53 protein-coding genes (2 of these 53 cut by a window edge) are annotated in these 57,671 nt (G+C 74.0%); 39 read left to right on the plus strand and 14 right to left on the minus strand.

All coding sequences use genetic code 11. From position 1 onward, the window contains the following. The 3 genes in view from JL106_RS10490 to JL106_RS10500 are tightly spaced (at most 40 nt apart) and all read right to left on the minus strand, a layout consistent with a single transcriptional unit that may run on beyond the window. Positions 1-2,120, minus strand: the 5' portion of a protein-coding gene (locus JL106_RS10490; RefSeq protein WP_205260652.1) for a glycosyltransferase. 400 nt of this gene lie to the left of the window's left edge; the window shows 2,120 of its 2,520 coding nt (coding positions 1-2,120); it begins with the start codon at positions 2,118-2,120; its stop codon lies beyond the left edge, outside the window. Between the two features lie 40 nt (positions 2,121-2,160). Next, positions 2,161-3,642, minus strand: coding sequence for an ABC transporter ATP-binding protein (locus tag JL106_RS10495; protein ID WP_328842025.1), 1,482 nt, complete (start codon positions 3,640-3,642; stop codon positions 2,161-2,163). After that, positions 3,639-4,571, minus strand: a complete 933-nt coding sequence (locus tag JL106_RS10500; RefSeq protein ID WP_205260653.1) for an ABC transporter permease — start codon at positions 4,569-4,571, stop codon at positions 3,639-3,641. The genes JL106_RS10495 and JL106_RS10500 overlap by 4 nt, the downstream gene beginning before the upstream one ends. A 185-nt stretch (positions 4,572-4,756) precedes the next feature. Here JL106_RS10500 and JL106_RS10505 point away from each other — a divergent pair, with 185 nt between their 5' ends. The 8 genes from JL106_RS10505 (at position 4,757) to JL106_RS22025 (ending at position 16,023) form a co-directional block, all read left to right on the plus strand. Then, a complete protein-coding gene (locus tag JL106_RS10505) occupies positions 4,757-5,179 on the plus strand; it encodes a hypothetical protein (RefSeq protein WP_205260654.1) in 423 nt (140 codons plus the stop codon). Further along, positions 5,176-6,846, plus strand: coding sequence for a glycosyltransferase family 2 protein (locus JL106_RS10510; protein WP_205260655.1), 1,671 nt, complete (start codon positions 5,176-5,178; stop codon positions 6,844-6,846). The genes JL106_RS10505 and JL106_RS10510 overlap by 4 nt, the downstream gene beginning before the upstream one ends. Before the next feature lie 122 nt (positions 6,847-6,968). After that, the gene (locus tag JL106_RS10515; protein WP_205260656.1) at positions 6,969-8,057 is read left to right on the plus strand and encodes a glycosyltransferase family 2 protein; all 1,089 of its coding nucleotides are present in this window, start codon (positions 6,969-6,971) and stop codon (positions 8,055-8,057) included. A 116-nt stretch (positions 8,058-8,173) separates the two neighbouring features. After that, on the plus strand, positions 8,174-10,117 hold the full coding sequence (locus tag JL106_RS10520) for a rhamnan synthesis F family protein (RefSeq protein WP_328842029.1): 1,944 nt from the start codon (positions 8,174-8,176) through the stop codon (positions 10,115-10,117). Between the two features lie 46 nt (positions 10,118-10,163). After that, complete coding sequence (locus tag JL106_RS10525; protein WP_205260657.1) at positions 10,164-11,537, plus strand: acyltransferase family protein; 1,374 nt, start codon at positions 10,164-10,166, stop codon at positions 11,535-11,537. Then, a complete protein-coding gene (locus JL106_RS10530; protein WP_205260658.1) occupies positions 11,534-13,099 on the plus strand; it encodes an alginate O-acetyltransferase AlgX-related protein in 1,566 nt (521 codons plus the stop codon). The genes JL106_RS10525 and JL106_RS10530 overlap by 4 nt, the downstream gene beginning before the upstream one ends. Before the next feature lie 49 nt (positions 13,100-13,148). Then, positions 13,149-14,201: an NAD-dependent epimerase/dehydratase family protein gene (locus JL106_RS10535; protein ID WP_205260659.1), complete on the plus strand. Its 1,053-nt coding sequence runs from the start codon at positions 13,149-13,151 to the stop codon at positions 14,199-14,201. 88 nt (positions 14,202-14,289) lie between these two features. Next, a complete protein-coding gene (locus tag JL106_RS22025; protein ID WP_205260660.1) occupies positions 14,290-16,023 on the plus strand; it encodes a DUF2142 domain-containing protein in 1,734 nt (577 codons plus the stop codon). A gap of 1,369 nt (positions 16,024-17,392) precedes the next feature. Here JL106_RS22025 and JL106_RS10545 read toward each other — a convergent pair. The 3 genes from JL106_RS10545 to JL106_RS10555 form a co-directional block, all read right to left on the minus strand. Continuing rightward, positions 17,393-18,277: a glycosyltransferase family 2 protein gene (locus JL106_RS10545; RefSeq protein ID WP_205260661.1), complete on the minus strand. Its 885-nt coding sequence runs from the start codon at positions 18,275-18,277 to the stop codon at positions 17,393-17,395. Between the two features lie 134 nt (positions 18,278-18,411). Next, positions 18,412-19,467 (minus strand): glycosyltransferase family 2 protein, encoded by a 1,056-nt coding sequence (locus tag JL106_RS10550; RefSeq protein WP_205260662.1) that lies wholly within the window; start codon positions 19,465-19,467, stop codon positions 18,412-18,414. Then, positions 19,464-20,762 (minus strand): alpha/beta hydrolase, encoded by a 1,299-nt coding sequence (locus JL106_RS10555; protein WP_205260663.1) that lies wholly within the window; start codon positions 20,760-20,762, stop codon positions 19,464-19,466. The genes JL106_RS10550 and JL106_RS10555 overlap by 4 nt, the downstream gene beginning before the upstream one ends. Before the next feature lie 296 nt (positions 20,763-21,058). Between JL106_RS10555 and JL106_RS10560 the strand changes: the two genes are divergently transcribed. From JL106_RS10560 to manB, 6 genes are all read left to right on the plus strand, one after another. Continuing rightward, the gene (locus JL106_RS10560; RefSeq protein WP_205260664.1) at positions 21,059-21,886 is read left to right on the plus strand and encodes an oxidoreductase; all 828 of its coding nucleotides are present in this window, start codon (positions 21,059-21,061) and stop codon (positions 21,884-21,886) included. Between the two features lie 94 nt (positions 21,887-21,980). Further along, entirely contained in the window at positions 21,981-23,156 is a 1,176-nt protein-coding gene (locus JL106_RS10565; RefSeq protein WP_205260665.1) for a glycosyltransferase family 4 protein, read from the plus strand. Between the two features lie 226 nt (positions 23,157-23,382). Beyond that, entirely contained in the window at positions 23,383-24,486 is a 1,104-nt protein-coding gene (locus tag JL106_RS10570; RefSeq protein ID WP_328842033.1) for a glycosyltransferase family 4 protein, read from the plus strand. Continuing rightward, positions 24,483-25,526: a glycosyltransferase family 2 protein gene (locus tag JL106_RS10575; protein WP_205260666.1), complete on the plus strand. Its 1,044-nt coding sequence runs from the start codon at positions 24,483-24,485 to the stop codon at positions 25,524-25,526. Before JL106_RS10570 ends, JL106_RS10575 begins: the two co-directional genes overlap by 4 nt. Before the next feature lie 165 nt (positions 25,527-25,691). Then, on the plus strand, positions 25,692-26,585 hold the full coding sequence (rfbA, locus tag JL106_RS10580; protein WP_205260667.1) for a glucose-1-phosphate thymidylyltransferase RfbA: 894 nt from the start codon (positions 25,692-25,694) through the stop codon (positions 26,583-26,585). Positions 26,586-26,698: 113 nt separating this feature from the next. After that, positions 26,699-27,847 carry a mannose-1-phosphate guanylyltransferase gene (manB, locus tag JL106_RS10585; protein WP_205260668.1) on the plus strand — a complete coding sequence of 383 codons (1,149 nt, stop codon included), beginning with the start codon at positions 26,699-26,701 and terminating at the stop codon, positions 27,845-27,847. A gap of 25 nt (positions 27,848-27,872) precedes the next feature. Here manB and JL106_RS10590 read toward each other — a convergent pair whose 3' ends face one another. The 4 genes from JL106_RS10590 to JL106_RS10605 form a co-directional block, all read right to left on the minus strand. Beyond that, complete coding sequence (locus JL106_RS10590; protein ID WP_328842036.1) at positions 27,873-28,493, minus strand: NUDIX hydrolase; 621 nt, start codon at positions 28,491-28,493, stop codon at positions 27,873-27,875. Next, entirely contained in the window at positions 28,490-29,980 is a 1,491-nt protein-coding gene (locus JL106_RS10595; protein WP_205260669.1) for a coenzyme F420-0:L-glutamate ligase, read from the minus strand. The genes JL106_RS10590 and JL106_RS10595 overlap by 4 nt, the downstream gene beginning before the upstream one ends. Then, a complete protein-coding gene (locus tag JL106_RS10600; protein WP_205260670.1) occupies positions 29,967-31,025 on the minus strand; it encodes a 2-phospho-L-lactate transferase CofD family protein in 1,059 nt (352 codons plus the stop codon). The genes JL106_RS10595 and JL106_RS10600 overlap by 14 nt, the downstream gene beginning before the upstream one ends. Positions 31,026-31,093: 68 nt before the next feature. Further along, on the minus strand, positions 31,094-31,849 hold the full coding sequence (locus JL106_RS10605) for a site-2 protease family protein (protein WP_205260671.1): 756 nt from the start codon (positions 31,847-31,849) through the stop codon (positions 31,094-31,096). Positions 31,850-32,301: 452 nt separating this feature from the next. Between JL106_RS10605 and JL106_RS10610 the strand changes: the two genes are divergently transcribed. Continuing rightward, positions 32,302-32,568 carry a WhiB family transcriptional regulator gene (locus tag JL106_RS10610; protein ID WP_205260741.1) on the plus strand — a complete coding sequence of 89 codons (267 nt, stop codon included), beginning with the start codon at positions 32,302-32,304 and terminating at the stop codon, positions 32,566-32,568. A gap of 116 nt (positions 32,569-32,684) precedes the next feature. On the opposite strand, the gene JL106_RS10615 is transcribed toward JL106_RS10610, so the two are convergent. Beyond that, complete coding sequence (locus JL106_RS10615; RefSeq protein ID WP_205260672.1) at positions 32,685-33,176, minus strand: metallopeptidase family protein; 492 nt, start codon at positions 33,174-33,176, stop codon at positions 32,685-32,687. A gap of 162 nt (positions 33,177-33,338) precedes the next feature. Here JL106_RS10615 and JL106_RS10620 point away from each other — a divergent pair, with 162 nt between their 5' ends. From JL106_RS10620 to JL106_RS10665, 10 genes are all read left to right on the plus strand, one after another. Beyond that, the gene (locus JL106_RS10620; RefSeq protein WP_236007445.1) at positions 33,339-33,731 is read left to right on the plus strand and encodes a DUF3499 domain-containing protein; all 393 of its coding nucleotides are present in this window, start codon (positions 33,339-33,341) and stop codon (positions 33,729-33,731) included. Positions 33,732-34,047: 316 nt separating this feature from the next. After that, positions 34,048-34,344 carry a Trm112 family protein gene (locus JL106_RS10625; protein WP_205260674.1) on the plus strand — a complete coding sequence of 99 codons (297 nt, stop codon included), beginning with the start codon at positions 34,048-34,050 and terminating at the stop codon, positions 34,342-34,344. After that, positions 34,341-35,636, plus strand: a complete 1,296-nt coding sequence (locus JL106_RS22030) for an SIS domain-containing protein (RefSeq protein ID WP_205260675.1) — start codon at positions 34,341-34,343, stop codon at positions 35,634-35,636. Before JL106_RS10625 ends, JL106_RS22030 begins: the two co-directional genes overlap by 4 nt. Next, complete coding sequence (gene manA, locus JL106_RS10635) at positions 35,633-36,979, plus strand: mannose-6-phosphate isomerase, class I (protein WP_407940136.1); 1,347 nt, start codon at positions 35,633-35,635, stop codon at positions 36,977-36,979. The genes JL106_RS22030 and manA overlap by 4 nt, the downstream gene beginning before the upstream one ends. Positions 36,980-37,192: 213 nt before the next feature. Next, positions 37,193-37,507 carry an integration host factor, actinobacterial type gene (mihF, locus tag JL106_RS10640; RefSeq protein ID WP_205260676.1) on the plus strand — a complete coding sequence of 105 codons (315 nt, stop codon included), beginning with the start codon at positions 37,193-37,195 and terminating at the stop codon, positions 37,505-37,507. Between the two features lie 37 nt (positions 37,508-37,544). Continuing rightward, positions 37,545-38,168, plus strand: coding sequence for a guanylate kinase (gmk, locus tag JL106_RS10645; protein WP_328842045.1), 624 nt, complete (start codon positions 37,545-37,547; stop codon positions 38,166-38,168). 157 nt (positions 38,169-38,325) lie between these two features. Further along, positions 38,326-38,649 carry a DNA-directed RNA polymerase subunit omega gene (gene rpoZ, locus JL106_RS10650; RefSeq protein WP_236007370.1) on the plus strand — a complete coding sequence of 108 codons (324 nt, stop codon included), beginning with the start codon at positions 38,326-38,328 and terminating at the stop codon, positions 38,647-38,649. After that, positions 38,646-40,022, plus strand: coding sequence for a bifunctional phosphopantothenoylcysteine decarboxylase/phosphopantothenate--cysteine ligase CoaBC (coaBC, locus tag JL106_RS10655; protein ID WP_205260677.1), 1,377 nt, complete (start codon positions 38,646-38,648; stop codon positions 40,020-40,022). The genes rpoZ and coaBC overlap by 4 nt, the downstream gene beginning before the upstream one ends. A gap of 95 nt (positions 40,023-40,117) precedes the next feature. Further along, entirely contained in the window at positions 40,118-41,332 is a 1,215-nt protein-coding gene (gene metK / locus JL106_RS10660; RefSeq protein WP_205260678.1) for a methionine adenosyltransferase, read from the plus strand. 107 nt (positions 41,333-41,439) lie between these two features. Continuing rightward, positions 41,440-43,626 carry a primosomal protein N' family DNA-binding protein gene (locus JL106_RS10665; RefSeq protein WP_328842049.1) on the plus strand — a complete coding sequence of 729 codons (2,187 nt, stop codon included), beginning with the start codon at positions 41,440-41,442 and terminating at the stop codon, positions 43,624-43,626. A gap of 18 nt (positions 43,627-43,644) precedes the next feature. Here JL106_RS10665 and JL106_RS10670 read toward each other — a convergent pair whose 3' ends face one another. Continuing rightward, positions 43,645-44,289 (minus strand): GNAT family N-acetyltransferase, encoded by a 645-nt coding sequence (locus JL106_RS10670; RefSeq protein ID WP_328842051.1) that lies wholly within the window; start codon positions 44,287-44,289, stop codon positions 43,645-43,647. Between the two features lie 188 nt (positions 44,290-44,477). On the opposite strand from JL106_RS10670, the gene JL106_RS10675 reads away from it, so the two are divergent. The 7 genes from JL106_RS10675 (at position 44,478) to JL106_RS10705 (ending at position 51,280) form a co-directional block, all read left to right on the plus strand. Beyond that, positions 44,478-45,479: a methionyl-tRNA formyltransferase gene (locus tag JL106_RS10675; protein WP_205260746.1), complete on the plus strand. Its 1,002-nt coding sequence runs from the start codon at positions 44,478-44,480 to the stop codon at positions 45,477-45,479. After that, complete coding sequence (locus JL106_RS10680; RefSeq protein WP_205260680.1) at positions 45,476-47,116, plus strand: RsmB/NOP family class I SAM-dependent RNA methyltransferase; 1,641 nt, start codon at positions 45,476-45,478, stop codon at positions 47,114-47,116. The genes JL106_RS10675 and JL106_RS10680 overlap by 4 nt, the downstream gene beginning before the upstream one ends. Before the next feature lie 115 nt (positions 47,117-47,231). Then, on the plus strand, positions 47,232-47,921 hold the full coding sequence (gene rpe, locus JL106_RS10685; protein ID WP_236007454.1) for a ribulose-phosphate 3-epimerase: 690 nt from the start codon (positions 47,232-47,234) through the stop codon (positions 47,919-47,921). A 91-nt stretch (positions 47,922-48,012) separates the two neighbouring features. After that, positions 48,013-48,672 (plus strand): riboflavin synthase, encoded by a 660-nt coding sequence (locus JL106_RS10690; protein WP_205260682.1) that lies wholly within the window; start codon positions 48,013-48,015, stop codon positions 48,670-48,672. Continuing rightward, on the plus strand, positions 48,672-50,015 hold the full coding sequence (locus JL106_RS10695) for a bifunctional 3,4-dihydroxy-2-butanone-4-phosphate synthase/GTP cyclohydrolase II (RefSeq protein ID WP_205260683.1): 1,344 nt from the start codon (positions 48,672-48,674) through the stop codon (positions 50,013-50,015). The genes JL106_RS10690 and JL106_RS10695 overlap by 1 nt, the downstream gene beginning before the upstream one ends. Before the next feature lie 105 nt (positions 50,016-50,120). Next, complete coding sequence (ribH, locus tag JL106_RS10700) at positions 50,121-50,636, plus strand: 6,7-dimethyl-8-ribityllumazine synthase (protein WP_205260684.1); 516 nt, start codon at positions 50,121-50,123, stop codon at positions 50,634-50,636. Then, the gene (locus JL106_RS10705; RefSeq protein WP_205260685.1) at positions 50,633-51,280 is read left to right on the plus strand and encodes a PH domain-containing protein; all 648 of its coding nucleotides are present in this window, start codon (positions 50,633-50,635) and stop codon (positions 51,278-51,280) included. The genes ribH and JL106_RS10705 overlap by 4 nt, the downstream gene beginning before the upstream one ends. 87 nt (positions 51,281-51,367) lie before the next feature. On the opposite strand, the gene JL106_RS21615 is transcribed toward JL106_RS10705, so the two are convergent. After that, the gene (locus JL106_RS21615) at positions 51,368-51,721 is read right to left on the minus strand and encodes a DUF1844 domain-containing protein (RefSeq protein WP_407940142.1); all 354 of its coding nucleotides are present in this window, start codon (positions 51,719-51,721) and stop codon (positions 51,368-51,370) included. A gap of 353 nt (positions 51,722-52,074) precedes the next feature. Between JL106_RS21615 and infC the strand changes: the two genes are divergently transcribed. The 5 genes from infC (at position 52,075) to JL106_RS10735 (ending at position 55,125) form a co-directional block, all read left to right on the plus strand. Further along, positions 52,075-52,665 (plus strand): translation initiation factor IF-3, encoded by a 591-nt coding sequence (gene infC, locus JL106_RS10715; RefSeq protein ID WP_407940143.1) that lies wholly within the window; start codon positions 52,075-52,077, stop codon positions 52,663-52,665. A 239-nt stretch (positions 52,666-52,904) separates the two neighbouring features. Continuing rightward, positions 52,905-53,099 carry a 50S ribosomal protein L35 gene (rpmI, locus tag JL106_RS10720; RefSeq protein ID WP_205260686.1) on the plus strand — a complete coding sequence of 65 codons (195 nt, stop codon included), beginning with the start codon at positions 52,905-52,907 and terminating at the stop codon, positions 53,097-53,099. 144 nt (positions 53,100-53,243) lie between these two features. After that, positions 53,244-53,633 carry a 50S ribosomal protein L20 gene (gene rplT, locus JL106_RS10725; protein ID WP_205260687.1) on the plus strand — a complete coding sequence of 130 codons (390 nt, stop codon included), beginning with the start codon at positions 53,244-53,246 and terminating at the stop codon, positions 53,631-53,633. A gap of 46 nt (positions 53,634-53,679) precedes the next feature. After that, positions 53,680-54,663, plus strand: a complete 984-nt coding sequence (locus JL106_RS10730; RefSeq protein ID WP_205260688.1) for a TrmH family RNA methyltransferase — start codon at positions 53,680-53,682, stop codon at positions 54,661-54,663. 42 nt (positions 54,664-54,705) lie between these two features. After that, complete coding sequence (locus JL106_RS10735) at positions 54,706-55,125, plus strand: HIT family protein (protein ID WP_205260689.1); 420 nt, start codon at positions 54,706-54,708, stop codon at positions 55,123-55,125. Positions 55,126-55,337: 212 nt separating this feature from the next. Here the strand turns inward: JL106_RS10735 and JL106_RS10740 are convergent, their stop codons facing one another. Continuing rightward, positions 55,338-55,898: a type II toxin-antitoxin system PemK/MazF family toxin gene (locus JL106_RS10740; RefSeq protein WP_328842060.1), complete on the minus strand. Its 561-nt coding sequence runs from the start codon at positions 55,896-55,898 to the stop codon at positions 55,338-55,340. A 95-nt stretch (positions 55,899-55,993) separates the two neighbouring features. Here JL106_RS10740 and pheS point away from each other — a divergent pair, with 95 nt between their 5' ends. Both pheS and JL106_RS10750 read left to right on the plus strand, forming a co-directional pair. Next, a complete protein-coding gene (gene pheS, locus JL106_RS10745) occupies positions 55,994-57,172 on the plus strand; it encodes a phenylalanine--tRNA ligase subunit alpha (RefSeq protein ID WP_205260690.1) in 1,179 nt (392 codons plus the stop codon). A gap of 3 nt (positions 57,173-57,175) precedes the next feature. Next, positions 57,176-57,671 carry the 5' end (the start) of a phenylalanine--tRNA ligase subunit beta gene (locus tag JL106_RS10750; protein WP_205260691.1) on the plus strand. Its footprint extends 2,123 nt past the window's final position, so the window shows 496 of its 2,619 coding nt (coding positions 1-496); it begins with the start codon at positions 57,176-57,178; its stop codon lies off the right edge, out of view.

Consider the following 57,671-nt stretch of genomic DNA (forward strand, 5'->3'; position numbering starts at 1 on the left):
GACGGGCTGGCCACCGTCGGCGTCGCGGTCAGCGCCGCCTCCAGCCACTTGATCGCGCTCTTGGCCTCGTTGAAGATCCGATCCGGCGCCAGCGGGGCGAGGTTGACGTCCAGGTCCCGCAGCACGGCCGGCAGCTGGTGCCAGGTCCGGAACGGCAGCCGGCGGACCCGGCCGCCGAACTCGTCCAGCGCCGCGGACGGTTCCAGCAGGCCGCCCAGCCACAGCTCGACCGACGGACGGCGGCGCAGCACCTCGACGACGGCCGGCTCGATCCAGGCCCAGTCCTCGTTGTGGGTGTTGGTGCCGGACAGGTAGCCGATCCGGATCGGGCCCCTTGCCCGCGCTCGGCGCAGGGCCACGTCGGAGGCGCGCGCGACGTGCCGGCCGACCCCGTTGGCCCAGCGGAAGGCGGGCAGGCCGATCAGCTCGGTCGCCCGGCGGCACAGCAGCTCGGTCGACCCGATGAACGCATCGGTCGCCTCCAGCGTGGTGCGGTAACGGCGCACCCCCTGCCAGTACAGATCGAGGTCCAGACCGGGGACGGCGGTGAGGATCGGGTCGAGCTCGTCCCGGAGCCCGGGATCGAAGATCAGGTCGTCGATGTCGCCCAGCACCGGCACCGGATCGGGGCGGTCCCGCACCATCCCGATGACGTCGAGCACCTGGTCGGTGGCCGGCACGCGGTAGAACACGACGGCGTCGGCCCGGCGCGCGGCGGCCAGCACCGCGGGGTCCCGGTACATGAGCACCTCGGACCGCACCCCGACCGTCTCCAGCGCCTCCTGGGCCAGGTACCCGCGGTAGCGCAGCGGCGCGCCGGTGATCCCACTGACGATCAGCACCCGGCCGATCCCGCCGGGCCCGCCGCCGGCGTCCGGCCCCGTCGACCAGGACGTCCGGGCCGGTGCGGTGGTGCGCGCGCGGAGCCGCTCGTAGTGATCCAGCAGGTCGTCCAGCTGTGCGTCCAGCGATCGCAGCGGCAGCGTGCCCGGTTCCGGGCGCACCGCGTCCAGCAGGCCGGGCTCGGTCACCACCCGCCGCATCGCCCGGGCCAGCGCCGGGGCGTCACCGCGAGGCACCACCAGGCCGCCGACGCCGTCCCTGACCACCTCGGTGGGACCCGGGTTGTCGGCGGTGATGACGGCGCAGCCGGCGGCCAGCGCCTCCCGGGTGAGCAGCGAGTAGGACTCGAGCATCACCGAGGACATCAGCAGCACGTCGTACCCGCCCAGGACCCGGGTGACGTCGTCAGGGTCGTACGGAGGCAGCAGCCGCACCTGGGCCGGGAGCGGCCCGAGCGGTGTCCCGCCGGGGTCACCCATGCCGAACATGTCCAGCGACCATCCGTCCAGGTCGGCCAGCTCGCGCGCGGCGTCGAGGGCGACGCCGCCGCCCTTGACCGGGTGGCTGCCGCCGGCGAAGACGAACCGCACGCCGGGCCCGGTCCGCGCCCGGTCCCGGTCGGCGGCCCGGCGGACCGACTCGGGGGAGGGGTTCTCGTCGAGCGCGAGCCGCCCGGGATCGACGCCGTTGGCCGCGAGCAGGTCGAGCATGGTCGCGGACGGCGACAGGACCAGATCCGCGTTGGCCAGGTGCCGCGCCAGCCGGCCGTTGCGGTCGGTGAGCCAGGCGTTGTCCCGCTCGCACGGGCAGACGCCGCAGTCGACGACCGTGGCGCAGGGTCGCATCGACCGCTCGACGAGGAACTGGCGGGCGCACCACCACCACAGGTCGTGCATGGTCAGCACGGTGGCCGCGCCACTCGCCCGGGCGACGGAGAGCAGGCCGGCGCCCAACCCCTGCAGGCTGTGGAAGTGGACGACGTCCGGCTGCACGTCGGCCAGCCACCGGGCGAAGTCGGCGTCCACCGCGTCGTTGGCGAAGTTCCGGTCGTCGTCCCAGGCCAGCATGCCGGTCACGGTCAGCCAGCGGACGGTCAGTCCGTCGGCGCGCCGTTCGGTCCGGACGGTCAGGTCCGGGTGCCCGTCGTCGACCGAACCGGCGTACACCAGCACCTCGTGCCCCCGCCCGGCCAGCCCCTCGGCGATGCGCTGCGGTACCAGGGTGCCGCCCGAGACGAAGTTCGGTGGGAAGTGAGCTGACACCACGGCGATACGCACGGTGACGATCGTAAGGTTCGTGCCGGCGCGGCCCGGCCGCTCACCGTCGCGGCGTCGCCCGGTCCCCGAAGTCCGGCAGCGGCTCGGCGCCGGTGGCCACGCCGTTCGGCAGGTCCTGTGCGCCGCCGTGCTGCCGGTCGCTGACGTGCCCGGCAGGCTCGTCCGGACCGGCGTCGGCGGGGAGGTCCACCTCGGACAGCGCGGTCGTCGCGGGCGCCGCCGGGCCGGTGCCCGTGTGGTCCTCGACCGGGACGCCGCCCGGGGCCGAGGTGGCCGGGTCGACCAGCCCGGTCGGGAGCAGGTTGCGCCAGGTGCTCTGCATGACCAGGACACCGCCGGACTCGCGCGGCGTGCCCCCGGGGACCACGTCGAACTGGACGGCCTTGACCCACTGGTCGTAGCTGTGGGCGAGTTCCTCGTCGACGACCGAGGTGTTCACCGTGAAGCTGCCCGGCTGCAGTGGCAGCGCGGGCACGGCGACGTCGATGCTGCCCGACCCGCTCACCGCCGACGGGATGTACTGCGCGTCCCAGGTGTGGTGCGACCACAGGTGCTGGCCGTCGCGGGAGTGGAGCGACGCCGCGAACACCGGCCGCTCGATCCGTTCGGTGGCGCGGTAGTGCAGACGCATCGTCAACGGCTCGCCGGTGCGGAACTGCCGGGTGTCCTCGTCGTCCCGGTCGAGCAGCTCGATGCGCTCGACGATGACCTCGCCGCTGCCGTGCCGCATGCCGCCCGAGGCGACCGGGCGGGCCAGGTGGCCGGCCTCGATGTAGTTGTCGACGATGTCGACCGCGGGGCCGACCTCGACCAGCCGCCCATGGTCCAGCCATGCCGCCTCGTCGCAGAAGGTGCGCATCTCGCCGAGGCCGTGGCTGACCACGATGACCGTGCGGCCCTGGTCCTTGAACTCGGCGAACTTCTCCCGACACTTCTCCTGGAACTGCATGTCCCCGACGGCCAGGATCTCGTCCACGAGCAGGATCTCGGGGTCGACGTGGATGGCCACCGAGAAGCCGAGCCGGACGTACATGCCGGAGGAGTAGTTCTTCACCGGCTGGTCGATGAACGCCTCGACCCCGGCGAAGTCGACGATCGTGTCGAACTTGCGGTCGATCTCGGCCCGGCTCATGCCCAGGATGGACCCGTTGAGGTAGACGTTCTCCCGTCCCGAGAGCTCGGGGTGGAAGCCCGACCCGACCTCGAGCATCGCCGCCATCCGGCCCCGCGCGGTGATGCTGCCCTCGTTGGGCTCCAGGATGCGGGCGATGCACTTGAGCAGCGTCGACTTGCCCGACCCGTTGTGCCCCATGAGCCCGAAGGTGCGGCCCTCGGGGATCTCCAGCGACACGTCGCGCAGCGCCCAGAACTCCTCGAAGCTGGCCCGCTTGCGCCGCAGGATCGTCGCCTTGAGCGACTGGTTGCGATCCTGGTAGACGCGGAACGACTTGGACACCCCGCGCACGGAGACGGCCGACCCGCGGGACGACCGCTGCGGCGGGGCGAAGATCGATCGGGTCACAGTTCCTCCACCACGCGGGCCGAGAAGCGCCGGAAGACGAGCAGGCCCAGACCGAGGACGGCTCCCGCCCACACGGTGACCACGGCCCAGTCCTGCCAACTCGGCCACTGGAAGTCGTACAGCATCGACCGGAACGCGCCGGTGATCCGCGTCGACGGATTGAGGTTGTAGAGCATGAAGAGCGGGAACGGCTCGCCGAACAGCGTCCACCCGTCGTTGCGGACCGTCTCCTGCAGCTGCACGATCAGGGTCGGCGCGTAGATGATCGGCGTCGCGTAGAACCACAGCTGGATGAAGATGTTCATGAAGTGCTGGGTATCGCGGAAGTAGACCATCGCGATCGACAGCATCAGCGCGATGCCGATGCAGAAGATGACGGTGAGCGCCATCATCGCGATGAGGCCGGGCAGGAACAGCAGCACCTCGGGGCCGCCGACGACCGCCATGATCGCGGTGAGCAGGCTGAGTTCGATGGCGAACGTGACCGTCATGGCCAGGATCGTCGACACCGGCAGGATGACCCGCGGGAAGTACACCTTGGTCAGCAGGCCGGAGTTGCCGACGATCGAGCCCATCCCGGCCATGATCGCGCCGGACATGAAGCTCCACGGGATCAACGCCGTGGCCAGGAAGAACGCGAACAGGTGGATCCCGCTGTTCACCCCCGGCTCGATGGGCGACCTGAGGATGAAGCCGAAGACGATCGAGTAGATCGCGATGGTGGCCAGCGGGTTGATGAACGACCACAGCCGGCCCAGCGCGGTCCGCTTGAACTGCGACCGCACCTCTCGCATGGTCAGGTTGAGCAGCAGCTCGCGCGAACCGGAGTGCTTGCGCTCGCCGGCGCGGGACCGCCCCGGGCCCCGTCGCGATCCCGGGGCGACGACATCGGACGTCACTATCGAGCAGGCCTTTCGGAGGTGGTGCACGGTCGGGCCGTACCGGGTCGTGGGCCCGGACCATCGGCCATGGTAGGCGGGCGATGCCCCGGTCGCGGTGCACCGACCGGCCGTCGGCCGGTCGCTACAGTTCGGCGCGACGGTCGGTGGACCGGGGTGGGGTGCGGTCGGATGCAACTGGGGAAGGCTGCGAGAGGTTGTCGGAGACGGTGACGGTGGGTCCAGCGGAACAGGTCGGCGCGGGGGGCGGTCCGGGGACGGTCGATCTCGCCCTGGCGGACGAGGTCGTCGTGCTGCGGGCGGCGGTCGCGCGGTTGCGGGACGAGGCGGCGGCCGGTCGGGCCGAACGGGAACGGGCGCATGCCGCGGAGCAGCTCGCCGCCGTGCACGCCGAGCTCAGCCGGGTGCGTGAGCTGCTGGCCGAGTGCCACGGTCGGTTGCGGGCGCAGCAGCCGAGCGGGGACGACGGGCTCGCGGCGATCGAGCTGCGGCAGGAACGGCAGGCGCTGGAACTGGTGATCCGAGCCCGCGACGAGGAGATCCGGGCCATCCGCGGATCCGTCACCTGGCGGATCGGTCGTCTGGTCATCGGGCCGGTGTCCCGGGTGCGGCGCGTGCTCGGCCGGCGCGGCCGGTGACGGCGGCCTCGGCGACCGGGGAGCGCGCCGCCGACATCGACCTCGGAGCGCCACATCTGGATGCAGCCCCCGCCCGGCCGCTGGTCTCGGTCCTGGTCCCGGTGTACCGGACGGGGCTGGATCACCTGGGGGAGCTGATCCGGTCGGTCCGGGCGCAGCGTGACCCGGACTGGGAACTGCTGCTGGTCGACGACTGCTCGCACCGGCCCGAGCTGACGGCCCTGCTGCGGCGCGCGGCGGACCGTGACAGCAGGATCCGCATCGACGCGCTGCCGGAGAACCGCGGCATCGTGGGCGCCTCCAACCACGCGCTGTCGATGGCCCGGGGCGAGTTCGTGGCGCTGCTCGACCACGACGACCTGCTCGAGCCGGACGCGGTCCGGCACTGCCGGGAGGCCGTCGAGCGGACGCCGGACGCCGACGTGCTCTACACCGACGAGGCGATCATCGACCCGGACGGCGTCCGCCAGGGCGTCTTCGCCAAGCCGGTCTTCTCGCCCGAGCGGCTGCGCCGGCAGAACTTCACCCTGCACCTGAGCGTGTACCGGCGACGGCTGCTGGAGGAGATCGGCGGGTTCCGCGCCGGATTCGACGGCAGTCAGGACTACGACCTGGTGCTGCGGGCCAGCGAGGTGGCCCGGGCCGTCGTCGCCATCCCGTACTCGCTCTACCGCTGGCGGATCCTGCCGACCTCGGTCAGTCACGCCGCGGGCAACCAGTACGTGTTCGACTCGGCGGTGCGCGCCGTCCAGGAGCACCTGGACCGCACGGACGTCCCGGCCCGCGTCGTCCAGGTGGACGTCACCGGCCGGTACCGGATCGACCGGGAGATCCCGACGGGGACGACCGTGTCCGTGGTGGTGCTGGCTGACGGCCGGGCGACGCCCTACGGGGTCGAGGTGGCGCCCGTGGTCGAGCTGGTCGCGGCGCTCGTCACCGAGGTCGGCGCGCGGCTCGCCGATGCGACCGTGCTGCTCGGGCTGCCGGGCCGTCCGGGGGCCGTCGCCGTCCCGCCGGAGGCAGTGGAGGCGGCACTGCGCCGCCGGGTGCGACGGTGGCCGGCGTTCGGCCGGGTGCTGCCGGTGGCCGATCTGGACCGGGCCGCCGGTCCGCTGAACGACGTCCTGACCAGCGCAGCCGGTACCACGGTCCTGCTCGCCACCGACGCGGTCGTGCCGCCCGGCGCAGCGGACGCCGGCTGGCTCGCGCCGATGCTCGGCCTGGTGACCGATCGGGGCATCGGCGCCGTCGGTCCCCGGCTGGTCGACGACCTGGGCCGGGTGTGTGCCGCCGGGCTGACCGTCTCCGGCGGCGAGGTCCGGCGGATCGGCCGGGGCAGCTCGGTCGAGGACCCCGGACCGTTCGGCGGGCTGCTGCTCACCCGGGAGGTGACCGCGCTGCCGATGGAGCTGCTGCTGCTGGACCGCGCCGGGGTCCTCCGGGCCGGCGGCCTGTGGCCGGGCGCGCCCACCTCCGGGTCGCTGCTCGACCTGGCCGTCAAGCTCGACTCGGTCGGCCTGGCCGCCGTGGTGTGCGCGGAGTCGGTGATCACCTCGTCGATCCCCCCGGACCAGCGGCGCGAGCTCTCGGCCCCGGTGGCGACGACGGACCTCGGCGATCGCTGGGGCGCCGTGTTCGCCGCCGATCGGTTCTGGCGCGACCGGTGAGCCCGGACCGGCCGACGGGCTGTGCGACAGTGTCCGGGCCCGGCCGGGACCCCCCGGGATGAGCCCCCGGATGAGCCTCCGGATGAGCACGGTGCCCGCGACCGGACGAGAACGAGGTGGAGATGAGCCCGACGCCTGCAGCCGAGGTCGCGGTGGTCGTCCGCACCAAGAACCGGCCCCGGCTGCTCGAACGCGCGATGGCCAGCATCCTGGCCCAGACCTTCTCCGGCTACCAGGTCGTGGTGGTCAACGACGCCGGCGACCGGGGCGTGGTCGACGAGGTCGTCGACGGGGTCCGGGACCGGTTCGCGGACCGGATCACCGTCGTGCACAACGAGGTCTCCCGAGGCCGCGAGGCCGCGATGAACCGGGGGGTCGAGGCGTCGACGGCACCGCTGCTGACCATCCTCGACGACGACGACACCTGGGCTCCGGAGTTCCTCGAGCGCACGGTCGCGCATCTTGACCGGCGGGCCGATCTGATCGGGGTCGCCACCCGCGCGGCGGTGGTGCACGAACGCATCGACGGGGACGACATCGTCGAGGAGCGGCGTGAGCTGTTCGCCACCGACCGGCACCAGGTCGCGCTCATCGACGCCCTGTCGGTGAACGCGGTCCCGCAGAACTCGCTGGTCTACCGGCGCGCGGCGCTGTCCAGCCAGCAGCCGTACGACGAGAGCCTGCCGGTGCTGTCCGACTGGGAGTTCCTGCTCGAGTTGTTGCAGACCGGCGAGATCGGCTTCCTGGACGGCGATCCGCTGGCGTTCTGGCACTTGCGGGAGACGTCGGTGGGCGACGTCGGCAACAGTGTGTACGTCGACGGTGGACACGAGCCGTGGAACGTCGTGCTGCGGGACCGGCTGTTGCGTCGCGACCTCGAGCGTCACGGAGGGCTCGGGGTGCTGCTGGCGATCGCCGAGATCGCCAACCGGGACCGGCGCGACGACCTGGACCGGGCCGCCGCGCAGGGAGCGGCGGTGTTCGACGTCGGCGACCGGGTCGACGCGGTGCGTGCCGTCCAGTCGGAACTGGCCGCGGCGGTACAGCACCTCTACGACCGTCACGGTGAGGTCGTCGCGGCGCTCACCGAGGTGAACCGCAACCTGGTGAGCCAGAACAATCGGCTGGTGGCGCAGCTCGAGATGGTCAACGGGCGATTGGCCGAGATGGAGCGCCGACTGGACGATCGGAACGCCGTCCCCGGGGACTGACGCCCGCGCGGCGCACCGGCCGTGCCGCTCGCGCCGAGTAGTCTCCCGGTGTCCAACGCATCGGGCCGGTGTCGGAAGACCTCCGTCCGCTGCAGCCGGATCATGATCCGGTCACCGTGGAGGTCAGGTTCTTGCGTCGCGCCGTCATCTACTTCTTCTACGACCCGCAGGGTCAGGTCGACGACTACATCCCGTACCAGCTGCGCGCTCTGCGTGAGTCCGCCGACCACATCTTCGTGGTCTCGAACTCGCACCTGACGCCGCAGGGCCGGCAGGCACTGGACGAGGTCGCCGACACGGTCTGGGTCCGGGAGAACACCGGGTTCGACGTCTGGGCCTACAAGGAGGCGATGGCGGCCTTCGGCTGGGACCGGCTGGGCGAGTACGACGAGCTCATCCTGATGAACCACACGTTCTACGGTCCGATCTTCCCGTTCTCCGAGACGTTCGAGGCGATGGACGCCCGGAGCGACATCGACTTCTGGGGACTGACCGCCCACGGCCGGCTGGAGGAGAACCCGGTCCCGGGCAGCAGCGGGCCGCTGCCGTTCCACATCCAGTCCCACTGGATCGCGGTGCGCCGCACCATGCTCCAGTCGATCGAGTTCCGTTCCTACTGGGAGCAGATGCGGCCGATCGTGTCGTACTACGACTCGATCCTGCAGCACGAGGGCCGGTTCACCCAGTGGTTCTCCGACCGCGGGTTCCGGTACGCCGTCGCGTTCCCGCCGGAGAACTACCCGTCGGACCACCCGCTGCACGAGAACATCGTCCTCATGCTCGAGGACCGGTGCCCGATCGTGAAGCGGCGCCTGTTCTTCAACGACCCCGGGTACCACGAGCGCTTCGCCATCCTCGGCAAGCGGGTGATGGAGATCGTCGCGGCCAGTGACTACCCCGAGGACCTGATCTGGCGCAACGCCGCCCGCGGGGCCGAGCCGCGATCGATGTACACGAACATGTCGATGCTCTCGATCATCCCGGACTCGGACCTGCCCGAGTCGGAGCGGGCGGACCGCCCGGTGCTGGCCGACCCGCCGCGGATCTGCGTGCTGGCCCACATCTACTACGAGGACATGACCGAGGAGATGGTCGGCTGGATGCGTCGCATCCCGGCGCCGTTCGACCTCGTGGTCACGACGAGCACCCCGGCCAAGCAGACCGCGATCCGCGCGGCGCTGGCCGCCTGCGGGTTGGGGGATGCCGAGGTCCGACTGGTCGAGTCCAACCGTGGTCGCGCCGAGAGCGCGTTCCTGATCGCCTGTCGGGACGTGCTGCGGTCCGGCCGGTACGACCTCATCCTCAAGATCCACTCCAAGAAGTCGCCCCAGGACGGCCACAACCTGGGCCACCTGTTCCGGCACCACGTGGTCGACAACCTGCTCTCCTCGCCGGGCTACGTCGCGGAGATCCTGCAGCAGTTCGCCGACCGGCCGAGCCTGGGCATGCTCTTCCCGCCAGTGGTGAACATCGGTTTCCCCACGTTGGGGCACGCCTGGTTCACCAACAAGGAACGCGCCCGCGAACTGGCTGCCGAGCTGGACATCGACGTCCCGTTCGACGCGTCGACGCCGATCGCGGCGTACGGCGGCATGTTCTGGGCGCGGCCGGAGGCACTGGCCAGGATCATCGACCACGATTTCGCCTACGAGGACTTCGCCGACACCGAGCACGGCTACGGCGACGGCATGCTCGGGCACGTGCTCGAGCGGCTGTGGGCCTACGCGTCGCTCAGCTCCGGGTACGCGGTGCGGTCGGTGATCAACACCGACTGGGCCGAGATCAACTACGCGTTCCTGGAGTGGAAGCTGCAGAAGATCTCGTCCGTGCTGCCGGCGCACACCGACGACCAGGTCGCCTGGGTGCAGCGCGCGGACGAGGCGCTCCGGTCGGCGATCGCGGCACCGGTCGTGGTCGAGGTGGCCGCCACCGAGCCGCCGCTGGTGTCGGTCAAGCGCGCGGTGGACGAGACCTACCCGCGGATGGGTCAGGTGCTCCGGCCGCTGTACCGGATCGCACGATCGGCGGCGCGAGCGGCACGCTCCGGGCGCCGGGCGTGAACCCGTCGCGGTGCTCGCCGCCGGAGGCCGGGGCGAGGTGTCGGACGTGGCGCTGAACCTGCAGGAAGCCTTCGACGCGCGCCGGAACAGCATCGGCTTCCTGCGGTGGTTGCTGGCCTTCGTGGTGATCTTCTCGCACGCCGGGCCGCTCGCGGGCTTCTACGACAGCCACAGCCTGGGCACGCAATGGTCGTCCGAGCAGTCGTTCGGGGGCGTGGCCGTCGCCGGGTTCTTCTGCCTCAGCGGCTTCCTGATCACCAGGTCGCGGATGGGCCGGTCGACCGTCTTCCGATACTTCTGGCGGCGGGTGCTGCGCATCTTCCCTGCGTTCTGGGCGGCGCTGTTGCTGGTCGTGCTGGTGCTGGCTCCCATCGCCTGGTGGAAGAGCAACGGCACGATCCGGGGATACGTCAGTGCTCCGAACGACTCACCGTTGACCTACTTCGCCGACAACATGTGGCTGAAGATGAACCAGTTGAACATCGCCGACATGGGAGCGGGCACGCCGCTGGCGGGCTGCTGCACGGTGGACTGGAACGGGTCCGCCTGGACGCTGTTCTACGAGTTCAAGGGCTACATCCTGATCGGGCTGTTCGGGCTCTTCGGCATCCTCGGCCACCGGATCATCGCCACCATCGCCTTCCTCGGCATGCTGACCATGAACACCCTGCTGTTCCTGGGTGTCGCCGGGAATTTCGCCGCGATCGACCCGTTGATGTCCGACTTCTACAGCATCATGCTGCTGACCCCGTTCATGTTCGGAATGATGCTGGCCCTGTGGGCCGACCGGATCCCGATCGACGACCGGCTGGCCCTGGCCGCCGCGGCCATCGCGATCTTCACCTACTTCATCGCGTCCGGATGGAACGTCTACGGTCAGTTCGCCTTCATGTACGTGATCATCTGGGCCGCGGTCCGGCTGCCGCTGACCCGGTGGGAGAAGTACGGCGACCTGTCGTACGGCATCTACATCTACGCCTGGCCCATCCAGCAGTTCGGTGCGTTCTTCGGTGTGGAGCGGCTGGGCTGGTTCGGGTACCACCTGGTGATCATCGTCGCCTGTCACCTGGCCGCGTACGTCAGCTGGCACTGCATCGAGAAGCCCGCCATGGACCTGAAGAACTGGACGCCGCGATGGTTGTCCGCCCTGATGGCGCGCGGCCGCCCGCTCAACGACCGGATCAAGCGGATCATCGTCGATCCCCGCTTCTCCACCACGCACTACGCCAACCGGCTGCGCAACGACCGGGCGGCCCTGGCCCAGGATCGTCGTGACGACCACCTGACCAGTCAGGATCCGGACGAGCGGGTGCACGCGTCCGAGTCCCCACGGCCCCCCGTCCCGCCGGTGGGTGCATCCGACCGGCCGACCGATCGGCCGGCCGATCGGGACCGGGCCGGCCTGCCCGGTGGTCGATGAACGAGCCCGCGCGCGACCCCCGCTTCGCACCTGCCCGGCGGGGCGCCCCAGCCCGGAAGGTGCTGCGCTCGGTCGCGGTCATCCTCGGCGTCCTGATGTTCGCGGTGATGACCTGGGGCCTCCCCGCGCTGTACCACCAGCGGTACGACCCGACGAACCGTCCGGCCACGGCGGCCGCGGCCGAACCGCCGGCCGAACCCGCACCCACCCCCGAGCCGGCCGACCCCGCCTGGCACCCGGTGCCGTCGGCGGATCAGGACCGGATCTACCAGGATCAGACGCAGACGGCGGCGGAGCACCCCGGCATCGCGGTGGATGGGCGCGACGGGTACGTCTTCTTCGGCGACATCATCGAGCAGAACTTCGCCCAGGCCATGGGGCGCCGTTATCTCGGCCGCGCCGAGGTCGCGGCGACGGTCGACACCCTGGCCGCCGAGCGGAGCTGGCTGGACGAGCGCGGGATCCCCAACGTCTTCGTCGTGGTTCCGGCAACCTGGAGCGTCTACCAGGACAAGATGCCGGCCTGGACCGACGGACAGGTGTTGCCCCGGATCGCCGATCAGCTGTTGACCGCCGATCCGGAGGCGTTCCTGGACCTACGCCAGGCGCTGACCGAGGCCCGATCGTTCGCTGACACCTATCCCCGGCTGAACAGCCACTGGACACCCTTCGGTGCCACCGTGGGCCTGCGCACCGTGCTCGAGCGCCTGGCCGCCGAGTACCCGGCCCTGGGCGACCTGCAGCTGCCGGAGGTGACCGGCACGCGGACGGTGGACGCCTCGAACGAGTTCGAGCCACTCATCGGACCGCGCGGCCCCAACGACTGGGTGCTGCCGGAGTTCGCGAGGCCACTGCCGGAGTTCGAGCTGACCGGCGCCGACGGTGCGTCGGCGTCCGTGCCGGGCGACACTGTCATCGACCCGATCCAGTTCCCCGCACGTACGGCCAACCCGCAGGCCGGCAACGCCCACCGCGCGCTCATCCTCGGCGATTCGGCGACCGGCGTCATGTCGCCCTACCTGGCCGCCTCCTTCGGCGACACCTGGCTGGTCCGGCACCACTGGAACGAGCCGGAACAGCGCCCCAACGTGCCGGCGCTCATCGAGGCGTACCAGCCCGACGTGGTGATCACGCTCGTCACCGAGCGGTACCTCACCGTTCCGACGGGGGACCAGGCGCTGTACGAGGGCGCGGCGGCGTTCCACGCCCCCGGTGCCCGACCGATCGGCGGATGGAACGCGCAGGGTGAGGACGCGGACGGCGGCGCGATCGCCGTGGAGAGCCGCGATCTGAACGCCCCGGTCACTGCCCGGCTGCCCGAGCTGCCGGGTGCTCCGGCGGCGGCCCGGATCGAACTCGTCACAGACGACTACGGCGTGCTCATCGCCACGGTGCCGACGGCGGCGGGGCCGGTCGCGACCCGGCTGCACCTGGCCGCTGGTCGCAACATCGTCTTCCTGCCGCTTCCGGCGGACCCGTCCGGACCGGATGTGGTCCTGCAACGGTTCGGGGGTCAGGGCGGCGCCACGCTCGAGGACATCCAGGTGCGGACGCAGGCGTGAGCGTCGCGTCCCGCACTCCCAGCACCATTGACGAAGGAGCCATCTCAACGTGTCAACCTGCCTGGTCACCGGCGGAGCCGGCTTCATCGGATGCGCCCTGTCCGGGTCACTGCCCGACCATTTCGACCGGGTCGTGGTGGTGGACAATCTGCATCCTCAGGTGCACCCCGACCGGAGCCGCCCGGCGGATCTCGATCCGCGCGTCGAGTTCGTCCTGGGTGACGCCACCGTGGCGGCCGACTGGGACACCCTGCTGGCCGATGTGACCCCGACGACGGTCATCCACCTGGCCGCCGAGACGGGCACGGGGCAGTCGCTGACCGAGGCGACCCGGCACGCCGCGGTGAACGTCGTCGGGACCACCGAGATGCTTGACGCCTTCGTGCGTCATTCGAAGCTGCCGGAGCGGATCGTCCTGACCTCCAGCCGGGCCGTCTACGGCGAGGGGGCGTGGGTCGACGAGCACGGGCAGGAGCAGTACCCGGGTCAGCGGTCGCGGGCGATGCTCGAGGCCGGCGTGTGGGACTTCCCGGGGCTGACCGCCACGCCCTTCGAGTCCCATCGGGTCCGCCCCGAACCGACGAGCGTCTACGGGTCGACCAAGCTGGCCCAGGAGCACATCATCACGTCCTGGTGTCTGGCCATGAACGTCACCCCGGTGCTGTTCCGGCTGCAGAACGTGTACGGACCGGGCCAGTCGCTGATCAACCCGTACACCGGCATCGTGTCGTTGTTCGCCCGGCTGGCCAAGCAGGGCGACGTCATCCCGGTCTACGAGGACGGCGAGATCGTGCGGGATTTCGTGTTCATCGACGACGTGGCCCGCGCCATCGTGGCCGGGACCGTGCACGGTGCCGGGAACCGCGTGCCGTACGACGTCGGCTCGGGGCAGGCCACGACGATCCTGCAGCTGGCCGGCATCATCGCCGGGATCTACGGTGCGCCCGAGCCGCAGATCAACGGCCGGTTCCGCGACGGCGACGTCCGGCACGCCTCGTGCACGGTCGACGAGACGCAGCGTGCGCTCGGCTGGCGGCCGGAGGTCATGGTCGACGACGGCGTCCGTCGGCTCTGCCGCTGGATCGACGACCGGACCAACTGACGGTGCCGCGGCAGGGGACGCCCGGGCGACCGCCGTCCCGCAGCCGCAGCAGGCTGACCGCCGGGCGGTCGGGCGGGAGTGGACACAGGTGAACGACCACAGCGGCCCCGGACACCGGCCGGAGGATCCGGACGGCGACGGCCGCGCCCACGGCTCGCGGCCGACGCCGCTGGACACGACCGGCGTGGGACCGGGCGACGGCCCGCGCTGGCAGTGGCGGATCTGGGCGGTCCTGACCGCCGCGCTGTTCGTCCTGGGGCTCGCCTGGACCCTGCTCACGCCGCCCGGCGCGCAGCCGGACGAGCCGCAGCACACCCAGCGGGCTTGGGCGGTCTGGGACGGGCAGGTGCTGGCGCCACCGACCCCGGACGGGACCGCGCTCCTGCAGCTCCCGAGCGGTCTGCTCGAGATGGGCAACGTGGGCTGCTTCGCGTTCTTCCCGAACCAGGACGCCGGCTGCCGCGCGGACTGGCCGCTCACCGACGACCGGGTCGACCTCAACAACACAGCAGGCCGGTACAACCCGGTCTACTACCTGGTCACCGGGCTGCCGATCCGGATCTTCGAGCCGGAGACCGGGTTGTACCTGTCCCGGGCGCTGTCCGCGCTGGTCGCGGCGGGCGTGCTGGCGGCCGGGCTGCACAGCCTGCTCCTGCTCAGACGGTCGTGGGTGGGCCGCGCCGCCGCGCTGGCCGTGATGACGCCGGTGTGCGTCTCGCTGCTGGGTGGCTACAACCCCAGCGCCTGGGAGATCACCGGCGCCGTGACGGGCTGCACGTCGTTGCTGCTGCTGGCCCGGTTCCCGCACCATCCGGCGGTACGGGCCTGGGCGTGGTGCGCCGCCGTTGCGCTGTCCCTCATGGCGATGACGAGGATCGCGTCGTTCGTCTGGGTGGCCGTGTTCGTGGGCTTCGCCGCGGTGCTGGCCGGACGCGGCGCGTTGGTGCTGGCCCGGCGCACCGACGTCCGGCTCGCCGGCCTGGTCGTCGCCACCGCTACGGCGTGGGCGCTCGTCTGGCAGCAGTTGGCCGGGGCTCGCGACGTCTCGGTGACCGGGTTCTCGGCCACGCTCGGCGAAGGCCTGGAGGCGTCCTACGCCGCGTCGGCCGGGTGGTGGGCCCAGATGATCGGCTACCTGGGCTGGAACGACGTGCCTCCGACGACCTTCGCGGTGTGGGGGACGGTCGCGGTGGTGGGCGCCCTGCTGCTGGGCGGGCTGGCCGTCGCCGGCCGGTGGCACCGCTGGCTGCTGCTGCTGGCCCTCGCCGGTGCGGTGCTGCTGCCGATCGTGATGTCGGCGGTGGTCTACCGATCGGTCGGCATGATCTGGCAGGGCCGGTACAACCTGCCGCTGACCTTGCTCCCGGTGCTCTGGGCGGCGCTGCTGTGGGACACCAACCCCGGGACGGACGACGCCGTGCGCCGCCGCCTGGCGGGCGCGACGCTCGTCGTGTGGGTCGCCGTGACCGTCTCGATGAGCTACACGGTGCTCAAGCGGTACGCGGTCGGTCTGCCCACCGACCCACTGTCCGGCGACGACGGCTTCCTGTTCCGGCCCGTCGCCTGGGCGCCGCCGGGTGGCGTGTGGATCTGGCTGCTGATCGGCGCGGCCGCGGCCGTGGCGGTCGCCCTGCTGATGTCGCCGACGGCCGCCGGGGCTGCCCGCTGGCTGGGCCCGGCCGGGGACTCAGGCCGGCGTCCCATGCGTCGACCGGTCGGCGCCCCGCCACCGGCGCGCCACGACCAGCCCGTGCACCGTGAGCACGACCGCCGGCCCGCAGAGCTGGGCGACGACCCCGCGGTCGACCGCCGGGAGCGGTAGCAGGAAGCACAGCAGGAACGCCGCGGTACCGAGGATCCACCCGATGCCCAGCCACCGGTGCCGCCCGAAGGCGACCAGGACCGGCTGCAGCAACTGGATGGTCATCAGCAGCAGCGCCGACAGCGCCAGCAGCTCGAGCCGGGCCAGTCCGAGGCCGGCCTCAGGGGTCCCGAACACGGTCTCGACCACCCAGCGTCCGACCACGGCCGTGCCGGCGAGGACGAGGACGGTCAGGCCGGCCATCAGGAGGCCACCGGTGCGCAGCAGCCGGCGGACGGCCGGCCGGTCGTCCCGGGCGACGGCGCTGGCCAGACCGGGCAGCACCATGGCCTGCACCGGCCCGGTCACCAACAGCGGGATCCGGGTGATGACCAGGGCGACGGTGAACGCCTGCACCATGGCCAACTCGTCGCCCACCGCCAGTCCGGTGACCAGGACGGGCCCGAGGTTGGCCAGCACCATGCCGAGCAGCGACGTCACCAGCAGCGCGGTGAGGGCGGCGCCGACCGTGGACCAGGTCGGGACGGGCGGCTCGGCCCCCGCCGCGGCATCGGACGGTGCCGCCGGCCGGCGACCGCCGCGTCGGCGGGACCGCAGCACCGTGCCCAGCATGGCCAGGGCGCCCACGAGCGGCCCGACGCAGATGGCCAGCCCGTAGCCGACCGGGTCGGTGCTCCCGGTCAGCGCGAGGACTGCGCAGCCCAGCAATCGCGCGCCACCGTCCGCCAGCAGGGTGACGGCGTACCCGCCGAACCGCCGGCGCCCGCCCAGCAGTCCGCGGAGGGCGAAGACGGCGCCCGACCCCACCACCGACAGAGCCAGGCAGCCCGTCAGCGCGAGCTCGCCGTCCAGCACCCGGCTGCGCAGCACGGGGGTGGCGGCGAGCAGCACGACCAGGGTGAGCCCGGTGAGCACACCGGTCGCGGCCAGCAGCCGGCGCACCGTCCCTGCACCGTGCCCGGGGCCGAGGGTCGCGACCCGTCGGCTGAGTTCCTGCTCGGCCGCCACGAAGACCCCGGGGCCGAGGATGTTGGCCAGCAGGTAGGTCGCCGACAGCGCCGCGAAGGTCGCGTCGTCGAACCGGTCGTGCCCGATGACGCTGAGGAACCCGTACCCGGACAGGCCGACGACGAGGGTGCCGATCGTCATCCAGAGCGAGCTGCGGCGGTCCACCCGCGACGGCGCGGCGGGCTCGCGCTCCCCACCCGCGGCGGCCGGGGGCGAGGAGGACGGGTGACGAAGGTGGCGCGAGTTCACGATCCCAGGACGCTAGTGGGCGCTGGCGGTGCCGTGCGGTCAGCGCACCGCGCGCCGCAGCCCGCCGCCGATCAGCGCCCGCGTCCCTGCTGGAGCAGGTCGCGCGGCAGTGTCACCGGCCGAGGGCGAACCGGCTCAGCCGGAGCGAGCCGCTCCGGTCACCGGCGCGGATGGCAGCCGGCACCCGCATGGCCGCGTGCGCCCGGGACAGGAGGTGGCGTCGGGCCGCCCGCGCCGCCGTGGGCCACCCGAGCGCGGTGAACGCGTCCGCCGCGCCGCGGTACACCGCCGCCTCCTCGTCGAAGCGGGCACCGTCGGCCGCGCTGACCGAGGAGTACGAAGCCCGGTGCCGCCGGTACCGGAAGGCCGGGGTGGGGTCCAGCACCATCGATCCGCCGGCCGCGACGATGTCCAGCAGCAGGACGAGGTCCAGAGCGACCTCCAGTCCGGGCCGGAACCCGATGCGCCGCAACCACGTCGTGTTCCACGCCAGCGACGGGAAGTAGGTCCAGTTGCCGCGCAGCAGGCTGGCGGCCAGGGGCTCACCGCCCAGCACCGTCCGGGCGTCGACCGACGGTGCGATCCAGCCCTTGACCCGGTCGGCCAGCGGCCGGGTCTCCCGGCCGTCCTCGTCGATCACCGTGACGCCGACCTCGACGACGGCGGCGTCGGGATGGGCGGTCATCGCATCGGCGACCAGGGTGAGGTGGTTGGGCAGCATCTCGTCATCGGCGCCCATGATCACCGCCACCGGCGCGTGGACCAGTTCCGCGCACCGCCGGAAGTTGCCGTTGATGCCCAGATTCGCCGGATTGCGGACGTACTCGATGCGCTCGTCACCGAACGAGGTCACCAGGTCGGTCAGGTCGGTCCCGGGGGAGGCGTCGTCCACGACCACCAGCCGCCAGTCGGTCGACCGCTGTTCGACGACGCTACTGATGGCGCGCCGGAGCAGGTCGACGTTCCCGTAGGCCGGGAGCATCACATCGATCGTCACGTCGTCCGTCCTGGTGGTGGGGCCCGATGCTCGACCCGGGGCTGCGTCGGCGCCCGGTCGGCGCATCCACCGTAGCCAGCGACCACCCGCCCGACGGTCAGGCGCGGCGGCGTCCGGGCTCGCGGCCGCGGACCTCAGCCCGAGGTCACGGCCGCCCGGAACACCGTCCGTCGTCGCCGTCGCGGCACCGTCCGGCCCGGGGCGTCGGCCCACCCCCGGGGCACCTGCCGCAGCACCGCCGCCAGCACCCGCAGCCGCAGCCGGATCCGGAAGTTGGCCGCGTCCGGCACCGGCCGGCGCAGCAGTCGCTTGCCGGCCAGCGACCCCGTGGTGACCGCGAACCGGGCCACGGCCACTGCGAACACCCAGGTCGGCGCGCAGCGCAGCAGGGTCCACAGCCGGTTGCGCTCGTTGTGGAAGTGGAACAGGGCAGACCGCCGGTTGCTGGTCGCCGCGTGCCGGTGCATGACCCGGGCGCGGGGCACGGCCCGGATGTCCCAGCCCGCCAGCCGCAGCCGCCACGAGGTGTCGAGGTCCTCGTAGTAGAGGAAGAAGTCGGCCGGGAAGCCGCCGACGGCGCGCAGCGCGGCGGTGCGCAGCAGCGCGGCGCCGCCGCAGAACCCGAACACGTCGCGCACCTGCGGCCCGACCGCGGCGACGTCGGCGTCGCCGTCCACGTCGACGCCGTACCAGGCCCGGTCCAGCGTGGTGCCCAAGCTGTTCACCGTGCCGGGCGCGGCCGACAGCTCCAACAGCGACGTCCAGGCCGCCGCCTCGGGGTCGGCCTCGGCCGTCTCGAGCAGGGTCTCCAGCCAGTCGGGGTCGGCGACCGCGTCGTCGTTGAGCAGCGCCAGGAAGGGCGTGTCGATCTCCGGGACGGCCGCGGCGACCCCACCGGCGAAGCCGAGGTTCTCCGGCAGTCGCCGCACGGTGATGCGCTCTGGGTCGCGGGCGGCGACCCGGCGCAGCACGTCGGTGGTGCCGTCGGACGAGGCGTTGTCGATGATCAGCACCTGGTGCGGCACGGTCTGCCGGCGCAGCGACTCCAGGCAGGCGCCGATGAACCCCGCTGCGCGGTAGGTCACCACCACCACGGTGACGCGGAGTCCGGAGGAGTCGACGGAGCGAGGTACGAGCGGAGCCGAGCTCCGCCCATCAGTGCCGTCGGTGGTCGTCTGCGGATCGCTCACGAGGGAATGATGCCCATCCGGCCGGCCAGCCAGGGCATGCCGTCCCTGAGTGCGGTCACCGGGACGTTCCAGTCGTGCCCGGAGCCGTCCACCAGGTGGATGGTGACGTCCATCCCGGCGGCCTGCGCGGCCTGGTACATGGCCTGCGCCTGCGGGCCGTACTCGGCGTCGTTGGCGCCCACCCAGAACTGGCCGGCCGAGTCCGGGTACCGGTGGTCCTGCAGCAGGGTCTGCGGGTTCGCGGCCAGGAACGCCTGCTCGTCGCCGCCGTAGAGCTTGTCGACGGTCTCCTGCCGGGAGCCCAGCGTGGGTTCGGCCTGTCCGGAGGCGTCGAGGAAGGACGAGAACAGCTGCGGATGCTTGGTGGCCAGCTGGATGGCGCAGGTGCCGCCATAGGAGAAGCCGCCGACCGCCCAGTGCGCGGTGTCGCCGTCGTAGGAGAGGTTCTGTTCGATCCAGGCGGGCACGTCCTGCGACAGGTAGGTGTCGACCTTGCCGGCGCTGGTGTCCGCGCAGATGGGGTTGTCCAGGTCGGAGCCGAGCGCGTCGGGCATCACCACGAGCGGGGCCAGCCCGCCGTGCTGGGAGGCGAACGCGTCCATGATGCCGGCCAGCTGGCCGGCGGTGAGCAGGTCGCGCGGGCCGCCCGGCTGGCCGTGGATCATCATCAGGACGGGCAGGGCCGGCCGGTTCGACGCGAAGTAGGCCGGTGGCAGGTAGACGTACCCGGGACGGGGAGTCCACCCCGAGATGGTGGCCGGGATGGTCACCTCGGACACCGAACCGCCGGCGGGCAGCGGGCCCTCGGCGCGCCAGGTCCCCGACAGCGGTCCGGGTGGGTTGGTGCGCGGCCCCATCCCGTCGCCGGTGGGCAGGTCGATCTCCGCCGCCCCGACCTCACCGAACAGCGTGCCGACGGTGGGGAACTGGGCGAAGTGGATGTTGATCAGGTTGGCCCCGGCGGCCAGCACGACCAGTCCGCTGATCACGGCCACGACCTTGCGCCACCAGCGGGTGCGGAACATCGCGGCCACGGTGAGTCCGATCCCGGCGATGATCACCGCGACCCAGACCGTCACCTCGATGGGCAGCGGCTCCGGGAAGGGCTGCCACAGGTCGTCGACGATCCAGTCGAGCAGCAGCGACACCACCATCGCGCCGACCAGGATCGACGGGACCAGCACCCGCCACCACCGCCGGTCGGAACGACTCACCAGCAGCGCCAGGAAGGCGACGGCCGCCAGACCGGACAACATCCAGGGCACCCAGCCCGAGATCAGCGACAGGTCGGACACGCGGCAGCCTTCCTGGAGCTTCCTGGAGCTTCCTGGTCGACGGAGTTCACCGTTGCACTGCGGACGGTGATCAACCGTCACCCTGCGTGCATGGAGCAGCATCCTCGCTCGGACCGATCACTGCAAGCGACCGGGCATGCGTGACACGGACGTTCGCGGGCCGCGTGGGTTCTGCCCGCACCCCGGTCGCCCGGCGGCAACGGCCATGGCGGACGCTGAGCGCATGGGCCGCCCTGTCCGGCCCACGTGCCGATGAGCCGGACGACGAGATCCGCCCGGCGGAAGGAGTGGCATCCATGTCCACCTGGCTGATCACCGGATGCTCGACCGGGCTCGGGCGCGCCCTGGCCGAGGAGGTGCTGGCCCGCGGCCACCAGGTCGTCGTCACCGCGCGGGACGCCACCCGCGTCCAGGACCTCGTCGACGCGCACCCGGACACCGCGCTCGGGGCGGCGCTGGACGTCACTGACCCGGCCGCGGTGCGCACGGTCGTGGCCGCCGCCGAGCAGCGGTTCGGCGGGGTCGACGTGCTGGTCAACAACGCCGGGTACGGCTACCGGGCCGCCGTCGAGGAGGGCGACGACGCCGACGTCCAGCAACTCTTCGCCACCCACGTCTTCGGCCCGGTCGCTCTGATCAAGGGCGTGCTGCCGGGCATGCGTGCCCGTCGCTCCGGCGCCGTCGTCAACATCTCGTCCATCGGGGCGCGGACGGCCTTCGCCGGCTCCGGCTACTACGCCGGGGTCAAGGCGGCGCTGGAGGGCATCTCCAACGCGCTGGCCAAGGAGGTCGGTCCGCTCGGCATCAGCGTGACGGTGGTCGAGCCGGGCGGCTTCCGCACCGACTTCTCCGGACGCTCGCTCACCCAGTCCGCGACCGCCATCGAGGACTACGCGCCGACCGCCGGGCTGCGCCGCAAGGAGCACGACCGCACCGACGGCACCCAGGCCGGCGACCCGGCCAAGGGCGCGGCGCTGATCATCGAGGCGGTCGAGGCCGACCCGGCTCCGACCCTGCTGCTGCTCGGCGCGGACGCCCTGGAGGGGTACGACCGGGTCGGCGCGGCGGAACGGGCCCAGGTCGACGCCTGGCGTGCGCGGAGCGCGTCCACCGGCTTCGCCTGATCCCCGGGCCTGATCCCCGGGCCTGATCCCCGGGCCTGGTCCCCGGGTCGAGACCGACCTGGGCCCGGCCGCGGCGTGTGCTGGACTGCCGGGCATGCCTCGGCTGACCGTCGTCCTGGAACAGTTGCTCGCCCCGGTCCCCGGTGGGACGGGGCGCAGCGCCGCCCAACTCACCGCCGCGTTGGCCGGGACCGTCCCGCCGGACTGGCACCTGCGCACGGTCACCGCCTGGCACCGGGACCTGACTGCGGCCCGGCTGCCCGGGGTCCGGCTGCCTGAGCGGCTGCCGCTGGGGTCCCGGGTGCTGGCCGAGGCGTGGCGGCACGGCTGGGCGTCGGGACGGTGGGCCGGCCGGCCGTGGTGGGGGACCGCCGGCGGGCCAGGACGGCCGGGGTCCGACACGGTGCACGCGACCACCCCACTGGCCCCCGACCTGCGAGAACGCCTGGTGATCACCGTGCATGACACGGTGGCGTGGACGCACCCCGAGACGCTGACCCCCCGCGGCGCCGCTTGGCACCGCGACATCATCGGCCGGGTGGCCCCGTCGGCCCGCGCGGTCTCGGTGCCGTCGCGGGCGGTGGCCGACAGCCTGGCCGAGGTGCTGCCCGCGGTGGCCGACCGGATCACGGTGGTCCCCCACGGGGTGACGCCCCTGCCGGTGCCGGCCGACGCCGCGCTGCGCCGCGCCCGCCTGGGTCTGCCCGAGCGGTACCTGCTCAGCGTGGCCACCCTCGAGCCGCGCAAGGGCCTGGACGTGCTGCTCGACGCGGTGGGACGACTGTCCGGGCACAGCGGCCCGGGCGGGCCGGCGCTCGCCGTGGTCGGGCCGGGTGGCTGGGGCGGGGTGGACGTGCCGCGGGCCGCGGCCGCGGTGGGCATCCCGGTCGAACAGTTGCACCTGCTCGGACGGGTCGACGACCGGGACCTGGCCGCGGTGCTCGACGGCGCCACCGTGCTGGTGGCGCCGTCCCGGGCCGAGGGGTTCGGACTGCCGGTGCTGGAGGCTTTCGCCGCGGGTACCCCGGTCGTCTGCTCGGACGCGCCGGCGCTGGCTGAGCTGGCCGGCTCGCCGGGGGAGGCTCCCGCGGCGCTGGTGGTCCCGCGCGGGGACGTGCCCGCCCTGGCCGGGGCACTCGAGCACCTGCTCGTCGAGCCTGCCGCGCGGGCCGAGCTCATCGCTCGCGGACGGCGGCGCGCGAACGACTTCGACTGGGAGCGGGCCGCCCGCGCCACCTGGCGGCTGCACGGAGCCACTCCCGCCGGCTGACCCCCGGCCGGTGCCGCCACCGATCAGCCCGAGTCCCGCCCGGCGCGGGAGGCACGGTCGGTCGGTCCCCGGCGGCTACCCTGGCGCCCGCCCGGAACCGCCGGGTCGATCCAGGGCCCGCTCCGCACGGCAGCAGCCCGACCGCACGAACGGGAGCGCTGCCATCGGCCACGGTCACCACGGCGGGCACGGGGCGACCCCGCGGATCCTGCTGGACGCCACGGCCGTGCCGGCCGAACGTGGTGGTGTCGGTCGCTACGTGGACCAGTTGGCCGCCGCGCTCGACGGCGAGGGCGCCGACCTGGCCGTCGTCTGCCAGGACCGGGACACCGAGGTGTTCGCCGCGCTGGCCCCGCACGCCGAAGTGGTGCCGGCCGCCGCGGACCTCACCCGCCGCCCGGCCCGGCTCGCCTGGGAGCAGACCGGGCTGCCCCGGTTGGCCCGCCGGGTGCGGGCCGACGTCATCCACTCGCCGCACTACACGATGCCGCTGGCCGCGGACGTGCCCGTGGTGGTCACCCTGCACGACGCCACCTTCTTCTCCGACCGGCACCTGCACGGCGGCGTCAAGGGCCGGTTCTTCCGGTCCTGGACCCGGCTGTCGCTGCGCCGCGCCGCGGTCTGCGTCGTGCCCAGCGCGGCCACCGCCGACGAGCTGACACGGCTGGTCGGCGCCCACCGCGACCGGCTCGTCGTCGCCCATCACGGGGTGGACGCCCACTTCCGACCCCCCGAACCGGACCGGATCGACGCCGTCCGCCGGCACCTCGACCTGGGGGACCGGTCCTGGATCGCGTTCCTGGGCACCCTGGAGCCGCGCAAGAACGTCCCCGCGCTGATCCGGGCCTACCTGCGGGTCGGCCGCGACCGGCCGGATCCGCCCGCGCTGGTGCTGGCCGGCGCGCCCGGCTGGGATCGGTCGATCGAGCCGGCGCTGGCCGCCGTCCCGCCGGAGCTGCGGGTGATCCGGACCGGGCACCTGCCGTTCGACCTGCTGCCCGGGCTGCTCGGCGGCGCCGAGGTCGTCGCCTACCCGTCGCTGGGCGAGGGGTTCGGGCTGCCGGTGCTCGAGGCCATGGCCTGCGGCGCCGCCGTCCTCACCACCCGCACGCTGTCGCTGCCCGAGGTGGGCGGTGACGCCGTGGCCTACTGCGGCACCGGGGCCGGGGACATCGCCGCGGTGCTGGGTGAGCTGCTGGACCAGCCCGACCGGCGCGCCGCGCTGTCCGCGGCCGCCCAGGAGCGGGCCGCCGGGTTCACCTGGCCGGCCAGCGCCCGTGCGCACCTGGACGCGTACCGGCGCGCCGTCACCGAGGCGGTCGGCCGGTGACCGAGCAGCAGCCGGACCCGGCGGCCAGCCCGGCGCCCGCCCGGGGGCTTGCGACGGGGCCCACCCGAGGGCCCGCGACGGGGTCCACCCCCCGGCCCGCGGCCGTTGCCGGCCGGGGCCGCCCCGAGCTCGGCGTCGGGGTCGTCGTCGTCACCTTCTCGCCGGGCGAGCACCTGGCGGCGTTGCTCGACTCGCTGCCGGCCGCCGGTGCCGCCGACGCCCCGGTGGTGCTGGCCGACAACGGGTCCACCGACGGCTCGGTCGAGGCGGCGGCGCACCGGCCCCGGGTCCGGTTGCTGCGCACCGGCGGCAACCTGGGCTACGGGCGCGCCGCGAACGCCGGCGCCGCGGTGCTGGACCCGCAGCTGCCCTGGGTGCTGGTGGTCAACCCCGACGTGGTGCTGGAGCCAGGCGCGGTGCGGGAGATGGTCGCCGCCGCCCAGCGGCACCCCGAGGTCGGTGCGGTCGGGCCGCTGATCACCACGCACGACGGGGCCGTCTACCCGTCGGCCCGGCGGTTGCCCACCATCGGCGCCGGCATCGGGCACGCGGCGCTGGGCTGGGTGTGGCCGGGCAACCCGTGGACCCGCGCCTACCGGCAGGACCACGCCGAACTCGGTGAGCGACCCGCGGGGTGGCTGTCCGGCGCCTGCCTGCTGCTGCGTCGCAGCGCCTTCGACGCGGTGGGCGGATTCGACCCGGGCTACTTCATGTACTTCGAGGACGTCGACCTGGGCCGGCGGCTGGGCCTGGCCGGCTGGACCAACCTGTACTGCCCGACCGCGCGGGCCCGCCACCTGGGCGGTCACGCCACCGAGGCGCACGCCCCGCGGATGGCCCGGGCCCACCACGAGAGCGCCTACCGGTACCTGGCCGGCGTCTACCCGCGCCCGTGGCAGGCCCCGGTCCGGGCGCTGCTGCGGGTGGGTCTCGGCCTGCGCGGGTGGGCCGCGGGCCGGTCGGTCCGGGTCGGGCGGGGCGCCGCGCTGCCGTCGCGGGCTCCACGGCCGGACACCGACCCGGGCCGGACGGCTCCCTGAGCCCGTCCGGCCGGGTCGATCACGCGCGCCGGGCCGGTATGGTCGGCGGGCGCGCCGGGAAGTGATCACCGAACGAGATACCGTGATTGCATACGGTGACCGGGCGGCACTGGGACCTCTCGGTCCCGGCGCGGATCGAGCAGTCGAGCAGACGGGGGCAGTGCGGTGAAGGGCATCATTCTGGCCGGTGGAGCCGGGACCCGGTTGCACCCGGTGACCCGCGCGGTGTCCAAGCAGCTGCTGCCGGTCTACGACAAGCCGATGATCTACTACCCGCTCTCGGTGCTCATGCTGGCCGGGATCCGCGACATCCTGGTCATCACCACCCCGGAGGACAACGCCGGCTTCCGGCGACTGCTGGGTGACGGAGCCGACTGGGGTCTGACCCTCACCTACGCCGAGCAGCCGCAGCCGAACGGGCTGGCCGAGGCGTTCCGCATCGGCGCCACCCACATCGGCGACGAGCCGGTCGCGCTGGTGCTGGGCGACAACATCTTCTACGGACACGGCTTCTCGGCCACTTTGCAGCAGGCGGCCGGATCCATCGTCTCGGGTGACACCGGCTGCGTCCTGTTCGGGTACCCGGTCCGCGATCCGGAGCGGTACGGCGTCGGCGAGATCGACGAGACCGGCCGGCTGCTGTCCATCCAGGAGAAACCGGCGCAGCCGGCCAGCAATCTGGCCATCACCGGGCTGTACCTCTACGACAACGACGTGGTCCGGTACGCCGCCGATCTGCAGCCCAGCGCGCGCGGCGAACTCGAGATCACCGATCTGAACAACCTGTACCTGCAGCAGGGCCGCGCGTCGCTGATGGACCTGGGCCGTGGCTTCGCCTGGCTCGACACCGGCACGCACGACTCGCTGCTCGAGGCGGGGGAGTTCGTCAAGGTGCTGGAGCACCGCCAGGGCGTGCGCATCTCCTGCCTCGAGGAGATCGCCCTGGCCCAGGGGTTCATCGACGCCGACCAGGCGTACACCCTGGGCAGCTCGCTGGCCAAGTCGCCCTACGGCCAGTACGTCATGACCATCGCGCGGGCGGCCGGCGCGATCGCCTGACCCGAGCCCCACCCGGCCTCCTGCCGCGGATCCGTCCGAGAGCCCAGCGCCGTCCGAGCCCGTTCCAGCGCCCGGTCCAGCACCGGCCAGCACCAGCCCCGGAGGCATCCCGCATGTCGACTCCCGACCCGTCCGTGCCCGATCCCAGGCCCGATCCCAGGCCCGATCCCAGATCCGACAGCAGGCCCGATCGGTCCGACGTCGACGCCGTCGTCCTGGTCGGCGGCAAGGGCACCCGGCTCCGCCCGCTGACCCTCTCGGCGGCCAAGCCGATGCTGCCCACCGCGGGAGTGCCGTTCCTGGAGCACCTGCTGTCCCGCATCCGCGACGCCGGGATGCGGCACGTGGTCCTCGGCACGTCGTACAAGGCCGAGACCTTCACCGAGCACTTCGGCGACGGCAGCGCCTTCGGCCTGGACATCGAGTACGTGGTGGAGACCGAGCCGATGGGCACCGGTGGCGCCATCCGCAACGTGCTCGACAAGCTGCGGTCCGACACCGCCATGATCTTCAACGGCGACATCCTGTCGGGCGTGGACCTGGGTGCGCTGCTGGACACCCACCGGGACAACACGGCCGACGTCACCCTGCACCTGGTCCGGGTGCCCGACCCGCGTGCGTTCGGATCGGTGCCGACCGACGCCGACGGCCGGGTGCAGGCGTTCCTGGAGAAGACCGACACCCCACCCACGGACCAGATCAACGCCGGGTGCTACGTGTTCAAGACCTCGGTGATCGCGGAGATCCCGTCCGGCCGGGTCGTCTCGGTGGAGCGGGAGACGTTCCCCGGACTGCTGGAGGCCGACGCCCGGGTGTTCGGGCATGTCGACTCCAGCTACTGGCTCGACCTCGGCACCCCCGGCGCGTTCGTGCAGGGCTCGGCCGACCTGGTCGGCGGCGTCGCACCGACCGGCGCGCTGCCGGGACCGCCCGGGGCGGCGCTGGTGCTGCCCGGCGCCCAGGTGGCCGAGCAGACCGTGGTCGGCGGTGGCAGCACGGTGGGCCGGCGGGTCCGGGTCGGGCTGGGGGCCGTGCTCGAGTCGGCCGTCGTGTTCGACGATGCCGTCATCGGCGAGCACGCCCGGGTGCTCCGCTCGGTCGTCGGCGCCGGCGCCGTCATCGGTGAGGGCTCGGTCATCGAGGACGCGGTGATCGGCGACCGCGCGGTCGTCGGTGCACACTGCGAACTCCGCCGCGGCGTCCGGGTCTGGCCGGACGTCGAACTGCCCGAGGCCGGCGTGCGGTTCTCGGCCGACATCTGAAACGGGAGCGGGGCTCTCGCCGCGTTCAGCCGCCGGGTCGGACCCGGGTCAGCGCGGCGGTCACCGCGGCGCGCACCGACGCGTCGACGCCCGTCGCACCCGTGGGCAGCGCGTCCACCCGGTGGAACGCCACGTCGGACGACTCGTCCGAGATGATCGGCACCGCACCCGGTCCCGCCACGAAAACGTACCGGACGTCGAAATGCCGGGTCGGGCGGCCCAGCGAGCAGGTGATCGGGTGCACGTCCAGGTGCACCGGAGCGGGCGTGCCGTCGACGAGCACCGGCATCAGCCCGGTGAGACCGGACTCCTCGGTCGCCTCCCGCGCCGCCGCGCCCAGCAGGGTGCCGTCGCCCGGCTCGCAGTGCCCGCCGAGTTGCAACCACAGGCCGAGCCGGCGGTGCAGGGTGAGCAGCACCGACCGCAGGTCGGCCGACAGCACGACCGCGCTGGCCGTCACGTGGCCGGGTCCGCAGGAGCGGGCGGTGGCGTCCGGACGGGCGGCGAGCAGGCCCAGGAACGCCTCGCACAGCGCCGACTGCCCGAGATCCGGTGCGGCCCAGGCGCGCAGCACCCGTTCGGTGTCGGCCTGCACCGCGGCGTGCGCGGCCACGACCGCCGGGTCGGGCGGGAGCTCGGCCGTCACCGGGTGATCATCTGGCCGGGCACCGGCTCGCGGGCCTGCAGCGGCTCGGCCGGGTGGCCGACCGCGATCGCCCCGAGCGGCTCCCAGTCCGCCGGCAGGTCGAGCACGCTGCGCACCACCGCCGGTGCGAAGATGGTGGACGAGATCCACGCCGAGCCCAGCTGTTCCGCGGCCAGGGTGACCAGCAGGGCCTGCACGGCGGCCCCGCCGGCCACCGTGTACATGGTCCGTTCCGCGTCCTGGCGGCGCGCGTCCGGATAGGCGTGCCGGCCGTCGCCGGTGACGAAGGCCAGCAGCACGGCGGGCGCCCGGTGCAGCACCTGGCCGCGGGCGACCCGGCGGGCGATCCGCTCGGCGTCCCAGCCGTCGTCGGCCAGATCGGCCTCCCACTCGGCCTGCATCGCCTGCAGCAGGGCGTCCCGGTGCGCGACCACGTGCACGAAGCGCACCGGGTGGGAGTGGTGCGGCGCCGGGGCGGTGGTCGCCGCGTCCACGCACCGGGCCAGTACGGCGGGATCGACCGGCTCGTCGGTGAAGTCGCGGACGGTGCGACGGCGCAGCACCGCCTCCCGGTGACCCTGGGCCCGCCCGGTCTCGATGGCCAGGTCGGTGCCCAGCCGGAACAGGTCCTCGTGGTACGGGCGCTGCAGACTGCGCGCGGTCCAGCCGTGCTGCGGACCCGACTCGCCTCCGCTCGTGCCCTGCTGCGGCGACTCCGGCTGGTCTGATGGTCGGAGCTCGCCTCCGCTCGTGCCTCGCTGCGGCGACTCCTCCTGGTGCCAGCCGCGCACCACCGCGACCGGTACGCCGGACAGCTTGCCCTTGACCAGATCCGCCGCGGCGGCGAGTTCGTCGCCCAGTGCGACCTGCGTGACCACGAGCTCGTTGCCGAACGCGTCGACGCCGCCGCGGTGGTCCAGCAGCACCTGCACCCCGGCCGCGCCGATGGCCACGTCGGTCACCCCGGTCCGCCAGGCGCGGCCCTGGGTGTCGGTGACCACCACGCCGACGTGCCGCCCCCGCTCGGCCAGCGTGTCCCGCAGCCGGGCCGCGGACGCGTCGGGATCCTCGGGCAACAGTGCGATCTCGTCGAGGCGGACGTTGGACGCGTCGATCCCGGCGGCGGCGGCGACGATGCCCTGCCGGTTCTCCACGATCCGGGTGCGACCGACCTCGGCGACCAGTCGCACCGTCTCCTCGTCGATCAGCCGACGGCGCAGGGCGTCCCGAGCTTCCGGGTCGACCGGCGCGGGCACCAGTCGGCCCTCCACCTTGGAGAGCACCTTGGAGGTGACGACCAGCACGTCACCGTCCTGCAGCCAGTCGGCCGCGGCCAGGATGGCGGCGGCCAGGTCGTCGCCCGGCCGGAAGTCGGGCAGCCCGGTGATCGGCAGCACGTGCAGCCCGCCGGCGGCCGGCGCCGCGAGTTCCGGCACCGTCAGGACGGCCGCGGTGTCGTCCGTCCCGGTCGGATCAGACGCGGACATCGACCAGGTCCAGGCAGGCCCTGACCATGGCCGCGGTCGCGGCCGGGTCCGTCATCAGCAACGGTGCGGTGCCCACGCGCACGCCGGGCATCTCCGCGATGTCCTGCTCGGCGACCAGGAAGGCGTCCAGCAGCCCGCCGTCCGACCGCGCCCCGTAGTGCCGTCCGACGCCCTCGGCGCTGCTCTCGACCCCGATGGCGGCCAGGCAGGCGTCCGCGTGCCCGCGCACCGGCTTGCCGCCGATGATGGGGGAGACCGCCACCACCGGGGCCGTGGTCTCCCGCAGCGCCGCCGCCACGGCCGGCACGGCCAGGATCGGCCCGACCGAGACCACCGGATTCGACGGCGCGATCAGCACCACGTCAGCGCCGGTGATCGCCTCCACCACCCCCGGTCCGGCCGTCGCCTCGGCCGCTCCGATCGGGGTGATCGACAGGGCCGGCAGGCCGGCCCGGTAGCGGATCCACCACTCCTGGAAGTGCAGCGCGACCAGCGGCCGCTCGCCCGGCTGGACGGTGTCGGAGCCGGTCGCCCCGTCATCGACGGCCCCGTCGACGGGGGTCGGTCCGGCCTGCGGATCCGGCACCACCACGTGGGTCTCGACCCGGTCGTCGCTCATCGGCAGCAGGCGCACTCCGGGCTGCCACCGGGCGCACAGCGCCTCGGTCACCGCCGACAGCGGGTACCCGGCGTCCAGCATCCGGGTCCGGACCAGGTGGGTGGCGATGTCCTTGTCGCCCAGCGAGAACCACGGCGCCTCGGCGTCGTACGCGGCGAGTTCGGCTGATACTGCCCACGTCTCGTCGGTGCGACCCCAGCCGCGCGCGACGTCCGCACCGCCGCCCAGGGTGTACATGCAGGAGTCGAGGTCCGGGCAGATCTGCAGCCCGTGCAGGCGCAGGTCGTCGGCGGTGTTCACCACCGCGGTGATCCGGTCGGGACCGTCGGTCGGCGCCGCGCCGGTCGGGTCCCAGCCCAGGAACGCCTTGACGCCGAGCAGGAACCGGGCGCCACCGACGCCCCCGGTCAGCACCGTGATGTCCACGGGCACCGATCCTTCCACAGTCGACGGTGCCCGGTCCCGCCGCGGCGGGTGGCGGACGGGACCCGTGCTCAGGTCCAGAACCGGAACAGGGCGGACCCGGCCGCCGCCAGCGCCGTCGACCCACCGGCCTGCCGCAGCGCCCACTCGCCCACGTCGAACAGGGCGCGGGACAGCGCCGGCACCGAGAACAGCAGCGCCACCACGACCAACGGCGCCCAGGGGCGGATCGGCGCGATCCGCGCCCGGACCCGGGTGGGCAGCGTCGGCTCCACCGCCCCGAACCCGTCGAAGCCCGGTACCGGGACCAGGTTGAGCACCGCCGTGACGAACTGCAGCACGGCCAGGAAGGACAGGGCCGCGGCCAGCACCCGCAGATCCCCACCCATCCCGGCCAGCTCGGCCGACACGGTCGCCGCGACCACGCCGAGCACCAGGTTGGTCGCCGGTCCGGCCAACGCGACCATGCTGGCCGCCGCCGGGTGCCGCATCCGGTGCGGCTCCAGCCGCACCGCGCCACCCGGCAGCGGGATGCCGCCGATGGCCAGCAGCAGCAACGGCAGCACGACGGTGGTGCCGGCGTCGGCGTACCGCACCGGGTTCAACGTCAGGTATCCGCGCGCCCGCACCGACGTGTCGCCGAAGGCCAAGGCGACGGCCGCGTGGGCGAACTCGTGCAGGCACAGGCTGATCACCCAGCCACCCAGCACCACGAGGAACACCCAGACTCCCGGCGGGCCGGTGCCGGAGGCCGCGAACGCCCCGGCACCCGCAGTGACGAGCAGGACGACGGGGAACACCCATGACCCCTTGGCCGACGACTTCATGATCCCAGTGTGACCAGCGCCGACGCCCACACTGGACCGTCGGGGTGACACACGTGACGCGGGTGACCGGAACCGGCCATAGCACGGCTCGCGGCTTGACGAGCCACAGGACACACCTGTGTAATCACATCGCTGTCATTCACCGGTCCGGCTGTCCGGGGCGGTCGGGGACGGCGGCGGGTGAGCGTGCAGGTGGCGGGCGCACAGCCCGGGGGAACGTCCGTGCGGAGCAGCTGCGCACACGTCGGAGCAACGGGGCCCGGCGGAACCGGACGAGCCGAAGTCGGCGGAACGAGCGGCGGTGTCGAGGATCTCACGGTCCCGACGGGCTCGGTGGGTCGGCGGTGCGAGCGGTCGGCGGCGGAACACAGGACGAGGCGGCACCCGATCCGGTCAGATCGGGTCCGGACAGGCGGAGGGACTTCTCGGTGGAACGGTTGGGGGAGATGGTCATGGTGTCCGACGCGGCGAACTGGAACGGGGACCTGCTGGGGGAGCAGGAACCGGAGTGGCACGAGCGGGCGCTGTGTGCCCAGACCGACCCGGAGGCCTTCTTCCCGGAGAAGGGCGGGTCGACCCGTGAGGCCAAGAAGATCTGCGGTGGCTGTGAGGTGCGCGACGAGTGCCTCTCGTACGCCCTGGCCAACGACGAGCGGTTCGGCATCTGGGGCGGCCTGAGCGAGCGCGAGCGGCGCCGACTCAAGCGCGCGGCCGGCTGAGTCGTCGGGCGCGAGCAGTCCGGGACGGGACCCGTCCGGCCGCAGGGGAAGGGCGCGCCGGGCTGTCCGCCGTCCGACCCCCCGACGGCAGCGACCGGCCGCCCGGCGACGACTGCTCAGGCGTCGGGCGGTTCCTCCGGGTCACGACCGAGGGCGCTGCCCACCTGCTCGTTGATCACCTCGACCACCAGGTCGGCCAGATCCGCCGGATCGGCGGACCGCACTTCCAGTGGCCGCCGGTAGATCACGATGCGCGGCTTGGTCGGCCGTCCGCGGGAGTCCACCCCCGCGGGCACCGCCCGGGCCAGTGGCACCGGGCCGTCCGCCACCACGTCGTCCGACGGCAGCGCGTCGCCGTCCGCACCGACCGGCGGGACCTCGTCCACGGCGAACTCGAAGCCACCCAGTTCGGTCGGCCACCGTCGTTCCAGTTCGGCCACCGCGTCCAGCACGAGCTGGTCGAACTGCTCGGCGCGGGTCCGGGCCCCGGGCAGGTCCGCGGGCAGCAGTGCTCCGCGGAGCCCGCGTCCGTGCCGGTCCCGGGAGCGTCGTCCTTGCCGCGCGCGCCCGCGGGCGCCGGTCGGGCCGGAGTGGTGGTCGATGGACATCGGCCGAAGTGTACGAGTCACGGCCTGCCGATGCCCTCGTCCGGACGGGGGTCCGGACCAGCGCATCGCTCCCCGCGGGACGTCGGCGCGACCGCCCCGGCGCGCCGGATCGCCCTCCGACACCCCCGGCCCGGGGAGGGATATCGTGCCCCGGTGGCCAGACTGCGCAGATGTTCCCGGACGGGATGTACCAACGCTGCCGTCGCCACGTTGACCTACGCCTACGCCGATTCCACCGCCGTCGTGGGACCGCTGGCCACTGCCGTCGAACCCCACTCGTACGACCTGTGCGCCACCCACGCCCAGCACCTCACCGTCCCCAAGGGGTGGGAGGTCGTCCGGCCGGACGGTGATCTCGGCCCCGTCGGTCCGCGTGTCGACGACCTGGAGGCGCTGGCCGACGCGGTCCGCGAGGCAGGCCGGCAGGCCGCCCAGGATGACGACCCGCTGGCCCCGACCGGGCCCGGCGCGGCCAACGCCGCGACCGGCGGTGGGGCCGCGGCCGCTGACGCCCGTCGGGCACACCTGCGGGTGCTGCGGTTCCCCGAAGGGTGACTGCCGGGTCCGTCCGTGACCCGGTGTGACGGCCCTCCCCGCCGCGGCGGCCCGGCCGTGTCCTCCACGCGGTGGCCGCTCGCCCGTCCGGGGGTTCTGCTGCGGCCACGCCCTGCGGTCGGCCACGACCGGTAAACTCGTCGCGTCGTGTGCGGCAGCGAGGCCGGTGGCCGGCGCCGGGCGGGCGAACGGGGCGTTCCGATCATCCGGGCCGGACCGAGTGGACGGGGCGACAGTCCGATCCCGGGGGAGCCGGCGGAACCGGCCGGAGATGCGAGCCGACGGCGAGGCGTGCACTGCGCCGAGGAGGTTGCTCATGGCAGGGGGACGAACCGTGCCCGGTCCCGATGCGGATCTCGATCCGGTGCTCCTGTCGGTGCTGGCCTGCCCGGACGTGCACCACAGCCCGCTGGAGCCGGGGCCGCCCCCATCAGTCCGGGACACGGTCGGGGACACCATCGGGGAGACCGACGCCGGATCCGTCATCACCGCAGTGCTGACCTGCACCGAGTGCGGTCGTCGGTTCCCCGTCCGCGACGGCATCCCGGTGCTGCTGCTCGACGAAGCCCTCCCTGACGAGCCCGGATCCGCGCCGACGGGGCCGTCGCGGTGACCGGTCCCTTCTCGTCGTTCGAGTGGACGGTCGGTCCCGACACCGATCCGGCCGACCGGCTGCACGACACGGCCGCCCTGGTGGGTGCCGACCCCACCGACCTGCTGCGGGCCGTCGCGACTGCGGGTGCGCAGATCCGCGCCACCGTGGCGGACGTCGCCGACCGGCTGGCCCGCCGGCCGGACGCGGTGCCCGACCGGGCGCGGGCGGTCCTGGTCGTCGGAGGGCGGGCCGAGGAGGACCTGGCCCTGGCGGTGTCGGCCATCGGCGGCGAGCCCGTCGTCCCGGTGCTGGCCGCGGAGGACGTCCCCGGGTGGGTCGGACCGCTGGACGCCGTGGTGGTGTTCGCCGGCGCGGACGACGACATCCGAGCCGCCGAGGCCGCGGGCACCGCCCGCCGTCGGGGTGCCTGGACCGTGGTGCGCGGCGCCGCCGCCGGACCGGTGGCCGACGCCGCCGGACCCGACCTGCTGGTCCCGGCCGTTCCTGCGCCCGAGGCGGTCGCCGCTGCCGGTCGGCTCGCGCTGCTGCTGGCCGTGCTGGGCGCGGTGGGCGCCGCACCGCCCGGTGCCGGATCCCCGGCGCTGGCCGACGCCGCCGAGCAGGCGGACGCCGTCGCGCTGGCCTGCCATCCCGGCACCGAGTCGTTCGTGAACCCGGCCATCACCCTGGCGGACTCGTTGCTCGGCGCCACCCCGGTGCTGGTCGGCGCGGACCGGGCCGGCTCCGCCCTGGCCGGGCACGGCGCCCGGGTGCTGGCCGAGATCGCCGGCGTCGCGGCCACCGCCGTCGCCGCGCCGATCGCGCTGCGCTCGCCCGCGGTGCTGGTGCGGACGGCGTCCGAGGCCCAGGACCTGTTCGCGGATCCGTTCGCCGGCGATGGCCACGACGGTCAGCCGGTCCGCGCGGTGCTGCTGTCCGGGGGTGCGGCCGGACCGGCCGACCGGGCCGTCGCCGAGGTGATCACCCGAGCGCTGCCCCGCGCCGTCCGCCTGCCGGAACTGCCGCCCGCGCCGGTCGGCCCGGACGGGTCCGCCGCCGACGGCCGGCTCGGCGCGGTGCTCGCCCAGGCGGTGCTGCTGGACTTCGCGGCGGTGTACCTCGGCCTGGCGCTGCGGGCCGCCCCGCCGGTCGACGCCCCGGCCGGCCTGGGCGGACACCGATCGATCGGACCGTGGTCCGGTCGCGCTGCCGACCGGGGGGACGACCACCGGGACGACCGCTGGGACGACCGCTGGGACGACCGCCGGGACGACCGCCATGACGACGAGGCCCAGGAGCGCCGTCAGTGAAGTTGATGCACAACCGGATCCGTCCGTACGCATGGGGGTCGCGCACGGCGATCGCCGAGCTGCTCGGCGAGCCGAGTCCGGCGCCCCATCCGCAGGCGGAGCTCTGGATCGGCGCGCACCCGGCCGACTCGTCCTCGCTGCTCGACCTGGACCCGGACGGCATTCCGGTGCGGGAGGCGTCCCTGGCCGACGTCATCGCCACCGATCCGACCGCCGCGCTGGGGCCGGCGGTGCTGCAGCGGTTCGGTCCGCGGCTGCCGTTCCTGCTCAAGGTGCTCGCCGCGGCGGAACCGCTGTCGCTGCAGGCGCACCCGACCACCGAGCAGGCCGAGCTGGGGTTCGTCCGTGAGGAGGCGGCCGGGATGCCGCTGAACTCGCCGAACCGGAACTATAAGGACCGCTCGCACAAGCCCGAGCTGATCTGCGCGCTCACCGAGTTCCACGCTCTGTGCGGGTTCCGGGACCCGCACCGGACCGTGTCGCTGCTGGCCGACCTGCAGGTACCGCAGCTCGACCACTACCTGGCGCTGCTGGCCGGCCAGCCGGATCCGGACGGGATGCGCGCGCTGTTCTCGTCCCTGATCACCATCCCGGTCTCGCTGCTGGAACCGCTGCTCACCGACGTCTTCGCCGCCTGTGTGGCGCGCATCGCCGAGGGGCATCCCGGTTCGACCGAGTACCGGACGGCGCTGCAGCTGGGGGAGCGGTACCCGGGTGATCCGGGCGTGCTGGCCGCTCTGCTGCTCAACCGGATCACCCTGACGCCCGGCCAGGCCCTGACCCTGCCGGCCGGCAACCTGCACGCCTACCTGTCCGGGGTCGGGGTGGAGATCATGGCCAATTCGGACAACGTGCTGCGGGGCGGGCTCACCCCCAAACACGTCGACGTCCCCGAACTCATGCGGGTGCTGGACTTCTCGGCCGGTGACGTGCCGGTGCTGGGCGGCCATCCCGGCCGGGCCGGCGAATGGGTCTACACGACCGGCAACGCCGAGTTCGAGCTGTCCCGGATCGAGCTGTCCGGCGACGAGTGGGACCTCACCCACGACGGCCCCCAGGTGCTGCTGGCCGTCGACGGGGAGTGCGCGGTACAGGACGCCGCGGGGACGAGCATCACGGTCCGTCGCGGCCGCTCGGTGTGGATCTCGGCCGAGGACCGTGGGGTCCGGATCAAGGGTGACGGCACCGTCTTCCGGGCCACCGACGGGCTGGTCGCCGCGGCGGGGACCGGCGGCGTGGTCGAGGCGCTGCCCGGGACCGGCGACGAGGGCGGGCGGGTGGTGGTTGACCCCGGGTCCGCCGGCGAGGGTGACCGGCAAGCCGCACCGCGCCGGCCGGAATGAGCGGCGCTGCGGACGTCATCGGGCGGGATGGCCGGGTCGGGCGTCCGACACGACACGGGGGGCTCGTTTGCCGCTGACCTGACCCGTGGGTAGGTTCGAACACGGCCCGCCGGGGAGGCGCGAGGCCATCTGTCATCTCGAGGTGTAGCTCCTGGCGGGCGACCCGGACGAGATTCCCGGACATGATCGACACGAACGAGAAGTGAGGCCGAAGTGGCTCTGCCCCAGTTGACCGACGAACAGCGGGCTGCGGCTTTGGAGAAGGCGGCGGAGGCACGGCGGGTCCGGGCCGAACTGAAGGAGCGGTTGAAGCGGGGCGGCACCACGCTGAAGCAGGTGCTCGAGGACGCTGAGACGGACGAGGCGCTGGCCAAGCTGAAGGTCTCGGCCCTGCTCGAGGCGCTGCCCGGTGTGGGCAAGGTGCGGGCCGCGGCCCTGATGGAGCAGTTCGAGATCGCCCCGAGCCGCCGCGTGCGTGGCTTGGGCGAGCGTCAGCGCCAGGCGATGCTGACCGAGTTCGGCTACTGAGCCGTTCCGATCCGGTTCCCGACGTCCGCTGCGTGCAGTGAACGCGACCGCCGACCCCACTGCCGGCCCGGTGCCGCAGGTCCGTCCCGACCTGCCGCCGGGCCGGTTGTTCGTGCTGTCCGGTCCTTCCGGGGTCGGCAAGAGCACCGTGCTGGCCCGGATCCGGGCGCGGTACCCCGAGCTCTGGTACTCGGTGTCGGCCACGACCCGCCGGCCTCGTCCCGGCGAGGTGCCTGGGGTCAACTACCACTTCGTCACGGTCGAGGAGTTCCAGGCGCTCATCGCGGCCGGGCAGCTGCTGGAGCACGCGGTCTTCGCCGGCAACCACTACGGCACCCCGGCCCAGCCGGTGCGCGACCAGCTGGACGCCGGCCGGGACGTGCTGCTGGAGATCGAGGTGCAGGGTGCCCGGCAGGTGCGGGCCGTGCCCGGCCTCGGCGACCGGGCCCGCCTGGTCTTCCTGGCGCCGCCGTCGTTCGAGGTGCTGGCCGCACGGTTGACCGGTCGTGGCACCGAGGACCCGTCCACGGTCGAGGCCCGGCTGGCCGCGGCCAGGGCCGAGCTGGCCGCCGAACCCGAGTTCGACCACGTGGTGGTCAACACGGACGTGGAGCAGGCGGTCGAGTCGTTGATACGATTGGTGGCTGGGTCGCGCCGGTGACCGTCCTGGTGTCCGGTGTGCGACCTGCTGACCGTCGTCCAGCGATCGATCGTCCGGGACGGATCCGTCCGTCTCCGGGATGCCCGTCGCCTGTCGTTCCGCCCGAGCCCGCTGCCCGCCGCAGCCGGCTCGACCACAGACTTGGAGTTCCCGCGCGATGAGTTCTGCCGCAGTGTTCGACACCGGCTCCACCGTCTCGGCCGAGCCGGGCGCCCCCGCACCCTCGGCCGCGCAGATCGCCGCGGCCGGGATCACCTACCCGCCGATCGACGAGCTGCTGGCCAAGACCAGCTCGAAGTACGGCTTGGCCATCTACGCCGCCAAGCGGGCCCGGCAGATCAACGACTACTACGCCCAGCTGGGCGAGGGGCTGCTGGAGTACGTCGGCCCGCTGGTCGAGCCGCTGCCCAAGGAGAAGCCGCTGTCCATCGCGCTGCGCGAGATCAACGCCGGGATGCTGCGGCACACCGAAGGCGAGTGAACCACCCCGCCGGCCCGGCCGGTCCGGTCCTGCTCGGCGTCGGGGGCGGCATCGCCGCCTACAAGGCGGGTGAGCTGATCCGCCGGCTCCGGGCCGCGGGGCTGGACGTCGTCGTGGTCCCCACCGACTCAGCGCTGCGGTTCGTCGGGGCGGCCACGTTCGAGGCGCTGTCCGGCAACCCGGTGGCCACCGACGTCTTCACCGATGTGCCGTCCGTCCGGCACGTGGCCACGGGCCAGCAGGCCTCGCTGGTGGTCGTCGCGCCGGCCACCGCCGACGTGCTGGCCCGGGCCGCGGTCGGCCGGGCGGACGACCTGCTCACGGCGAGCCTGCTGGTCACCCGGGCTCCGGTGCTGATGGCCCCGGCCATGCACACCGAGATGTGGACCCATCCGGCCACCGTGGCCAACGTGGCCACCCTGCGCTCCCGCGGCGTGCACGTCGTCGATCCCGCCGTCGGCCGGCTGACCGGCGCCGACTCCGGTGCCGGCCGGCTCCCGGAACCCGAGCACCTGGCCGACCTGGCCGTGCTCCTGCACCGACGCCCGGATGCGCTGCCGCACGACCTGGCCGGCCGTCGGGTGCTGGTCACCGCCGGCGGCACCCGCGAACCGCTGGACCCGGTGCGGTACCTGGGCAACCGGTCGTCCGGTCGGCAGGGCTGGGCGCTCGCCCTGGTCGCCGCCGCGCGTGGCGCCGCGGTCACGCTCGTCGCCGCCAACGTCGAGGAGGTCGCGCCGCCGGGCGTCACCGTCGTGCCGGTCGGCGACGCCCGCGAGCTCTCCGCCGCCGTGGACTCGGTGCTGGACGACCCGGCCGGCCCGGTCGACGCCGTGGTGATGGCGGCCGCGGTCGCGGACTTCCGTCCGGCCGCCGCGGCCGAGGTCAAGATCAAGAAGCTGCCGGGCGGCGCCCCGCCGGTCGTGGAGCTGGTGGAGAACCCGGACATCCTGGCCGGCATCGCGCACCGCACCGAGCGGCGCCCCGCGGTGGTCGTCGGCTTCGCCGCCGAGACCGGGGCCGCGACCGGTTCCCGGACCGGTGCCACCGCGGCCGACCCGCTGCCGGACGCCACCGACGCGTCGGACCCGGTGATGGCCTCCGTGCTGGAGTACGCCCGGCAGAAGCTGGCCCGCAAGGGCTGCGACCTGCTGGTGGTGAACCGGGTGGACCAGGGCCGCGCGTTCGGCGCGCCGGACAACGCCGCGGTGCTGCTGGCACCCGCCCGGGCCGATCACCGGGCTGATCACGGGGCCGACGCCGCCCAGGTGGTCGCCGAGGTGCCACTGGGCCCCAAGACGGTGCTCGCCGCCGCGGTCTGGGACGCCGTGTCCGAGCGGCTGGCCGGGCGCCCGGCTGCCCCGCCGCGCTGAGCACGGCCTCCCGTACAGTCCCCCCAGGCCGGCCCCGCGCACCTCGTGCAGGTCCGGCCCAGTCGAGCGCAGTCCGAGGTTCAGGAGAGCAGCCTGTGACGTCCCGTCTGTTCACCTCCGAGTCGGTCACCGAGGGTCATCCGGACAAGATCTGCGACGCCATCAGCGATGCGATCCTGGACGAGCTGCTGCGGCAGGACCCGGAGAGCCGGGTCGCCGTCGAGACGCTGGTCACCACCGGTCAGGTGCACGTCGCCGGCGAGGTGGAGACCCGGGGCTACGCGGACATCCCGGCCATCGTCCGGGACACCGTGCTGGGCATCGGGTACGACAGCTCGGCCAAGGGCTTCGACGGCGCCTCCTGCGGCGTCAACGTGGCCATCGGCCGCCAGTCCCCGGACATCGCGCAGGGCGTGGACACCGCCTGGGAGGCCCGCCTGGGCACCGAGCAGGAGCGGCAGGACCCGCTGGACCGGCAGGGCGCGGGCGACCAGGGGCTGATGTTCGGCTACGCCTGCCGGGACACCCCCGAGCTGATGCCGCTGCCCATCGCGCTGGCGCACCGGCTGTCCCGGGCGCTGGCCGGGGTGCGCAAGTCCGGTGCCGTGCCGTACTTACGCCCCGACGGCAAGACCCAGGTGACTGTGGAGTACGCCGGCGACCGGCCGGTGCGGCTGGACACCCTGGTGGTCTCCACCCAGCACGCCGAGGACGTGCACCTGGACACCCTGCTGTCGGTCGACGTCCGCGAGCAGGTGGTGGAGCCGCAGCTGCGGGCTCTGGCCGAGCACAGCTCCATCGAGATCGCCGACTACCGCCTGCTGGTCAACCCGACCGGCCGGTTCGTGATCGGTGGTCCGATGGGCGACGCCGGGCTGACCGGCCGCAAGATCATCGTCGACACCTACGGCGGCATGGCCCGGCACGGTGGCGGTGCGTTCTCCGGCAAGGACCCGTCCAAGGTGGACCGATCGGCCGCCTACGCCATGCGCTGGGTGGCCAAGAACGCGGTCGCGGCCGGCTTGGCCGACCGGATCGAGGTGCAGGTCGCCTACGCCATCGGCAAGGCCGAGCCGGTCGGGTTGTTCGTGGAGACCTTCGGGACCGAGCAGGTCGATCCGCAGAAGATCACCGAGGCCATCCGCGAGGTGTTCGACCTGCGACCGGCCGCGATCATCCGTGATCTCGACCTCAAGCGGCCGATCTACGCGGCGACCGCCGCCTACGGGCACTTCGGGCGGACGGACGTGGACCTGCCCTGGGAGCGCGTCGACCGGGCCGCCGAGCTGCAGGCCGCGCTCGGCCTGTGACCCCGGAGGTCGGTCCGCCGGCGCGGATCGACCCGTCGCCGCGCACCGACCCGCAGCGGTCCTCCGCGGACCGGGCGCTGTCGGCCCCGGCTGGTAGGCACTCGGCTGTGGACTCCCTCGTCGCCGCTGTCCCGGCCGCCGAGCCGCTGCCCGGGTTCCACCAGGATCCGACCGACGCGGCCCGTCCGGCCGCGCGGCGTGCGTCCTCGTCTCGGAGTGGAGCCCGGCGGCCGAAGGCACCCGCCGGCGCCCCGGTGGCCGCCGCGGTGCTGCCGGTCGCCCGGGTCGCGGTGGACGTGTCGCTGGCCCACCTGAACCGGCCGTTCGACTACCTGGTCCGGGCCGAGGACGCCGACACGGCCGTGCCCGGCGCGCGGGTTCGGGTCCGCTTCGCGGGTCGGCTGGTCGCCGGCTTCGTACTGGACCGGCTGGCCGAGTCCGACCACGACGGCCGGCTGGGCTGGCTGGACCGGGTGGTGTCGCCCGAGCCGGTGCTGTCCGCCGAGGTCGCCGCGCTGTGCCGGGCGGTGGCCGACCGGTACGCCGGCTCGCTGGCGGACGTGCTGCGGCTGGCCGTGCCGCCGCGGCACGCCCGGGTGGAGGCGGAGACCCCTCCCTCGCCGGCCGCGGATCCGTGCGACGACGAGACCCCGGCGCCCGACCCAACCGCGACCCTGCCGCCCGCCGGCACCGGGTGGGCCTGGTACCCGCGCGGGCCGGCGTTCCTCGACGCGGTGCGCGCCGGCCGGTCCGCCCGCGCGGTGTGGACGGCCGGCCCGGGGGAGTCCTGGCCGGCGCGGCTGGCCGAGGCGGCCGCGGCGGCGCACCGGGCCGGCCGCGGCGCGTTGCTGGTGGTGCCCGACGCCCGGGACCTCTCCCGGCTCGCGGATGCACTGGGCGCGGTGCTGCCGGCCGGCGAGTTCCGGGTGTTGGCCGCCGATCTCGGGCCGGCCGAGCGGTACCGCCGGTACCTGGCCGTCCGACGCGGCGCGGTCCGGGTGGTCGCCGGCACTCGGGCCGCCGTCTTCGCCCCGGTGCGCGACCTCGGTCTGGTCGCTGTCTTCGACGACGGCGACGACCTGTTGGCCGAGCCGCGGGCGCCGTACCCGCACGCGCGGGAGGTGGCCATGCTCCGCTCGGCCGCCACCGGGAGCGCCCTGCTGCTCGGCGGCTCCGGTCGCAGCGTGGTCGCCCAGTCCCTGCTCGACGCCGGCTGGGCCCAGGCGATCACCGCGACCCGGGCGGCGGTGCGGGAGCGCGCTCCCCGGATCGAGGCGGCCGGCGACGACCGGGCGGTGGGCGCCGACTCGGCCGCGGCCCGGGCCCGGTTGACGCCGGCCGCCTTCGCCGCGGCCCGCGCCGCCCTGCAGGACGACCGGCCGGTGCTGGTGCAGGTGCCGCGGCGCGGATACGTGCCCGCGCTGGCGTGCGCCCGGTGCCGCCGGCCGTCCCGGTGCCGCCGGTGCGCGGGTCCGCTGGCCATGGTCGGGGCCGGGCGACCGCCGCAGTGCCGGTGGTGCGGCGTGGCTGACCCGGCCGTGCGCTGCGCCGCCTGCGGATCGTCGGCGGTGCGGGCGGTGGTGGCCGGGGCCCGGCGCACCGCCGAGGAGCTCGGCCGCGCTTTCCCCGGCGTCGAGGTGATCACCTCCGCCGGCAACGCCGTCCGCGATCGGGTGGCCGCCGCGGCGGCCCTGGTCATCGCCACCCCCGGGGCCGAGCCGGTGCCGGACGGGCCCGGGTACGGTGCGGCGCTGTTGCTGGACGGGGCCGCCCTGCTCGGCCGGCCCGACCTGGGCGCCGCCCAGGAGGCGCTGCGGCGGTGGCTGACCGCGGCCGCCATGGTGCGGCCGGCCACCGACGGGGGCCGCGTCGTCGTCGGGGCCGACTCGGCGCTCCCGACCGTCCAGGCGTTGATCCGCTGGGACCCCGCCGGTCAGGCGGAGGCGGAGCTGGCCGCCGCGCGGGAGCTGCAGTTGCCTCCCGCCGTCGCCATGGTCTCGCTGGACGGGCCGGAGTCGGCCGTGGTCACCGCGATGACCCAGCTGGAGCTGCCGGACGGCGCCGACGCGCTCGGCCCGGTGCCGCTGGGGGACCTGCCCGGCGGATCCGGCCGGCGGGGCGGATCCGCCGCGGCGGACGACCCGGACGACCCGGCCGCCCGGGTGCTGCTCCGGGTGCCGCTGCCGGGTCGCCGCGCGCTGCTCAGCGCGGTCCGGGCCTGGTCCGCGGCGCGGTCGGCGCGCCGGGACGCCGCCCCGGTCCGGGTGCAGGTGGACCCGACCGAGCTGGTCTGAGCGACGGGTCCGGGCCGGTCAGTCGGGCCGGCCGAGCGCGGCGAGCCGAGCGCGCAGGCCGTCCCGGACCGCCGGCCACTCGTCGACGACGATGGAGAACACCACGGTGTCGCGGAAGGTGCCGTCGGCGCGCACCTTGTGGCGCCGCAGCACGCCCTCCCGGGTCGCCCCGAGCCGGGCGATGGCCGCCTGCGACCGGGCGTTGCGGGCGTCGGTCTGGATCTTGACGCGGCCGAAGCCGCAGTCGGTGAAGACGTGCTCGAGCAGCAGCAGCTTGGTCTCGACGTTGATCCCGGTGCCCCACACCGCCGGCCGGTAGGCCGTCCAGCCCAGGTGCACCCGTTCGTCGGCCAGCACTGCGTCGCCCAGACTGGACGTGCCCAGGACGGTGCCGGCCGGTCCGGCCGCGGTGTCCCGCAGCGACCGCACCAGGTAGGCCACCCGACCGCCCGGGACCGGATCGGGCAGCAACGCGGCCAGCCCGGCCGGGCCCGTCGGGCGGGCCGCTGGTCCACCGGCGAACCCACCGGCCCAGACCCGTTCGTCGTCCAGGGCCTCGAACAGCTCCGACAGCTCAGGCAGGTCGGGCGGACCCGTCGGCCCGACCCGGTCCAGCCGCACGCTGGCACCGATCAACGGGCGTCCGTCGGGGTACGTGGCCACGGCCGGTCCTCGCCTTCCTCGCAGCAGCGGATGCCGCTCCATCCTGCTGGCGGCCGCGACCACCGCCGGTCTAGGCAGCGGCCGGGGGCTGTCGCGCTGCCTAGACTGACCGCCGGTGTCGGTGCCCGGTGCCGACAGGCGTCGACCGGGCCGTTGCCATCCTGGCCGTCCCTGACGAGGAGTCCGAACTGCGCATCGTCTTCGCCGGCACCCCGGCCGCCGCCGTCCCGTCGCTGCACGCGGCCCTCGCCTCGCCGCACGAGGTGGTCGCCGTGATCACCCGACCGGACGCCCGCACCGGCCGGGGGCGGACGCTGCGCCGGTCGCCGGTGGGCGAGGTCGCCGACGCGGCGGGCGTGCCGGTGCTGACCCCGGCGAGCGCCCGCACTCCGGAGTTCCTCGACCAGCTCAGCGCACTGGCGCCGCAAGCCGCGGCCATCGTGGCCTACGGCGCACTGCTGCCCGCGTCCGTGCTCGCCGTGCCGCCGGCCGGCTGGGTCAACGTGCACTTCTCCCTGCTGCCGCAGTGGCGCGGCGCCTCGCCGGTGCACGCGGCCATCCGGTACGGCGACGACGTCACCGGGGTGAGCACCTTCCGGCTCGAGGAGGGCCTGGACACCGGCCCGGTGTTCGGCACGGTCACCGAGGCGGTGCGGCAGCGGGACACCACCAGCGAGTTGACCGCGCGGCTGGCCGAGTCGGGCGCGCGGTTGCTGGTGGCCACCCTGGACGGCATCGCGGACGGGTCGCTGCACCCGCAGCCCCAGCAGGGGGAGGGCACCGCCGTGACCCGCAAGGTGACGGTGGCCGACGCGGCGATCGACTGGTCGCAGCCGGCCGTGGCGGTCGACCGGTTCGTGCGAGCGATGACCGACGAGCCCGGAGCCTGGACCGACAGTCCATGGGGCCGACTGGTGCTCGGTCCGGTGGAGCCGGTTGCCGTCGGCAGCGGGGTCGGCCCCGACGGCCGCCCCGACGGCCGCCCCGACGGCACAGCGCCGGCCGACCGGGTCCCGCCGGGCCGGGTGGTGGTGGGGCGTCGGGAGGTGCTGGTCGGCACCGGCAGCAGCCCCGTCCGGCTGGGCACCGTGACCGCGCCGGGCCGCCGAGCCATGCCGGCCGCGGACTGGGCCCGCGGCGCTCGTCCCGACCCCGACACCGTGCTCGGCGCCCGGCAGGAGACCCGATGACCCCGCACCTGGGCCCGGCCGGCGGCCGGCCCACCCGACGCGGCGACGGGGCGGGACGACGCAGCGGCGCCGGCCGCCCGGCCGCCGGTGACCGGCGCGGCCCCGCCCCGCGTCCCACGACCCGCCGGCCACCGGTGCCGGACCCGGCCCGCCGGGCCGTGCTGGACCTGCTGGCCGCCGTCCGCGGTGGCGCCTTCGCGAACCTGGCCCTGCCCCGGCTGATCGACCGGCACCGGCTGGCCGGCCGGGACGCCGCGCTGGCCACCGAGCTGGGGTACGGCACCTGCCGGGTCCTGGGCCAGCTCGACGCGGTGCTGGATGCCTGCAGCAGCCGGCCGCTCGGCGAGGTCGACGGCGTCGCGCTGGACGCGCTGCGACTCGGTGCGTACCAGCTGCTGCACACCCGCATCCCGCCGCACGCCGCGGTGTCGGCCACCGTGGAACAGGTGCGGCTGGGGGAGCGTCCCGAGGCCGCCGGATTCGTGAACGCGGTGCTGCGTCGGGTCGCCGAACGTGACCTGACCGGCTGGGCGGCGGCGCTGGCCCCGGCCCTGGACGACGACCCGATCGGTCACCTGTCGTTCGTCACCGCCCATCCGCGGTGGATCACCGCCGCGCTGGCGGACGCCCTGGAGGCCGACCCGGCGCCGACCACCCCGGACGTCACTGACGAGCCGACGGTCGAGCCGACCGTCGAGCCCGATCCGTCCGCCGACCTGCCCGCCGACCTGCCCACCGAGGTCCCTGCCGGTCTGCCCACCGATCTGCCCACTGCGCTGCAGGCCGACGACGTCGCCCCCCGGGTGCACCTGGTGGCCCGGCCGGGGCGGATCGACCGCGACGAGTTGCTGGTCCAGTGCCGGGACACCGGGCTGCGGGCCCAGCCCGGGCGCTGGTCGCAGTACGCGGTCGTGCTGGAGGGCGGTGATCCCGCGCGGCTGCCGGCGGTGGTGGCCGGGACCGCGGCCGTGCAGGACGAGGGCTCCCAGCTGGTCGCTGCGGCGCTGGCCGCCGTGCCGCTGGACGGTCCCGACGCGCACTGGCTCGACCTCGCCGCCGGTCCGGGCGGCAAGGCCGCGCTGCTCGGGTCGCTCGCCGCGCTGCGGGGCGCCGACGTGGTCGCGATCGAGCCGATCGAGCACCGCGCCGACCTGGTGCGTCGGGCCACCGCCGGGCTGCCCGTGCGGGTGCAGGTGGCCGACGGCCGGGCGACCGGACTGCCGGCCGGCTCGTTCGACCGGGTGTTGCTGGACGCGCCGTGCACCGGGCTCGGCGCGCTGCGCCGCCGGCCCGAGGCGCGGTGGCGGCGGACCCCGGGCGACGTGGCCGACCTGGTCGCGCTGCAGCAGCAGTTGCTGGACGCCGCGCTGGAACTGGTGCGGCCGGGCGGCGTGGTCGGCTACGTGACGTGCTCGCCGCACCTGGCCGAGACCGTCGAGGTCGTCCAGGCCGTCACCGGGACGGACGGGACGGACGGGCCTGACGGGTCCGCGCCGGACCGGCCCGCGGTCCGGCTGCTCGACGCCCGCGCCCACCTGCCCGGCGTGACCGGGCTCGGCGACGGGCCGTCGGTGCAGTTGTGGCCGCACCGGCACGGCACCGACGCGATGTTCCTGGCCCTGCTGCAGCGGACGTGAGTCGGCCCGGGGGTGCAGCGCGGACGGTGCCGATCCGGCACCGGCGCAACCGGGGCGTCACCGCGCGCGTACGTCCGGCCGCGGCCCGCGAACTAGGCTGACAGCCGTGGCATCCCTGATCGCGCCCAGCATCCTGTCCGCCGACTTCGCGCACCTGGCCGACGAGATCGCCGCGGTCACCGGTCCCGAGGGCGCCGACTGGCTGCACGTCGACGTGATGGACAACCACTTCGTGCCCAACCTGACCCTCGGTCTGCCGGTCGTGCAGTCGCTGCGGGCGGCCACCGAGGTGCCGCTGGACTGCCACCTGATGATCGAGGACCCGGACCGGTGGGCGGTCGGCTACGCCGAGGCCGGCGCCCACAACGTCACCGTGCACGCCGAGGCGGTCCGCGACCCGATCAGCGTGGCCCTGGACATCAAGGCGGCCGGTGCCCGCGCCGGCCTGTCCCTCAAGCCGAACACCCCGCTGGACGACTGGGTCGAGGCGTTGCGGGAGTACGACACCCTGCTGGTCATGACGGTGGAGCCCGGCTTCGGCGGTCAGTCGTTCATGCCGGAGATGCTGGACAAGGTGCGGCGGGCCCGGACCATGGTCGACACCGGGCACCTGACCGTGGTCGTCCAGGTCGACGGCGGCATCAACGCGGACACCGTGGCCGCCGCCGCCGAGGCCGGTGCCGACTGCTTCGTGGCCGGATCGGCCGTGTACGGGGCGGCTGATCCGCTGCGGGCCGTCGCGGCGCTGCGGCGCACCGTGCTGCAGGCGCAGGCCGTCACCGATCCGGCCCCGTCGGCCGGCTGATCGTCCCGGCTGATCGTCGCGGTCGCAGCGAGCGCGCACAATGGATCACCGTCCGCCGTCGCGGACAGCAGGCAAGGAGGATGAGGGCCACATGTTCACCGGCATCGTGGAGGAACAGGGCGAGATCCTGGCGCTCGACCTGGCGCCGGCCGACGCCGCCGCCGACGGCTCGGGTCCGACCGCCCGGCTGACCGTGCGCGGACCGAAGGTCGCCTCCGACGCCGGTCACGGCGACTCCATCTCGGTGGACGGTGTGTGTCTGACCGTGATCGACCGGGACACCGACCGCTTCACCGTCGACGTGATGGCCGAGACGCTGCGGCGCTCCACCCTGGGTGGCCGCAAGCCCGGCGACCCGGTCAACCTGGAGCGCTCGGTCACCGCGCACACCCGTCTCGGCGGTCACATCGTGCAGGGGCACGTCGACGGCGTCGGCACGCTGGTCCGCCGCACCCCCCACCCGGCCTACGACGAGATCGAGGTCGAGGTGGACGGCGGTCTGGGTCGGTACCTGGCCGCCAAGGGCGCCATCGCGATCAACGGCATCTCGCTGACCGTCATCGACGTCGTCGATCAGTCCCCGGCCCAGTCCGCGGGAGCCGTCACCCGGTTCACCGTCGGCATCATCCCGGAGACCCGGGCGGCCACCACGCTCGGGCGCGCCGAGGTCGGCGACCCGGTCAACCTGGAGTTCGACGTGGTCGCCAAGTACGTCGAGCGGCTGCTGGCCACCCAGGGGCGGGACGCCTGATGACGGAACGGACCGATCTGCGCCCCGGCACCGACGCCGCGACCGTGGCGGCCGACGGCGGCGGCGCGGGCACCCTGGCCCCGCGCGAGCACCGGACCACCACCGCCACCGGGTTCGACACCATCGAGACGGCGCTGGCCGAGATGCGGGCCGGCAAGGCCGTGGTGGTGGTGGACGACGAGGACCGGGAGAACGAGGGCGACCTGATCTTCGCGGCCGAGCTGGCCACGCCGGAGCTGGTCGGCTTCACCGTGCGGTACTCCTCGGGCGTGATCTGCGTGCCGTTGACCGGTGAGGACTGCGACCGGCTCGACCTGCCGCCGATGCACCGGATCAACCAGGACCGCAAGGGCACCGCGTTCACCGTGTCGGTGGATGCCATGCACGGCGTCACCACCGGCATCTCGGCGGCCGAGCGGGCGCACACCATCCGGCTGCTGGCCGATCCGGGCAGCACCGCCGAGGACCTGTCCCGGCCGGGTCACGTCTTCCCGCTGCGCGCCCGGACCGGCGGGGTGCTGGTCCGGCCCGGGCACACCGAGGCGGCGGTCGACCTGGCCGAGCTGGCCGGGCTGCGCCCGGTCGGGGTGCTGTGCGAGATCGTCAACGATGACGGGTCGATGGCGCGGCTGCCGGAGCTGCGCGCGTTCGCGGCCGAGCACGACCTGGCGTTGATCTCGATCGCCGACCTGATCGCCTGGCGGCGGTCCCGGGAACGGCAGATCCGCCGCATCGCCCAGTCCCGGCTGCCGTTGCCGCAGGGCATGTTCCAGGCTGTGGGCTACGAGAGCACGGTGACCGGCCGGGAGCTGATCGCGCTGGTCCACGGGGACCTGGGCGACGGCGAGGACGTGCTGGTCCGGGTGCACTCGGAGTGCCTGACCGGCGACGTGTTCGGGTCACTGCGCTGCGACTGCGGGCCGCAGCTCGACGCCTCGCTGCAGGCGGTGGTCGCCCAGGGCCGCGGCGTGGTGCTGTACATCCGCGGGCACGAGGGCCGCGGGATCGGGTTGCTGGAGAAGCTGCGCGCGTACGAGCTGCAGGACGAGGGCGCCGACACCGTCGACGCGAACCTGGCCCTCGGGCTGCCCGCGGACGCCCGCGAGTACGGCACCGGCGCGCAGGTGCTGGCCGATCTGGGCATCCGTTCCATGCGGCTGCTGACCAACAACCCGGCCAAGCGGGCCGGGTTGGAGGGCTACGGGCTCGAGGTCCTGGGTCGGGTGCCACTGCCGGTGGCGCCGAACCCGGAGAACCTGCGCTACCTGACCACCAAGCGGGACCGCATGGGGCACGAGTACGACCTGGATGAGCCGGGGCTCGACGAGCTCGGGCACAGCTGACCGTGACCGGCCGGCGCCGGACCTCCCCGCCGCCGACCGCCCGTGCCGGGACCAGCGCCGATCTTCCCCGGCCCGATCGCACCGACCAGCAGAAGGAGTCAGCAGATGTCCGGACAGGGACGACCCGTCCTCGAGGTTCCCGCCACGCCCGGCCTGCGCATCGGCATCGTCGGGACGTCCTGGCACCCGGAGATCACCGATCTGCTGGTCCAGCGCGCGGTGGAGACCGCAGCGGTGGCGGGCGTCGGTGACCCGACCGTGGTCCGGGTGCCGGGCGCTGTCGAACTGCCCGTGGTGGCCCAGCAGCTCACCGCCGACCACGACGTGGTCGTCTGCCTGGGCGTGGTCATCCGCGGCGGCACCCCGCACTTCGAGTACGTCTGCGACGCCGTGACCGCCGGCCTCACCCGGGTGGCCCTGGACGCCGGCAAGCCGGTCGGCAACGGCGTCCTGACGTGCGACACCCACGAGCAGGCGGTGGACCGGGCCGGCGGGCCGGGCAGCGCCGAGGACAAGGGTGCCGAGGCGATGACCGCGGCGCTGATCACCGCGGTGGTGCTGCGTGAGCTGCGCGGTCCCCGGTCGAGTCTGGGCTTCGCCCCGGCGGCGGGTGTCCGATGACCGCCCAGCACGAGGACCCGCACGAGGACCCGCGCCGGGACCAGGATCCGGAGCACGGCCTCGACGAGGTGCTGCTGCAGGCCCGGCCGGTGCGCATCGCGATCTGGGCCGGCATCGCCTCGGCGCTCATGCTGACCGCCTCGATCGTCATCGGGCTGCTGCTCCGGGGCACGAACACCGGGGTGCACTTCGGGACCTACGACCAGTTCGCCCTCATCGGCACCGGCGTGATCCTGTCGGCGCTGATCATGACCGCGGCCCGGCCCCGGCTGCGGGTCACCCGGGACGGCATGAAGGTGCGCAACGTGCTGGGGGAGACGTTCTTCCCGTGGCCGGTGGTGCACCGCATCGGATTCCCGCAGGGCCACCCGTGGGCCCAGGTGGTGCTGGCCGAGGACGAGACCCATCCGCTGATGGCGATCCAGACGATGGACCGCGAGCGGGCCCTCACCGCGCTGCGCCGCCTGCGGGAACTGCACGCGCAGTACGCCCCGGAGCAGGTGGCTGCGGCCCAGGCCCAGGCCCAGGCCCAGGCCCGGCGCCCGCTGCCGCCGGAGCCCGACCGGCCGCTGGGCCGGCTGGAGATCATCGACCGGCAGAAGGCCGCGCAGCGGGCGGGGAAGTCCGGCAAGGGCCGGAAGTAGTCCCAGCGGTTCCGGGACCAGCGGTCCCGGGACCGGGTGCGGCGCCGTGAGCGCCGCACCCGGTCCCGCCCGTCCGGGGTGACCCGCTCAGCGGGCGGGGCGCTCGCCCGGTCCCTCGCCCGGTGCGTCCGGGTGCGGCGAGTACTCGCGGAAGGCGGCCTGCAGGCCGCTGAGGCCGTCGCGGAAGGCCGCCGCGTGCGGACCGAGGTCGGGCGCCGCGGCCCGCACCAGTCCGGCCAGGGCGGTGATGAGCCGGCGCGCCTCGTCCAGGTCCCGGTGGGCCGGATCGTCGGGGTCAGGATCGGCCAGGCCGAGCTGCTCGGCGGCCGCACTCATCAGCATCACCGCGGCGCGGCTGATGACCTCGACCGCGGGGATGTCCTGCAGATCGCGCGACGGCAGGTCGCCGACCGCGCCGGTGCCGACGTCCTCGCCCTCCACCAGCGCGGACGTCGTCGGATCGGCCGACTCGGCCGCGGTGGCCGGTCGGTCGGGGTGTTCGGGATCGTGTGCCAGTCCAGTACTCACGCCGTGTACCATGTCAGGTGCGACCCGCTCCGGCGTGCCCGGGGCGTGCAAGTGGAGCCCGTTCTCCCACCCGCGCCGCCTCCGGTGGCCGGGTCCGGTCTGCGGATCGCCCGTCAGCGACGGGATGGTTCCGTGCGTGTCTGCTGTTGTACTCCGACAGCGGGCCTGATCGTGGGCTCCACATGCTTCGGCTGTGGAGCCTTCGTCGTCTCCACGGTCGGTGTACCGCCCCGCCGGGAGTCGGGAGTCGGCTCCCACCGGTACCAATCGCACGAGCCCAGGAGGCTTCAATCAGCGTCAGCGTCGAGCCACGTATCAACGACCGTATCCGCGTTCCCGAGATCCGCCTCGTCGGCGCCGCCGGCGAGCAGATCGGCATCGTTGCCATCGGTGACGCACTCCGCCGGGCCCAGGAGGCCGATCTCGACCTGGTCGAGGTGGCACCCGACGCTCGTCCGCCGGTCTGCAAGTTGATGGACTACGGCAAGTTCAAGTACGAGAGCGCGCAGAAGGCCCGCGAAGCGCGGCGCAACCAGGTCCTGACGGTCATCAAGGAGATGAAGCTCCGGCCGAAGATCGATCCGCACGACTACGAGACCAAGAAGGGTCACGTCGTCCGGTTCCTGACCGCCGGTGACAAGGTCAAGGTGACCATCATGTTCCGTGGCCGCGAGCAGTCGCGCCCGGAGCTGGGGTTCCGGTTGCTGCAGCGTCTCGCGCAGGACGTGGCCGACCTCGGGGTCATCGAGAGCGCCCCGAAGCAGGACGGCCGCAACATGATCATGGTGCTGGCGCCGCACAAGCAGGCCAAGGCGCGCCCCACGGCCGCGCCGGCCGCAGCCGCCGACCAGCGCTGACCAGATCGGTGCCGGCACACCCCAACTGAAGATGTCCCCGCCCACCCGGTGGGGGAGGGCGCCATTGCGGCGCCGCGCGCGCCTGCCCGGCTCGGGCGGTGCCGCGCGCGGCGCCGCTGTGCTGCCCAGCCCAGGAGCCCGCCGCCAGTGGGTCGGACACGAGGCCGTGGCGTCAGCCGCGGCCGTGCCCGGGATCGCGTCCACGCGTCCCGGGTGCACGAGCAGGAAGAGAGAGACAGATGCCCAAGAACAAGACGCACTCCGGCACCAAGAAGCGGGTGCGGGTCACCGGCAGCGGCAAGCTCGTCCACGCGGGATCGGGCAAGCGGCACAACCTGGAGAAGAAGGCGACCAAGCAGACCCGTCGGATCGACGGCATGCACGTGGTCGCCGACGTCGACGTGCCGCGCCTGAAGAAGCTGCTCGGTCGCTGAGGTCCGCGCCGGAGCCCTGCCCGGCGGTCCGCAGCGATCGGTTGATCGCCCGGCGCCGCTGCTGCACCACCCCCTGACCCGTTCTCCCGGTGTCGACGGTCATCGAGCCGATCCGCCGGTCCTCCCCAGAAAGCAAGGTGTCCCATGGCTCGCGTCAAGCGCGCGGTGAACGCCCAGAAGAAGCGTCGCACCGTCCTGGAGCACGCCAGTGGCTACCGCGGTCAGCGTTCGCGCCTGTACCGCAAGGCCAAGGAGCAGGTGCTCCACTCGCTGAACTACGCGTACAACGACCGGCGCAAGCGCAAGGGCGACTTCCGCCAGCTGTGGATCCAGCGGATCAACGCCGGCGCCCGCGCCAACGGCATGACCTACAACCGCTTCATCCAGGGCCTCAAGGCCGCGGGTGTCGAGGTGGACCGCAAGATCCTGGCCGAGCTGGCCGTGCGTGACGAGGCCGCCTTCGCCGCCCTGGTCGAGGTGGCCCGCGCCGCCGTGGCCGAGCTGCCGGCCGAGACCGCCGCGGACGTCGCCTGACCGGGTACGCGCCCCGCAACGCCGGCGACCGGACGGTGGTGTCCCGATGAGTGACCCCACCGCCGGTCGCCGACGTGCGTCCGGGGCCGGTGTGACCGCCGACCTGGGCGATGTCGATGGCCCGGCCGAGGGGGTCGAGGCCGGCGGCGTGCTGACCGAACGGTCCAGCCGCGTCCAAGCCGCCCACCGGCTGCTGCGCCGCTCGCGGCGCACCCAGGCCGGTGAGTTCCTGGCCGAGGGGGCGCAGGCGGTCCGTGAGGCGGTCGCCGCCGAGCGGGAGACGCCGGGCACCGTCCGCGAGCTGTACGTGACCGCCGACGCGGGCACCCGGCACGTGACCATCGTGCGCGCGGCCTTCGCGGTCGGGGTGCCGGTCACCCAGGTGACCGACCGGGCCGCCGCGGCGTTGTCCGACAGCGTGCAGCCGCAGGGCATCGTCGCGCGGTGCGCGCTGCCCGACCGGTCGCTGGACGAGCTGCTCAGGACGGCCGACGGCGGCGCGGACGGCGGATCGCTGCGGCTGGTCGCGGTGCTGGTGCAGACCAACGACCCGGGCAACGCCGGCGCGGTCATCCGGCTGGCCGACGCGGCCGGCGCGGACGCCGTGCTCTTCGCCGGCGATGCGGTCGACCCGTTCAACCCGAAGGCGGTCCGGGCTTCGGCGGGCAGCATCTTCCACCTGCCGGTCGCCGCGGCCGGCGATCCGGTGGACGCGGTGCGTCGGTTGTCCGACGCGGGTCTGTCCGTCCTGGCCACCACCGGGGCGGCCGGACTGGATCTGCCCACCGCCGAGGCCGACGGCATCCTCGACCTGCCCACCGCCTGGTTGTTCGGCTCCGAGGCCCACGGCCTGCCGGACGACGTGGTGGCCGCGGCCGACGAGTCGGTCCGGGTGCCGATCTACGGCCGGGCCGAGTCGCTGAACCTGGCCACCGCGGCGGCGTTGTTCCTGTACGCCAGCGCCCGGGCCCACCGCCCCGGTGCCGGTGCGAGCGGCGATCCCGGCCCGGAGACCGTCGCGGGCGGCTGAGCCCGCCGCGGAAGACGCTGGGTGGTGCGTCAGACTGGCCGCATGCCCAGCGTCTTCAGCTCCATCATCAACGGCGACCTGCCCGGCACCTTCGTCTGGCGGGACCCGCAGGTCGTGGCCTTCCTGAGCATCGCGCCGCTGACCCCCGGGCACACCCTGGTGGTGCCCCGGGCCGAGGTCGACCACTGGACCGACCTCGCCCCGGCCGTCTGGGCGCACGCAGGTGAGGTCGCCCGGGTCATCGGTGCGGTGCAGCGGGAGGTCTTCGACGCGCCCCGGGCCGGGCTGATCGTGGCCGGCTTCGAAGTGCCCCACACCCACCTGCACGTCTTCCCGGCCTGGACCATGGGCGAGTTCGACTTCCGCGCGGCCACCCCGGCCGACCCCGCGGACCTGGCCGCGCCGGCCCGGATGATCCGCGAGCGGCTGACCGCGCTGGGGCACGCGGAGGCGCAGGCCTGAGCCGTCACCACGAGGTCGTGGTCGTTCGACGGCGGCCGATCCCGACCGGCGCGTTCCGTCCCGGGCGGCTCGTCCGCGCCGCGGATGTGCACTTGCGCCCCGGATCCGCGGCGCAAACTGCGCATCCGGGGCGCGACTGTCGTCCCGAGGGCAGCGGCGCAGCTCCCAGAAACGCGGCGCACCCGCTCACCGGAAGCGCGCCGCAAGCCCGGTCAGCGCCAGCCGTACCGCTGCCGCAGGCGCTGCGCCACCCGGTCGTACGGCTCCCGGCCCAGGGCGCACGCCTCCCGGCGCATCCCCGCCGGCGTCACCCGCAGCACCCGGCTGACGTCGGCCCAGGACGGCCGCCGCTGCGCGTCCCACGCGCCGGTGCCGATGGGGACGTGGTCGGCCCCGTCGTGCGACTTGGAGGTGAGTGGGACGGCCAGCACCGTTCCGTCGCCCTGGCCGCCCGGGCCGGCGGCCACCACCAGCACGGGCCGGTCCTTGCCCCGGCCGTCGGCCTCCTCGAACGGCACCCACGTCCAGACGATCTCGCCCGGGTCCGGGTCGCCGTCGGTCACCGGGTTGTAAGCCATCCGCACCTGGCCGACCCGGTCCGGGCGCACCTCGACGGTCGCCGTCGCCCCGGTCCGGCCGGGGCTCGGTGCGGTCGCGCCGGACGGCGGCCGGGTCGGACGAGCCGGGGTCCGGGGCGACCGGGTCGACGGGTGTGTGGCGGGCGCCCGGAGCGCCTGCACCGCGGAACGCAGCAGCGATCGCAAGAACGACACCGCGGCACCGTACTGAATCCGGCCAGGGCACGAGCGGGACGGGACCGTCGGTGGCGCCGCCTAGACTCCCGCACGTCCCCGGACGGAAGGTGCCCATGTCCCGCCAGTCAGACTCGCCCGCTCCCGGCAGCGACGCAGTGGCCGAGCCCGGCCAGTTCGCGCCCACCGACGCCGCCGCCGTCGACGCCGCCGTCGAGGCGGCCCTCGCCGCGATCGGGCAGGCCGGGGACGCGGCCGAGTTGAAGCAGGTCCGGCTGGCCCACGCCGGCGACCGCAGTCCGCTGGCCCTGGCCAACCGGGGCATCGCCGGCCTGGACAAGGCCGACAAGGCCACCGCCGGCAAGTTGATCGGCGCGGCCCGCGGCCGGGTGAACCAGGCGCTGGGCCGCCGCGAGGCCGAGCTGGCCGCCGAACGCGAGGCCCGGGTGCTGGTCGAGGAGGCCGTCGACGTCACCCTGCCCACCGATCGGCAACCGGGCGGGGCGCGCCACCCGATCACCACGGTGATGGAGCGCATCGAGGACGTCTTCGTGGCCATGGGCTGGGAGGTGGCCGAGGGCCCCGAACTCGAGGCCGACTGGTTCAACTTCGACGCCTTGAACTTCCCGCCGGACCACCCGGCGCGGGCCATGCAGGACTCGTTCTACGTGCGCGGGCCCGGCGGCCGGCAGACCGGTGCGGGGGATCCCGGCATGGTGCTCCGCACCCACACCTCACCGGTGCAGATCCGCACCATGCTGGAGCGCAAGCCCCCCATCTACGTGGTGTGCCCGGGCCGGGTGTACCGCTCCGACGAGCTGGACGCCACCCACACCCCGGTGTTCCACCAGGTGGAGGGGCTGGCCATCGACCGGCACCTGACCATGGCCCATCTGCGCGGCACGCTCGACCACCTGGCCAAGGCCATGTTCGGCGAGTCCGCGCGGATCCGGTTCCGCCCGTCGTTCTTCCCGTTCACCGAGCCGTCCGCGGAGCCGGACGTCTGGTTCGAGAACAAGAAGGGCGGCGCCGGCTGGGTGGAGTGGGGCGGCTGCGGCATGGTCGATCCGAACGTGCTGCGCGCCTGCGGACTGGACCCGACCGAGTGGTCCGGGTTCGCGTTCGGCATGGGGATCGAGCGGACGCTGCAGTTCCGCAACGACATCCCGGACATGCGGGACCTGGTCGAGGGCGACGTGCGGTTCGTGCACGGCTTCGCCGCGCCCCCCGGCCCCGCCCGGCCCGCGAGGGTCGCACCCGCCCGGACCATCCGCGAGCCCGGAACGGAAGCCTGATCGATGCGTGTCCCCGTGTCCTGGTTGGCCGACCACGTCGCGCTGCCGACGTCCGCCGACGGCGTCCCCGACGCCGAGCTGGTCGGTGAGGCCTTCGTCCGCAACGGTCTCGAGCTCGAGGAGATCCATCGGGTCCCGGTGATCACCGGGGACCTGGTGGTCGGCCGGGTGCTGGAGATCGAGGAGCTCACCGAGTTCAAGAAGCCCATCCGGTTCGTCACCCTCGAGGTCGGTCCCGGCCACGGGGTCGCCCCCGGGCCGGACGGCACGGCCGACTCGGTCCGTCAGGTCATCTGCGGTGCCACCAACTTCGTCGTGGACGATCTGGTCGTGGTGGCGCTGCCCGGCGCCGTGCTGCCCGGTGGGTTCGCCATCGCGTCCCGACAGACGTACGAGCGGCTGTCCGACGGTATGATCTGCTCGGTCCGCGAGCTGGGCATCGGCACCGAGCACGACGGCATCCTGGTGCTGGGCCATGTCGGTCAGCCCGAGCTTCCCC

The organism is Nakamurella leprariae, assembly GCF_016918035.1.
Lineage (GTDB): Bacteria > Actinomycetota > Actinomycetes > Mycobacteriales > Nakamurellaceae > Nakamurella > Nakamurella leprariae.

Excerpts from the sequence above, each read along its gene's own strand:
- rplT (WP_205260687.1), top strand. The coding sequence starts at position 53,244 with ATGGCTCGCGTCAAGCGCGCGGTGAACGCCCAGAAGAAGCGTCGCACC.
- JL106_RS10530 (WP_205260658.1), top strand. The coding sequence starts at position 11,534 with ATGAACGAGCCCGCGCGCGACCCCCGCTTCGCACCTGCCCGGCGGGGC.
- JL106_RS10615 (WP_205260672.1), bottom strand. The coding sequence starts at position 33,176 with ATGTCCATCGACCACCACTCCGGCCCGACCGGCGCCCGCGGGCGCGCG.
- JL106_RS10560 (WP_205260664.1), top strand. The coding sequence starts at position 21,059 with ATGTCCACCTGGCTGATCACCGGATGCTCGACCGGGCTCGGGCGCGCC.
- rpmI (WP_205260686.1), top strand. The coding sequence starts at position 52,905 with ATGCCCAAGAACAAGACGCACTCCGGCACCAAGAAGCGGGTGCGGGTC.
- manB (WP_205260668.1), top strand. The coding sequence starts at position 26,699 with ATGTCGACTCCCGACCCGTCCGTGCCCGATCCCAGGCCCGATCCCAGG.
- JL106_RS10690 (WP_205260682.1), top strand. The coding sequence starts at position 48,013 with ATGTTCACCGGCATCGTGGAGGAACAGGGCGAGATCCTGGCGCTCGAC.
- JL106_RS10735 (WP_205260689.1), top strand. The coding sequence starts at position 54,706 with ATGCCCAGCGTCTTCAGCTCCATCATCAACGGCGACCTGCCCGGCACC.
- pheS (WP_205260690.1), top strand. The coding sequence starts at position 55,994 with ATGTCCCGCCAGTCAGACTCGCCCGCTCCCGGCAGCGACGCAGTGGCC.
- JL106_RS10730 (WP_205260688.1), top strand. The coding sequence starts at position 53,680 with ATGAGTGACCCCACCGCCGGTCGCCGACGTGCGTCCGGGGCCGGTGTG.
- JL106_RS10595 (WP_205260669.1), bottom strand. The coding sequence starts at position 29,980 with ATGTCCGCGTCTGATCCGACCGGGACGGACGACACCGCGGCCGTCCTG.
- ribH (WP_205260684.1), top strand. The coding sequence starts at position 50,121 with ATGTCCGGACAGGGACGACCCGTCCTCGAGGTTCCCGCCACGCCCGGC.
- rpoZ (WP_236007370.1), top strand. The coding sequence starts at position 38,326 with ATGAGTTCTGCCGCAGTGTTCGACACCGGCTCCACCGTCTCGGCCGAG.
- JL106_RS10680 (WP_205260680.1), top strand. The coding sequence starts at position 45,476 with ATGACCCCGCACCTGGGCCCGGCCGGCGGCCGGCCCACCCGACGCGGC.
- JL106_RS10695 (WP_205260683.1), top strand. The coding sequence starts at position 48,672 with ATGACGGAACGGACCGATCTGCGCCCCGGCACCGACGCCGCGACCGTG.
- JL106_RS10610 (WP_205260741.1), top strand. The coding sequence starts at position 32,302 with ATGGTGTCCGACGCGGCGAACTGGAACGGGGACCTGCTGGGGGAGCAG.
- JL106_RS10565 (WP_205260665.1), top strand. The coding sequence starts at position 21,981 with ATGCCTCGGCTGACCGTCGTCCTGGAACAGTTGCTCGCCCCGGTCCCC.
- JL106_RS10705 (WP_205260685.1), top strand. The coding sequence starts at position 50,633 with ATGACCGCCCAGCACGAGGACCCGCACGAGGACCCGCGCCGGGACCAG.
- JL106_RS10515 (WP_205260656.1), top strand. The coding sequence starts at position 6,969 with ATGAGCCCGACGCCTGCAGCCGAGGTCGCGGTGGTCGTCCGCACCAAG.
- JL106_RS10605 (WP_205260671.1), bottom strand. The coding sequence starts at position 31,849 with ATGAAGTCGTCGGCCAAGGGGTCATGGGTGTTCCCCGTCGTCCTGCTC.
- JL106_RS10625 (WP_205260674.1), top strand. The coding sequence starts at position 34,048 with ATGGCAGGGGGACGAACCGTGCCCGGTCCCGATGCGGATCTCGATCCG.